Origin of the sequence: Kocuria sp. CH-021, from assembly GCF_049716185.1 — a bacterium.
In the GTDB taxonomy this organism is placed as follows: domain Bacteria; phylum Actinomycetota; class Actinomycetes; order Actinomycetales; family Micrococcaceae; genus Kocuria; species Kocuria cellulosilytica.
Genome location: NZ_JBNAFK010000016.1, coordinates 1 through 57,671, shown reverse-complemented (window position 1 = coordinate 57,671; position 57,671 = coordinate 1). Strand labels below are relative to the sequence as shown.

The 57,671-nt window shown below is 74.0% G+C and carries 45 protein-coding genes and 3 tRNA genes (1 of these 48 running past the window's edge); 31 read left to right on the top strand and 17 right to left on the bottom strand.

The window, feature by feature from the left end:
* The 4 genes from ACPYN7_RS13075 to ACPYN7_RS13060 all read left to right on the top strand — a co-directional run.
* On the top strand, positions 1-4 hold the end of the coding sequence (locus ACPYN7_RS13075; protein ID WP_424347931.1) for an AMP-binding protein. Its footprint begins 1,787 nt before the window's first position; only the last 4 of its 1,791 coding nucleotides appear in the window; the start codon falls outside the window, past its left edge; the stop codon is at positions 2-4.
* Between the two features lie 614 nt (positions 5-618).
* A complete protein-coding gene (locus ACPYN7_RS13070; RefSeq protein ID WP_058875312.1) occupies positions 619-2,805 on the top strand; it encodes a RecQ family ATP-dependent DNA helicase in 2,187 nt (728 codons plus the stop codon).
* A 54-nt stretch (positions 2,806-2,859) separates the two neighbouring features.
* A complete protein-coding gene (locus tag ACPYN7_RS13065; protein WP_424347930.1) occupies positions 2,860-3,951 on the top strand; it encodes a glycosyltransferase in 1,092 nt (363 codons plus the stop codon).
* 75 nt (positions 3,952-4,026) lie between these two features.
* Positions 4,027-6,123 (top strand): acyltransferase family protein, encoded by a 2,097-nt coding sequence (locus ACPYN7_RS13060; RefSeq protein ID WP_424347929.1) that lies wholly within the window; start codon positions 4,027-4,029, stop codon positions 6,121-6,123.
* Between the two features lie 19 nt (positions 6,124-6,142).
* Here the strand turns inward: ACPYN7_RS13060 and ACPYN7_RS13055 are convergent, their stop codons facing one another.
* Positions 6,143-7,600 carry a lipopolysaccharide biosynthesis protein gene (locus ACPYN7_RS13055; protein WP_058875315.1) on the bottom strand — a complete coding sequence of 486 codons (1,458 nt, stop codon included), beginning with the start codon at positions 7,598-7,600 and terminating at the stop codon, positions 6,143-6,145.
* Positions 7,601-7,708: 108 nt separating this feature from the next.
* Between ACPYN7_RS13055 and ACPYN7_RS13050 the strand changes: the two genes are divergently transcribed.
* The 3 genes from ACPYN7_RS13050 (at position 7,709) to ACPYN7_RS13040 (ending at position 9,094) form a co-directional block, all read left to right on the top strand.
* Entirely contained in the window at positions 7,709-7,831 is a 123-nt protein-coding gene (locus ACPYN7_RS13050; RefSeq protein ID WP_269433324.1) for a hypothetical protein, read from the top strand.
* 5 nt (positions 7,832-7,836) lie between these two features.
* A complete protein-coding gene (locus ACPYN7_RS13045; protein WP_424347928.1) occupies positions 7,837-8,943 on the top strand; it encodes a glycosyltransferase in 1,107 nt (368 codons plus the stop codon).
* 62 nt (positions 8,944-9,005) lie between these two features.
* Positions 9,006-9,094 (top strand) — tRNA-Ser (locus tag ACPYN7_RS13040).
* 68 nt (positions 9,095-9,162) lie between these two features.
* Here ACPYN7_RS13040 and ACPYN7_RS13035 read toward each other — a convergent pair.
* Positions 9,163-10,449 (bottom strand): hypothetical protein, encoded by a 1,287-nt coding sequence (locus tag ACPYN7_RS13035; RefSeq protein ID WP_424347927.1) that lies wholly within the window; start codon positions 10,447-10,449, stop codon positions 9,163-9,165.
* A gap of 244 nt (positions 10,450-10,693) precedes the next feature.
* On the opposite strand from ACPYN7_RS13035, the gene ACPYN7_RS13030 reads away from it, so the two are divergent.
* Positions 10,694-11,083, top strand: coding sequence for a spore germination protein GerW family protein (locus ACPYN7_RS13030; protein WP_424347926.1), 390 nt, complete (start codon positions 10,694-10,696; stop codon positions 11,081-11,083).
* A gap of 12 nt (positions 11,084-11,095) precedes the next feature.
* Entirely contained in the window at positions 11,096-11,506 is a 411-nt protein-coding gene (locus tag ACPYN7_RS13025; RefSeq protein WP_058875318.1) for a phage holin family protein, read from the top strand.
* A gap of 13 nt (positions 11,507-11,519) precedes the next feature.
* Here ACPYN7_RS13025 and ACPYN7_RS13020 read toward each other — a convergent pair whose 3' ends face one another.
* Positions 11,520-13,637: a prolyl oligopeptidase family serine peptidase gene (locus ACPYN7_RS13020; RefSeq protein WP_058875319.1), complete on the bottom strand. Its 2,118-nt coding sequence runs from the start codon at positions 13,635-13,637 to the stop codon at positions 11,520-11,522.
* Between the two features lie 64 nt (positions 13,638-13,701).
* Between ACPYN7_RS13020 and ACPYN7_RS13015 the strand changes: the two genes are divergently transcribed.
* Positions 13,702-15,666 (top strand): FAD/NAD(P)-binding protein, encoded by a 1,965-nt coding sequence (locus ACPYN7_RS13015; RefSeq protein ID WP_424347925.1) that lies wholly within the window; start codon positions 13,702-13,704, stop codon positions 15,664-15,666.
* Between the two features lie 67 nt (positions 15,667-15,733).
* On the opposite strand, the gene ACPYN7_RS13010 is transcribed toward ACPYN7_RS13015, so the two are convergent.
* Positions 15,734-15,821, bottom strand: a tRNA-Ser gene (locus tag ACPYN7_RS13010).
* 95 nt (positions 15,822-15,916) lie between these two features.
* Between ACPYN7_RS13010 and ACPYN7_RS13005 the strand changes: the two genes are divergently transcribed.
* The 4 genes from ACPYN7_RS13005 to ACPYN7_RS12990 all read left to right on the top strand — a co-directional run bounded on the left by ACPYN7_RS13005 (position 15,917) and on the right by ACPYN7_RS12990 (position 19,473).
* Entirely contained in the window at positions 15,917-17,353 is a 1,437-nt protein-coding gene (locus ACPYN7_RS13005) for a cryptochrome/photolyase family protein (RefSeq protein WP_424347924.1), read from the top strand.
* A gap of 169 nt (positions 17,354-17,522) precedes the next feature.
* Positions 17,523-18,506, top strand: coding sequence for an NAD(P)H-quinone oxidoreductase (locus ACPYN7_RS13000; protein ID WP_424347923.1), 984 nt, complete (start codon positions 17,523-17,525; stop codon positions 18,504-18,506).
* Positions 18,507-18,628: 122 nt separating this feature from the next.
* The gene (locus ACPYN7_RS12995) at positions 18,629-19,093 is read left to right on the top strand and encodes a hypothetical protein (protein WP_368826000.1); all 465 of its coding nucleotides are present in this window, start codon (positions 18,629-18,631) and stop codon (positions 19,091-19,093) included.
* Positions 19,094-19,152: 59 nt separating this feature from the next.
* A complete protein-coding gene (locus ACPYN7_RS12990) occupies positions 19,153-19,473 on the top strand; it encodes a hypothetical protein (RefSeq protein ID WP_424347922.1) in 321 nt (106 codons plus the stop codon).
* 13 nt (positions 19,474-19,486) lie between these two features.
* Here ACPYN7_RS12990 and ACPYN7_RS12985 read toward each other — a convergent pair whose 3' ends face one another.
* The 5 genes from ACPYN7_RS12985 to ACPYN7_RS12965 all read right to left on the bottom strand — a co-directional run bounded on the left by ACPYN7_RS12985 (position 19,487) and on the right by ACPYN7_RS12965 (position 24,085).
* Entirely contained in the window at positions 19,487-20,077 is a 591-nt protein-coding gene (locus ACPYN7_RS12985; RefSeq protein ID WP_058875324.1) for a glycosyltransferase, read from the bottom strand.
* 218 nt (positions 20,078-20,295) lie between these two features.
* Positions 20,296-20,727: an ATP-binding protein gene (locus tag ACPYN7_RS12980; protein ID WP_424347921.1), complete on the bottom strand. Its 432-nt coding sequence runs from the start codon at positions 20,725-20,727 to the stop codon at positions 20,296-20,298.
* On the bottom strand, positions 20,720-21,052 hold the full coding sequence (locus tag ACPYN7_RS12975; protein WP_058875326.1) for an STAS domain-containing protein: 333 nt from the start codon (positions 21,050-21,052) through the stop codon (positions 20,720-20,722). Before ACPYN7_RS12975 ends, ACPYN7_RS12980 begins: the two co-directional genes overlap by 8 nt.
* The gene (locus ACPYN7_RS12970; RefSeq protein ID WP_424347920.1) at positions 21,036-22,991 is read right to left on the bottom strand and encodes a glycosyltransferase family 2 protein; all 1,956 of its coding nucleotides are present in this window, start codon (positions 22,989-22,991) and stop codon (positions 21,036-21,038) included. Before ACPYN7_RS12970 ends, ACPYN7_RS12975 begins: the two co-directional genes overlap by 17 nt.
* A complete protein-coding gene (locus ACPYN7_RS12965) occupies positions 22,988-24,085 on the bottom strand; it encodes a PP2C family protein-serine/threonine phosphatase (protein WP_424347919.1) in 1,098 nt (365 codons plus the stop codon). The genes ACPYN7_RS12970 and ACPYN7_RS12965 overlap by 4 nt, the downstream gene beginning before the upstream one ends.
* An 80-nt stretch (positions 24,086-24,165) precedes the next feature.
* Between ACPYN7_RS12965 and ACPYN7_RS12960 the strand changes: the two genes are divergently transcribed.
* Positions 24,166-25,998 (top strand): sensor histidine kinase, encoded by a 1,833-nt coding sequence (locus ACPYN7_RS12960; RefSeq protein WP_424347918.1) that lies wholly within the window; start codon positions 24,166-24,168, stop codon positions 25,996-25,998.
* A 761-nt stretch (positions 25,999-26,759) separates the two neighbouring features.
* Here ACPYN7_RS12960 and ACPYN7_RS12955 read toward each other — a convergent pair.
* Both ACPYN7_RS12955 and ACPYN7_RS12950 read right to left on the bottom strand, forming a co-directional pair.
* On the bottom strand, positions 26,760-27,689 hold the full coding sequence (locus ACPYN7_RS12955) for a hypothetical protein (RefSeq protein WP_424347917.1): 930 nt from the start codon (positions 27,687-27,689) through the stop codon (positions 26,760-26,762).
* A 196-nt stretch (positions 27,690-27,885) separates the two neighbouring features.
* Positions 27,886-27,958 (bottom strand) — tRNA-Thr (locus tag ACPYN7_RS12950).
* A gap of 221 nt (positions 27,959-28,179) precedes the next feature.
* On the opposite strand from ACPYN7_RS12950, the gene ACPYN7_RS12945 reads away from it, so the two are divergent.
* A complete protein-coding gene (locus ACPYN7_RS12945; RefSeq protein ID WP_424347916.1) occupies positions 28,180-28,899 on the top strand; it encodes an HAD-IA family hydrolase in 720 nt (239 codons plus the stop codon).
* Positions 28,900-29,074: 175 nt separating this feature from the next.
* A complete protein-coding gene (locus tag ACPYN7_RS12940) occupies positions 29,075-29,725 on the top strand; it encodes a hypothetical protein (protein WP_424347915.1) in 651 nt (216 codons plus the stop codon).
* A gap of 55 nt (positions 29,726-29,780) precedes the next feature.
* On the opposite strand, the gene ACPYN7_RS12935 is transcribed toward ACPYN7_RS12940, so the two are convergent.
* The 3 genes from ACPYN7_RS12935 to tmk are packed head-to-tail and all read right to left on the bottom strand — an operon-like array spanning position 29,781 to position 33,261.
* A complete protein-coding gene (locus ACPYN7_RS12935) occupies positions 29,781-31,370 on the bottom strand; it encodes an alpha/beta fold hydrolase (protein ID WP_424347914.1) in 1,590 nt (529 codons plus the stop codon).
* A 35-nt stretch (positions 31,371-31,405) separates the two neighbouring features.
* Complete coding sequence (locus ACPYN7_RS12930; RefSeq protein WP_058875333.1) at positions 31,406-32,545, bottom strand: DNA polymerase III subunit delta'; 1,140 nt, start codon at positions 32,543-32,545, stop codon at positions 31,406-31,408.
* Positions 32,542-33,261, bottom strand: coding sequence for a dTMP kinase (tmk, locus tag ACPYN7_RS12925; RefSeq protein WP_424347913.1), 720 nt, complete (start codon positions 33,259-33,261; stop codon positions 32,542-32,544). Before tmk ends, ACPYN7_RS12930 begins: the two co-directional genes overlap by 4 nt.
* Positions 33,262-33,343: 82 nt before the next feature.
* Between tmk and ACPYN7_RS12920 the strand changes: the two genes are divergently transcribed.
* The 3 genes from ACPYN7_RS12920 to ACPYN7_RS12910 all read left to right on the top strand — a co-directional run bounded on the left by ACPYN7_RS12920 (position 33,344) and on the right by ACPYN7_RS12910 (position 35,692).
* Entirely contained in the window at positions 33,344-34,513 is a 1,170-nt protein-coding gene (locus ACPYN7_RS12920; protein WP_424347912.1) for a trans-sulfuration enzyme family protein, read from the top strand.
* A 10-nt stretch (positions 34,514-34,523) separates the two neighbouring features.
* Positions 34,524-34,838, top strand: a complete 315-nt coding sequence (locus ACPYN7_RS12915) for a DUF2516 family protein (RefSeq protein ID WP_058875335.1) — start codon at positions 34,524-34,526, stop codon at positions 34,836-34,838.
* Positions 34,839-34,933: 95 nt separating this feature from the next.
* A complete protein-coding gene (locus ACPYN7_RS12910; protein WP_368826015.1) occupies positions 34,934-35,692 on the top strand; it encodes a phosphoglyceromutase in 759 nt (252 codons plus the stop codon).
* Positions 35,693-35,751: 59 nt separating this feature from the next.
* Here ACPYN7_RS12910 and phoU read toward each other — a convergent pair whose 3' ends face one another.
* Positions 35,752-36,450, bottom strand: a complete 699-nt coding sequence (phoU, locus tag ACPYN7_RS12905) for a phosphate signaling complex protein PhoU (protein ID WP_058875337.1) — start codon at positions 36,448-36,450, stop codon at positions 35,752-35,754.
* Between the two features lie 220 nt (positions 36,451-36,670).
* On the opposite strand from phoU, the gene ACPYN7_RS12900 reads away from it, so the two are divergent.
* Positions 36,671-37,939: a sensor histidine kinase gene (locus tag ACPYN7_RS12900; protein WP_058875338.1), complete on the top strand. Its 1,269-nt coding sequence runs from the start codon at positions 36,671-36,673 to the stop codon at positions 37,937-37,939.
* Positions 37,936-38,616, top strand: coding sequence for a winged helix-turn-helix domain-containing protein (locus ACPYN7_RS12895; protein WP_424347911.1), 681 nt, complete (start codon positions 37,936-37,938; stop codon positions 38,614-38,616). Before ACPYN7_RS12900 ends, ACPYN7_RS12895 begins: the two co-directional genes overlap by 4 nt.
* 84 nt (positions 38,617-38,700) lie before the next feature.
* On the opposite strand, the gene ACPYN7_RS12890 is transcribed toward ACPYN7_RS12895, so the two are convergent.
* Positions 38,701-39,249, bottom strand: coding sequence for a hypothetical protein (locus ACPYN7_RS12890; protein WP_058875340.1), 549 nt, complete (start codon positions 39,247-39,249; stop codon positions 38,701-38,703).
* A gap of 156 nt (positions 39,250-39,405) precedes the next feature.
* Between ACPYN7_RS12890 and ACPYN7_RS12885 the strand changes: the two genes are divergently transcribed.
* The 6 genes from ACPYN7_RS12885 to glgX are packed head-to-tail and all read left to right on the top strand — an operon-like array spanning position 39,406 to position 45,903.
* The gene (locus ACPYN7_RS12885) at positions 39,406-39,888 is read left to right on the top strand and encodes a CarD family transcriptional regulator (protein WP_017831963.1); all 483 of its coding nucleotides are present in this window, start codon (positions 39,406-39,408) and stop codon (positions 39,886-39,888) included.
* A gap of 7 nt (positions 39,889-39,895) precedes the next feature.
* Positions 39,896-40,720 carry a 2-C-methyl-D-erythritol 4-phosphate cytidylyltransferase gene (gene ispD, locus ACPYN7_RS12880; protein WP_424347910.1) on the top strand — a complete coding sequence of 275 codons (825 nt, stop codon included), beginning with the start codon at positions 39,896-39,898 and terminating at the stop codon, positions 40,718-40,720.
* A gap of 4 nt (positions 40,721-40,724) precedes the next feature.
* Positions 40,725-41,216 (top strand): 2-C-methyl-D-erythritol 2,4-cyclodiphosphate synthase, encoded by a 492-nt coding sequence (ispF, locus tag ACPYN7_RS12875; protein WP_197412741.1) that lies wholly within the window; start codon positions 40,725-40,727, stop codon positions 41,214-41,216.
* Between the two features lie 35 nt (positions 41,217-41,251).
* Positions 41,252-42,682 (top strand): cysteine--tRNA ligase, encoded by a 1,431-nt coding sequence (cysS, locus tag ACPYN7_RS12870; protein ID WP_424347909.1) that lies wholly within the window; start codon positions 41,252-41,254, stop codon positions 42,680-42,682.
* Between the two features lie 40 nt (positions 42,683-42,722).
* Positions 42,723-43,697 (top strand): 23S rRNA (guanosine(2251)-2'-O)-methyltransferase RlmB, encoded by a 975-nt coding sequence (gene rlmB / locus ACPYN7_RS12865; protein ID WP_058875344.1) that lies wholly within the window; start codon positions 42,723-42,725, stop codon positions 43,695-43,697.
* A complete protein-coding gene (glgX, locus tag ACPYN7_RS12860) occupies positions 43,684-45,903 on the top strand; it encodes a glycogen debranching protein GlgX (RefSeq protein WP_424347908.1) in 2,220 nt (739 codons plus the stop codon). The genes rlmB and glgX overlap by 14 nt, the downstream gene beginning before the upstream one ends.
* A gap of 133 nt (positions 45,904-46,036) precedes the next feature.
* On the opposite strand, the gene glgP is transcribed toward glgX, so the two are convergent.
* Positions 46,037-48,634 carry an alpha-glucan family phosphorylase gene (gene glgP / locus ACPYN7_RS12855; RefSeq protein ID WP_424347907.1) on the bottom strand — a complete coding sequence of 866 codons (2,598 nt, stop codon included), beginning with the start codon at positions 48,632-48,634 and terminating at the stop codon, positions 46,037-46,039.
* Positions 48,635-48,816: 182 nt separating this feature from the next.
* Here glgP and ACPYN7_RS12850 point away from each other — a divergent pair, with 182 nt between their 5' ends.
* The 3 genes from ACPYN7_RS12850 (at position 48,817) to glgB (ending at position 57,173) form a co-directional block, all read left to right on the top strand.
* Positions 48,817-51,303, top strand: coding sequence for an alpha-1,4-glucan--maltose-1-phosphate maltosyltransferase (locus tag ACPYN7_RS12850; protein WP_424347906.1), 2,487 nt, complete (start codon positions 48,817-48,819; stop codon positions 51,301-51,303).
* 108 nt (positions 51,304-51,411) lie between these two features.
* Positions 51,412-53,181, top strand: a complete 1,770-nt coding sequence (gene treS / locus ACPYN7_RS12845) for a maltose alpha-D-glucosyltransferase (RefSeq protein ID WP_058875348.1) — start codon at positions 51,412-51,414, stop codon at positions 53,179-53,181.
* Between the two features lie 53 nt (positions 53,182-53,234).
* Entirely contained in the window at positions 53,235-57,173 is a 3,939-nt protein-coding gene (gene glgB / locus ACPYN7_RS12840; RefSeq protein WP_424347905.1) for a 1,4-alpha-glucan branching protein GlgB, read from the top strand.
* Positions 57,174-57,671 lie beyond the last annotated feature (498 nt).

Here is a 57,671-nt window from a genome sequence, read left to right as displayed (position 1 = left end):
CTGACGTCCCGCCGCCGGGCGCGGCGCACCGGCCGGTGCGCGGCACCCGGAATGTGACGTCACGCACATCCCGGGCCGTGCGCCCAACGGGGGACGTCCGGCGTGCGGGGTGTCCCCACTTCGTGCCACGCGGGCCGCCGCGCAATACCGCCCGGTAGGGAAAAGGCGCCGCCGAACCCCTCGCTGACCAGCACCAATGGATGAATTCCGATGGATTTCCCCCGAGGCGAATGTGACTTCACGCGCCGTGACAGGTCCCGGAAACCCTGCCACCATGGTGGCAATTGGTTCACCCGATGGGGCAGAACCAACTGATCCGCCGGGGGGCGGATCGACAGCGGTTCATCGGGGGATGGGCCCCGTGCACGACGGCATCGGGGGGTGCCCGTGCAACCGGTTCATCGGGGGGTGAACCGAATGGGAGCACCGCTGGGGGGCGGTACTCCCGCCAGGCGAGTCTCTGCTCGCCACCGGCCGTCAGGCCGGTCGATGCGCCCGCTGCGGGGGCCATCCGCTCGGCGGATGGGCAGCGGGCGCATCGCTCTGTCCGGGCCCGCCGCCACGGCAGGTCCCCGCCTCCGGTCGGGCGGCGTCGGGGGGCCCTGGAAGACTGGGGCCATGACGACTTCCCCGGCCCACGACACCGCCGCCCACGACACCGCGCCGGACCCGGCGCTGCACGAGGACGCCCTCGGGCTGCTGCGCGCGCTCACCGGCCGGCCGGACGCCGCGTTCCACCCGGGGCAGTTCGAGGCCGTCGAGGCCCTCGTGGGACGCGGCCGGCGGGCCCTGGTGGTGCAGCGGACCGGATGGGGCAAGTCCGCGGTCTACTTCCTCTCCGCCCTGCTCCTGCGGGCCCGGGGGCGCGGTCCCACCCTGATCGTCTCCCCGCTGCTGGCCCTCATGCGGGACCAGGTCTCCGCCGCCGCCCGCGCCGGCGTGCGGGCGGCCGCCATCAACTCCGCCAACGCCACCGAGTGGGGGCAGATCGCCGCGCAGCTGGAGGCCGACGAGCTCGACGTCCTGCTGGTCTCCCCGGAGCGGCTCAACAACCCGGTGTTCCGGGAGCAGCAGCTGCCGCAGCTGGTGGCCCGGCTCGGGCTGCTCGTGGTGGACGAGGCCCACTGCATCTCCGACTGGGGCCACGACTTCCGTCCCGACTACCGGCGCATCCGCGACCTCATCGCCCGGCTCCCGGAGCAGGTCCCCGTCCTGGCCACGACCGCCACCGCGAACGAGCGAGTGGTCGCCGACGTCGAGGAGCAGCTGGGCGTGCGGCCCGGCGGCAGCAGCACGGGCGAGGTCTTCACGCTGCGCGGCCCGCTCTCCCGGGCGTCCCTGCGCCTCGGCGTGCTGGAGCTGCCCTCGGCCACGGCGCGGCTGGCCTGGCTGCTCGAGCACGTCGGGTCCCTCCCGGGCAGCGGGATCATCTACGCGATGACCGTCGGCGCCGCCGAGGACACCGCCCAGGCGCTCGCCGGCGCCGGCATCCCGGTGCGCGCCTACACGGGGCGCACCGACCAGGGCGAGCGCGAGGAGCTCGAGGCCGCCCTCAAGGAGAACCGGGTCAAGGCCCTCGTGGCCACCTCCGCGCTCGGCATGGGCTTCGACAAGCCGGACCTCGGCTTCGTGGTGCACCTGGGCGCGCCGTCCTCGCCCGTGGCCTACTACCAGCAGGTGGGCCGTGCGGGCCGCGCCACGGACAACGCGGACGTCCTGCTGCTGCCGGGCACCGAGGACCGGCGGATCTGGGAGTACTTCGCCACCGCGTCGATGCCCACCGAGCAGAAGGCCACCGCCGTGCTGGCCGAGCTGGCGGCCGCGGGCGGGCCCCTGTCGGTGGCCGTGCTGGAGTCCCGCGTGGACGTCCGGCGCAGCCCGCTCGAGCTGCTCCTGAAGGTCCTCGCCGTCGAGGGTGCGGTGGAGCGCGTGCAGGGCGGGTGGCGGGCCACGGGGACGCCGTGGCACTACGACGCCGAGCGCTACGGGCGGATCGCCGCGGCGCGGGTGGCCGAGCAGAACGCCATGCTGGAGTACGAGCGCACCACCGGGTGCCGGATGGAGTTCCTCGCCCGGCAGCTCGACGACCCCACGGCCGAGCCCTGCGGGCGCTGCGACGGCTGCGCCGGTCCCTGGTACCCCACGACCGTCGACGAGTCCGCCACCGACTCCGCCGGGGCCGCCCTGACCCGGGTGGGCGTCGTGCTGGAGCCGCGCGCCCAGTGGCCCACCGGGATGCCGCGCCTCGGGGTCGACGTCAAGGGACGCATCCCGGAGGAGGAGCGCTGCGCCGAGGGCCGGGCGCTCGCCCGGCTCACGGACCTGGGCTGGGGCAACCGGCTGCGCGAGGTGTTCCGCACCGATGAGCAGGGCGCGCCGGTCGACGGAGCGGTGGACCCCGCCCTCGGCCGGGCCTGCGTCCAGGTGCTCGCCGAGTGGGGCTGGGCGGACCGGCCCGCCGCGGTCGTCTCCGTCCCGTCCCGCTCCCGGCCCCGGCTGGTGCGGTCCCTGGCGCAGGGCATGGCCGAGGTCGGGCACCTGCCCTATCTCGGGGAGCTCGACGTCCCCGAGGGCTTCCCGTCCGGGGGGCACGGCGGCAACAGCGCGTACCGCCTCGCGGCCCTGTGGGAGAAGTTCGGGGTGTCCCCCGAGCTCGCGGAGGGGCTGGACCGGCTCGGCGGGCGGCCCGTGCTGCTCGTCGACGACCTCGTGGACAGCCGCTGGACGCTCGCCGTGGCCGCCCGTGCCCTGCGCCGGGCCGGCGCCGGGCCCGTGCTGCCGTTCGTCCTGGCCGCCCAGGGCTGAGGCGCGGACCGCGCCCGGGCAGGACCCCCGGCGCGGTCTTGTACGCTGTCCTGCGTGTCCTCTGCTCCCACGCCGCTCGTCGACGTCGTCATCCCGGTGCACACCACCGCACGACCCGTCGACCGGGCCGTCGGCTCCGTGCTGGCGGGCGGGCTGCCGGTCGGCGGACGCGGCGGGGTGCACATCACGGTGGTCTGCCACAACGTGCGGGCCGCGCTGATCCGCGACCGGCTCCCGGTGCAGCACCGGCCGCTCGTCGAGCTGCTGGAGTGCTTCGACGGCACCGCCAACCCGGCCGCGCCCCGCAACCTGGCCCTGGAGCGCTCCCGCGCCCGGTACGTGTCCTTCGTGGACAGCGACGACACCCTCGCTTCCGGGGCGCTGGCGGCCTGGACGGCGATCGCCGAGCGCCACGGCTCGGCGGCGGTGCTGCCGCGGCTGCTCCGGGGCGGCGGCGGCGTGCTCCGCACCCCCGTGCCGCGCCCCTTCCGCCGGGCGGACCTCGACCCCGTCAAGGACCGGCTGGCCTACCGCACCACCAGCCTGGGGCTGCTCCGCCGGGAGGTCCTGGCCGCCCGCGGCCTGCGCTTCCAGGGGCAGTACGCCACCGGGGAGGACCTGGGGCTCACCGCCCGCGCCTGGTTCGGGGGCGGACGCATCGACCTCGCGCCGCGGCGGGCGTACTACGTGGTGCACGACGACGCCGACGGGCGGATCACCACCGGGGAACGGCCCCTCGCCGAGGACCTCGCGGCGTTCACCGACCTGCTCGGCGGCACCTGGTACGCCGGGCTGGCGGCGGCGCAGCGCACGGCCATCGCCGTCAAGGTGCTGCGGGTCCAGCTGCTCGGCGCCGTGCACGCCCGGGCGGCGCAGGCGTGGACCGGCGACGACACCGAGACGTGCCGGGCGCTGCTCCGGCTGCTGGACCGGGTGGGCGGACCGGCGCTCGAGGTCCTCCCGCGGGCCGACCGGGACCTGCTCGACCTCGTGGTCCGGCCGGGAGCCACCGCCGAGCAGGTGCTCGAGGCCTCCGCGCGACGGCGCTGCTTCGGCCGTCCCGGCACGCTGCTCCCGCGCGACCCCCGGTGGGCCCTGCACCGGGAGGCGCCCCTGCGGTTCATGGCCGCGTCCCTGCTGGTGTGACCGGACGGTGACACCGTTCGGTGGAACAATGGGGCCCAGCCAGTCGCCCGACCCCCCGCCCGACGAGAGAACTCCATGAGCCGACTCCTCCCCGCCGACCCTTCCCCCGGGGTCGTGAGCCGCACCGCGCCCCCGGTGGGCACGGCCCCGCCCGCCCACCGCTTCCGCCCCGAGGTCCAGGGGCTGCGGACCGTGGCCGTCCTCCTGGTCGCCGTCTACCACGTGTGGATCGGCGGGGTCTCGGGCGGGGTGGACGTCTTCCTGTTCATCTCCGCGTTCCTCATGACGCTCTCCTTCGTCCGGCGGATCGAGTCCGGCCGCGGGCCGCAGCTGGGCCGCTACTGGGCCAGGACCTTCTCCCGGCTGCTGCCCCCCGTCGTCGTCACGGTCCTGGGCACCCTCGTGGCGGTGCGCCTGCTGTTCCCGCCCGACCGCTGGTACGCCGCGATCGAGGAGGCGGCGGCCACGGTGCTGTACGTCCAGAACTGGCTGCTCGCCTTCAACGCGGTGGACTACTACGCCGCGGACACGTCCGGGGCCAGCCCGTTCCAGCACTTCTGGTCCCTGTCCGTGCAGGGCCAGGTGTTCCTGCTCTGGCCGCTGCTGCTGGCCCTGTGCGGGCTGCTCGCCCGGCGCACCGGGTGGTCCGTCGCCAGGGTGGCCACCGGCGTGTTCGGCGCCGTCTTCCTCGCCTCCTTCGCCTTTTCCGTGGTCTCCACGCACAACGAGCAGGCCTTCGCCTACTTCGACACCCGTGCCCGGCTGTGGGAGTTCGCCCTCGGCTCGCTGCTGGCCCTGGCCGTGCTGCGGGGCGTCACCCTCCCGGGCGCGCTGCGCCTCCTGCTGGGCTGGACCGGGCTCGTGGCGATCGCCGTGTGCGGGCTCGTGCTCGACGTCCAGGGCTCCTTCCCGGGCTGGGCGGCCCTGTGGCCGCTGACCGGGGCCGCCCTGGTGATCCTGGCCGGGCACACCGGCGACCCGCGCGGGGCGGACGCCCTGCTCAGCCGCCGGCCCCTGCTGGTCCTGGGCGAGGCCTCCTACGCCGTCTACCTGGTGCACTGGCCCGTGCTCGTGACCTACCTGGTGGTCACCGACCGCGCCAAGGCCACGCTGCTGCACGGACTGCTCATCCTGGTGGGGAGCATCGTCCTGGGCGTGCTGGTGCACCGGCTCGTCGAGCGGCCCCTGCGGCCCCGCGGGGGACCCCGCGCGAGCCTGCACCAGCTCGGGCTCGTGGTGCTGTGCGTGGCGCTCGTGCTGGTCCCCGTCGCCGGGGCACGGGCGGTCCTGGACCGGCAGGCGCAGGAGGCCGCGGAGCGGGCCGCCGTCGAGAACCCGGGAGCCACCGTGCTGACCGGGGACCTCTCCTGGGAGCGGGACCCGGACGTGCCCACGATCCCGGACCCGCTGGTGCGCGAGGGGCAGTGGTCGGCCCTGCCGGAGTCCTGCGACGCCGCGACGGAGGACTGGTTCGACGGCTACAAGGTGGCCTGCTCGACCCTGCCGGTCGACCCGGACGCCGAGGTCGACGCCATGGTGATCGGCAACTCCCACGCCGAGCAGTGGCTGCCGGCGGTCGAGGCCGTGGCCCAGGACCGCGGCTGGAACCTGCGCTCGGTCGTCCGGGGCGCCTGCCGGTACCAGCCCGTGGAGACCACGGACAACACCGAGTGCCAGGAGCTGATCGGGCTCACGGACCGGTACCTCGAGGAGCAGGACATCGACGTCGTGTTCACCACGTCCACGGTCACCGCCGACGAGGGGCCGGGCGAGCAGATCGCCCCCGGCTTCGAGCAGGTCCTCGAGGACCTCGGCTCGCGGGGCATCACGGTGGTCGGGATCCGGGACAACCCGCGGTTCCCCTTCAACATGGTCACCTGCATCGACCAGCACGGCCCGGACGCCGAGCGCTGCAATCCGCCGCGGGCGCAGAAGCTCGCCCCGCAGAACCCGGCCGAGGCACTGATGGCGCGGCACGAGAACTTCGTCAGCATCGACATGAGCGACTGGATCTGCCCCGACGGCACGTGCCCGTCCCGGATCGGCAACCGCTGGGTCTACATGGACGACAACCACATGCCCCGCGACTACGTGGTCTCGATGGTCCCGGCCTTCACGGAGCAGTTCGACCGGCGGGTCCAGCAGGGGGCCGGGCGGCTGCCCTCGGAGTGAGCGTGCGCGGGAGGCCGGCTCAGCGGCGCAGCCGGGCGCGCACGGCGCGCACGGCCGGCCGCAGGTCCCGCAGGCTGAGCCCGGCCCAGACCGCGAGGAACACGGCGGTCGCCCCGAGCGCCGGCAGCACCCGGAAGTCCGGGCCCAGCACCTGCAGGGCGGCCAGGACCATCGCGTAGCCGGCCACGATCCGCAGCAGCACCGTGCCCCACGCCATCCGGTCGAGGCGCCAGACCACCAGCAGCGGCAGGACCGAGCTCAGCAGCGAGCCCACGAGGTAGCCGACGGCGGAGGCCATGATGCCCAGCTCCGGGCCCAGCAGGAGCATCGTGAGCACCCCCAGCCCCAGACCGAGGCCGTTGGCGGCCGCCAGCACCTTGATCCCCCAGGGCTCGGTGCCGTTGAGCCGGGCGTTCGCGGCGTTGAAGCTCGTGGCGGAGACCGCGAAGAACAGGACCACCAGGAGGGGCTCCGCCTCCTGGTACTCCTGGCCGAAGATCAGCAGCACGGGCTCGGCCCAGAGGATGCCCACCCCGAACACCGGGAGGAACACGGTGACCATGGTCCGCAGGATGACGTCCACCTGCCCCGTGAGCCCCGCCGTGTCACCGGCCGAGAACATCCGGGCCACGCTGGGGGACAGGGCCGTGAGCATCGCCCCGGAGAGCATGCTGGCGGGGGTGGCCAGCGCCACCGCGGAGGCGTACAGGCCGACCTCGGCCTTCGTGGCGAAGCCGTCGCCGATCACCAGGGACAGCTGCATCAGGCCGGTCGCCGCGACGATGTGGGCCGACCCCCAGGCGGTGAAGACCAGGATCGCCCGGCGCCGCGCCGGGTCGAGGCGGGCCCCGGTGCGGCGGGGCCAGGACGGCAGCGCGTAGACCGTGTAGCCGGTGATCAGGGGCAGCAGCAGCGCCCAGTGCCAGCCGGCGAGCAGGACCAGCAGCAGCAGGGTGAGGGTGAGGAACGAGCTGATGGTGTCCCACGCCGTCGTCGTCACGAACTGGTTGTTGCCCGTGCGGACCCCGCGCACGAAGTTGTAGGCCGACAGGGCGAGCACCAGCAGGCCCGCCGAGACCGCGTAGCCCCAGGAGAGCTCGAGCACGAACGCGGCGTAGAGCACCGCCGAGACGGACAGCAGCGCCATCCCCGCCGCCGCGCTGGTCGCGGCGAAGGAGGCCGTGGCCGCCTGTCCCTCCGGGTCCTGGCGGCCGCGGGCCATCGCGATGAACTTCGAGGCGGCCGTGCCCGAGGCCTGGGGCCACAGCAGGACGAGGAACAGGGCCAGCGAGATCGTCAGGTTGACCTCGCCCAGGGTCTCCTGGCCCAGCAGGCGCCCCACCAGGACGCTGTAGCCGAAGCGGGACAGGCCCTGGACGAACACGGCCACCACGGTCAGCGCGAACGCCGACCCCAGGGGGTTGTCGGTGTTCGCGTGGTTGGGCGGCGGGAAGAGGATCGAGCGCAGCCGGGACATCAGGCGGCCGACCCGGGGGAGGGGCTGGTCATCGGGCCCGAGTCTACCCGCGCCCCCGGCGCCCTCCCGGGACCTCCCCGGGTGCGGCCCCGCCGATAGGCTGGTGCCATGACCGCCGCCCCCGCCCCGTCCAGCATCCCGTCCGGCAGCCCCTCCGGCACCTCCCTGCGCACCGCCGCGTGCGCCGCGCCCGGCGACGCCTCCGGCCGCCCCGGCGCGGGGAGGGGCTGAGCGCCGTGCGCGTGCTCGTCGTCAGCACCTGGTACCCGTCGGCGGAGCGGCCCGGCGAGACGCCGTTCGTCCCCCGGCACGTGCGCGCCGCCGCCCGCCACCACGACGTCCGGGTGCTGCACGTGCGGCTGCTGCGCACCGGGCCGGCCGTCCGGGAGCAGTGGGACGGGGTGCCGGTGCTCCGGCTCCCGTTCCACCCCCTGCACCCGGCCACCGTGCTGCGGGCGTGGGCCGCGGTCCGCCGCCACCTGGCCGGCGCCGACGTCCTGCACACCATGCCCTTCTCGGCCGCGCTCGTCTGCCTTCCCTTCGCGGGACGCCGCCCGTGGGTGCACACGGAGCACTGGAACGGCGTGCTCACCCCCGAGCAGAACGGGCCCGTGTGGCGGCGCCTCGCCGGGCTCCGCCGGATCCTGCGCGTCCCGGACCGCGTCACCGGCGTGAGCACCATGATGTGCGAGGTGCTGCGCCGCTTCGCGCCGGCGGAGCGGGTCGAGCGGATCGGCAACGTGGTCGACCACGCCGAGCACGTCACGGCCCCGCCGCGGGCGCGCACCCTCGAGCTCGTCGCGGTCGGCGCCCTGCGCGGCATCAAGGACCCCCTCCTGGCGGTCGACACCGTGGCCTGGCTGCACGACGCCGGCCACGACGTGCGCCTCACCTGGTGCGGCTCCGGCGGGCTCGAGCAGGACGTCCGGGACCGCGCGCGGGCCCGGGGGATCGGGGACCGCGTGCGGCTGCTGGGCAGCGTCGGCCCGGACGAGGTGCAGCGGCGCCTGGCCGCCGCCGACGTGTTCCTGCTGCCCAGCCGCTCGGAGACCTTCTGCGTGGCGGCGGCCGAGGCCCTCGCCGCGGGGCGGCCGGTGGTCATGGGCGCCCTCGGCGGGCAGCGGGACTTCGTCCACCCGGGCAACGGGCGGCTCGTGGCCGAGCGCACCCCCGAGGCCTTCGGCCGGGCCGTGCTGGACGTCGTGGCGGACCCGGACCTGCTCGGCCCGGAGGCCATGGCGGAGGAGATCCGCTCCTTCTACGGCTCCGAGCGGGTCGCGGCGGACCTGGACCGGCTCTACCGCGGCACGGTCGCCGGGCGGCGCGGACGCCGCAGGCTTTGACCCCGTGCCCGGTCCTCGCTTAAGCTGGCCCGTGTTGTCCACCCGTGCGGTGGGCCACGGATGGAGACGTGCCAGAGCGGCCGAATGGACTTCACTGCTAATGAAGGGTCGGGGTTGAACCCGACCGGGGGTTCAAATCCCCCCGTCTCCGCGCTCGTGATGTCCCAGGACATCGGAAACACCCCGGACCCGCGGTCCGGGGTGTTTCGCGTTCCGGGGTCACCGCGCGGCGTCCTGCCCGTGCCAGGTCTCGAGGTGGTGCGCGTGCGTCGGGAGGTAGGCGCCGGGCCGGTAGTGCGTGTCGTAGAACTCGGTGTCGAGGTGCACGGCCTGGACGTAGCCCGTGAGCACCATGGTCGTGAAGGTGTTCGGGAACCTGCCGCAGGTGTCGAGGACGTACTGGGCGACCTGGCCCAGGCAGTCGACGAACTCCTCGGAGTAGGGCGTGACGCCGCGCTTGACCGCCTCGGAGTCGGCCCAGGCTCCCGGGGTGCTGGGGTCGTAGGCGCCCTCCGGCCCGAACTTGCGCGCCACGAAGATCTCCACCGCCTCGCGCATGTCCGACACGTACGGCGGGCACAGGCCCTCGAACCGGCCGTCGAGCCCGACAGGGTTGGGCAGGCCCCCTCGGGGGTCCTCCACGAAGCGGAAACCGAGCCCGGCGATCCCTCGCTCGCCGAACGCGCCCAGCACGCTCCACCGGTTGAGCCCGTTGTAGTACAGGCCCCCGAGCCCCATGGCCTGCAGCGTGAGCACGATGTTGTGGCCCATGAAGGCGAGCTCCGCGACGTTGGCCTCGTAGGCCATCTGCTGCAGCACCGTCAGCGGGACGCGCTTGTCCTCCTGGAGGAGGCCGCTGCGGATGAAGGGAGCCGGGTCACCGGCCGGGCGGCCGGCCACGTCGTCCACGAGCACGTTGCCGTTCGCCAGGGCCATGGCCATGAGGCCGAGCACCTGCTCACTGGCGTCGCCCACCGGCATGAACAGGGTCGAGCCGGGGGCGTTCGCCATCCAGGTGTTCGGCTCCAGCATGTGCGGCGGGGCCGCGGGGAGGTCGAGGCGGCGGTCCGACAGCTGCACCGTGTGGGCCCGGACCACGTCGGCCATGGCCTCCAGGGCCTCGTCGCGGGTTCCACCGGCCGGTCGCGGGTGGTCGGGGAGCAGGTCACGGGTGTTCGTGAGGTAGGTCCCCGAGTCGTCGGTGGTGAACAGCACCGGCGTCCCGATGCCCGCGGCGGTCGGTGCCGTGCGGCCCGTGAACCGCTGCGTGTAGTGGGCGTGCTCCTCGGGGCGGTCGGGGCCGAAGGGCACCCCGAAGGACCAGCCGGTGACCCCGGTCCCGGCGGCCACGAGGATCGCGCGCTCGCGCTCCGACAGGCCCAGCGGCTCGGACCCGGAACGGTGGGCGAGCGGACCGGACGGGATCTCCATGCCCAGCCCGAAACGTCGGGCACGGCGTCCGGCGAGGGCGTCGAGCAGCGGGAAGTCGGTCAGTCCGTCCGGCATGGGTGCCTCCCGCCCGGCGCACGGCGAGCGCGCCGTTCACCTCGACCGTACGCCTGGTCGTCCGGCCGGTCCAGGGCACCGCGGCGGCCGGACGGCACGTGCCCCGGAGGCCGCCGGAGCGGCCGCGCCGCGTCATCCGCCCGCACCCCTCGCACCCCCGCCCGGTGGCGTCCTAGGCTGGCGGTCAGAGCCGTCGACGGAGCCGCCGACGGAGCCGCCGGCGTCCGAGCCCAGGGGGAACACCATGTCCGAGCAGCAGCACCGCGCCGTCCCCGCCTGGCGGGCCGGGACCACGGACCGCTCCGTCCTCGAGCAGGCCGTCGACGCCGTGACGGTGCGCCGGGTCTTCGGCGAGGCCTACGAGGTGGGCGGCAGCACGGTCGTCCCCGTCGCCCGCGTCCGGGGCTGGGGCGGCGGCGGCGGTGGCTCCGGCGAGGAGAAGGACAGCTCGGGGAGCGGCTCGGGGGTGGGCTACGGCGTGCGCGCCGAGCCCGCCGGGGTCTACGTGGTCCGGGGGGACGGCGTCACGTGGCGGCCCGCCGTCCACGCGGAGCGGATCGCCCTCACGCTGGGCCTGGCGCTGTGCGGCGCGATCACGGTGGTGGGCTGGGCCGCCGTCACCCGCGGCTCCTGAGAGGATGGGGCCATGTCGTTCCTGCTCCGTGTCCTCGTCAACGCGCTCGCCATCTGGGTGGCCGCCTGGATCCTGCCCGGGATGGGCATCGCCGCGGACCCCTCCGTCGTCTCGGCCGTCGGGGGCGAGACCGCGGCGTCGGTCCTGGCCTACCTGTTCGTCGGCCTGGTCTTCGGCGTCGTGAACGCGGTCGTGCGGCCCGTGCTGAGCATCCTGTCCCTGCCGATCACGTGCCTGACGCTGGGGCTGTTCGCCATCGTGGTCAACGCGGCGATGCTGTGGCTGACGTCCTGGCTGAGCTCGTTCACGCCGCTGCGGCTCGAGCTCGACTCCTTCCTCTGGACGGCGGTGCTCGCCACCCTGATCATCGGGGTGGTCTCCCTCCTGATGGGCTGGCTCGTCCCCGAGCGCGAGAAGCGCTGACCCGCGCCGGGGCTCAGCCCCGGTGCAGCGCCGTCCACAGGAACTCGTGGGAGAGCGCGTGCAGGCGGGCCGCCTGCTTGTTGTCGCCCGCGCCCGCGTGCCCGCCGTCGGTGGCCTCGTAGAACCACACGTCCTCGTAGCCCATCCCGAGCATCCGCGCCGCCGCCTTGCGCGCCTGGACGGGCCCCACGCGGTCGTCGCTCGTGGCCGTCCAGAACAGGACGGGCGGGTAGTCCCGCCCCTCCTCCAGCAGGTGGTACGGCGAGAAGGTGCGCACGGACTCCCACTGCTCGGGGTCGTCCGGGTCGCCGTACTCCGCGATCCAGGAGTAGCCGGCCGAGAGCTTCGTGTAGCGGCGCATGTCCAGCAGGGGCACCCCGCAGGAGACCGCCCCGAACAGCTCGGGGTGCCCGGTGAGCATGTTCCCCACGAGCAGTCCGCCGTTGGAGCCGCCCGAGCACGCGAGCGTCTCCCGCCTGCACACCCCGCGGGCCTGCAGGTCCGCCGCGACGGCCGCGAAGTCCTCGTACGCCCGGTGCCGGTTCCCCTGCAGGGCGGCACGGTGCCACGCCGGGCCGTACTCCCCGCCGCCGCGGATGTTGGCGAGCACGTAGACGCCGGAGCGCCCGGCGTCGTCGGTGCGGGTCAGCCAGGACCGGCCGAGGGCCCCGGAGTAGGCGGGGGTCCGGGAGACCTCGAAGCCCCCGTAGCCGGAGAGCAGAGTCGGGTTGCCCCCGTCGAGGACCGGGTCCGAGGGGCCCACCTGGAAGTAGGGAACCCGGGTGCCGTCCGCGGAGACCGCGAAGTGCTGCTCGACCGAGAGCCCGGCCGCGTCGAAGAACGCCGGTGCGGTCCGCGCCGTGCGCGGCGGCGCCCCCGCCCCGCCGCCGGCCGGGAGGGTCCCGCGGGACACGGTGGTGGGGGTGAGGAAGCCCGTGGCCACGAGCCAGTAGTCGTTGCCCGCCTCCGGGTCCTCGTCGTCGACGGCGTAGGCGTCCACGCTGTGCAGCGCCGGCGCCCCGGGCAGCTCGGTCGAGGTCCACGGGCCCGGCTCGGCGACCCGCACCACCGAGGAGACGTCCTGCAGCAGGCCGAGGATCAGCCGGTCGGCCGTCCAGGACCAGGACTGCAGGGAGGTGCGCTCGTCCGGGACGAAGACGGCGGCCACGGACCGGTCCCCGGCCAGGAACGCCTCGAGCTCCGCCGCCAGCAGCGATCCGGCCGGGTGCACGGTCCCGTCCAGCTCGAGCTCCTCCTGCGGGCGCAGCAGCAGCCACTGCCGGTGCAGGTCCACCGTCACCGAGTCGGGGACGTCGACGTGCACGGGCCCGCCGTCCCGCAGCAGGTAGGTGCGGGAGGAGAAGAAGTCCACCACGTCCACGGCCACGTCCCGGACGAAGCCCGGGGTGTGGTCGCGCACGAGCACCGCCTGGACGTGGTCCTCGGCCACCTCGAACGCCTGCCGGGCCTCGGCCAGGTCCTGTCCGCGGCGCAGGACGCGGACCGTGCGGGGATAGGAGGACGTGGTCATCGACCCGGGGCCGAAGTCGGTGCCCACGTGCAGGGTGTCGGCGTCCACCCACGTCACGGAGGACTTCGCCGTGGGGACGTCGAAGCCGCCGGGCACGAACCGGCGCTCCTCGAGGTCGAACTCGCGCACCCGCTTCGCGTCGCCGCCGTCGGGGGAGAGGCTCAGGAGCGCCCGCCGGTGCTGCCCGCCGGTGTACTGCGGGCGCAGCAGCCGGGCCCCGCCCCAGACCCAGTCGACGCCCTCCTCGGCGGCCAGCGCGTCGACGTCGAGCAGGACCTCCCACCGGGTGTCCTCGCCGAGCCAGGACTCCCACGTGGTGCGGCGGAAGACGCCGCGCGGGTGCTCGGCGTCGCGCCAGAAGTTGTAGTAGTGCGGCCCGTGCTTGGAGACCATGGGGATCCGCTCGGTCGAGTCCATGACCGCGAGCACGTCGGCCTCGAGGCGCCGCAGCCGCGGGCTCTCGAGCGCCGCCAGGGTGCGCGCGTTCTGCTCCGCGACCCACTCCAGGGGCGCGGCCCCCGTGATCTCCTCGAGCCACAGGTTCTCGTCGTGCGGCTGCTCGGCGGTCGGGCGGGCGGCGGTCTGCGCGGTCTCGGTCATGACCGCCATCGTAGGCGCAGGCCCGTGCCCGTGGCCCACCGCGCGGGTCGATACCCTGAGGGTCATGAGCGCAACGGGCAGGGCAGGCAGCGAACGGCGGGTCACGGTGATCGGGGCGGGCCCCCGCGGGCTGTCGGTGGTGGAGCGGCTCGCGGCGCGCGCGGCGGCCTCGGGCACCCGGGTCCGCGTCGACGTCGTGGACCCCTTCCCGCCCGGCCCGGGGCACGTGTGGCGGACGAACCAGTCCCCGCTGTACCTCATGAACACGCCCTCGGTGTACCCCACGGTGATCGCCGACGACGGCGTGCTGCCCGTGGATCCGCTCGAGCCGCTGCGGAACATGAGCTTCGAGCACTGGCGCCTCGCCGCCGTGTCCGGGGAGATCGCCGTGGACCCCGACGACGCCGCGCACCTCACCCGGATGACGCCGCAGTCCTACCCCTCCCGGCGGATGTACGGCGTCTACCTCGCCTGGATCTTCCGCGCCCTGCAGGACGCGCTCCCGGGCCCGGTCCAGCTGACCGTGCACCGGGCGGAGGCCGTGGGCGTGCACGTGCGCGAGCACGCGCGGCACCGCTACGACGTGGAGATCAGCGGCGGGCAGAACCTGCCGGCCGACGCCGTGGTGCTCGCCCTCGGCCACCTCGACGCCGATCTGCGCCCGGACCAGCAGGAGCTGGTGGACGGCGCCGCGGAGTTCGGACTGACCTACTGGCCGCCGGCCGTGCCCGCCGACGTGCACTGGGACGACCTGCCGGCCGGGGAGACGGTCCTGGTGCGCGGGATGGGGCTGAACTTCTGCGACGTCCTGGCCCAGGTGACCGAGGGCCGCGGCGGGATCTACACCCAGGAGGGGGAGCGCTACGTCTACCACCCGTCCGGGCGGGAGCCCGTGATCGTGGCCGGCTCCCGGCGCGGCGCCCCGTACCGCTCCAAGGCGGTGCTCGAGGGCTACTACGCGTCCTCCCTGGTCACCCGGTTCTTCACGCTCGATGCCGTGCGGGCGCTCGCGGCGCGCACGGAGGGACCGCTGTCCTTCGAGACGGACCTCTATCCGCTGATCCGCAAGGACGCCCAGTGGAACTACTACACCGTCCTGGCGCGGACCGCCCCGGACGCCTTCGAGACCGACCCGCGGCAGTTCCTGGCGCGCTTCGACGCCGTGCTCGGCACCGGGGACGACCACCCCGAGGGGCCGTGGACGTCCCGGGCCGAACGGCTCATCGCGTCCGCCGTGGTCCCGGGCCGGCAGCTCAACGCCATCCGGCTCGCCCGCCCCTTCGAGGGGCTCAGCTTCGCCTCCCACGACGAGTACGCGGCGGCCGTGGTGCACCACCTGGACCGGGACGTGCACGGTGCCCTGGCCGGTGAGGACGACCCGCTGCAGATGGCGGTCGCCTCCCTCAACGCCGCCCGGACCGTGCTCAAGGCCGTGCTCGCGGACATCGGGATCGGCGACGCCTCCTGGACCGACGAGCTGCGGCGCGCGTTCGAGCCGTTCGTGGAGGGCCTCGCCTCCGGGCCGCCGGTGCTGCGGACCCAGCAGCTGGCGGCGCTGGCGCGGGCCGGCGTGGTGCGCTTCCTCGGCCCGGACCCGCAGTTCCGGGTGGACGAGGAGGAGGGCCGGTTCGTGGCGAGCTCCCCCTGGGTCAAGGACGAGCCCTTCCGCGCCGAGCACCTCGTGGAGGCCATGTCCCCGCCCAACGACGTGCGGCGCAACGTCTCCCCGCTGCTGTCCGCGATGCACCGGGAGGGCCTGGTGCGGGTCCGGGCGATGGAGACCCGGGACGGCGTGGCGACCGTGCCCGGCACCGGGCTGGACGTCACCCGACCTCCGCACCGGGCCGTGCGCGTCGACGGCGGCGTGGAGCCCGGCGTGCTGGTGCTGGGCCTGCAGCTCTCGGCCGTCCAGTGGGGCGTGTCGATCGCCGCGGAGGCCGGCGCGTCCGCGGAGCTGGGCGCCCGGACCCTGGCGGACGCCGACCGCATCGCCGAGGCGGTGCTGGACGCGCACCCCGCCGCGGCCTGATCGGCGGTCCCGGGCCGGGACGCGCGGAGGCCCCCGCCGGCGGGTGCGGCGGGGGCCTCGTGCGGGGCGGAAGGTAAGGGATTTGAACCCTTGGTACGGGGTCACCGCACACCGGTTTTCAAGACCGGCTCCTTAGGCCGCTCGGACAACCTTCCCCGTGCCCGGCCGGCCCCGGACGGGGGCGGCGGAGCGCGCAGCCCATTCTTCCACGGCGCCCGGAACGCCGCCAAAGCCCGGGTAGGGTGAGCGCGTGGACGCACCCGAGAGCCCCGCCCGCGGGACGACGACGATCGTGTGGTTCCGGGACGATCTGCGCGTCACGGACCACCCCGCCCTCGACGCCGCGTGCCGGCGGGGCTCGGTCCTGGCCCTCTACGTCCTGGACGAGGCCTCCGAGGGGGTCCGGCCCCTCGGCGCGGCCGCGAGGTGGTGGCTGGACGGGTCGCTGCGGTCCCTGCGGGAGTCCCTCCGCGAGCTGGGCATCCCCCTCGTGCTGCGCCGCGGCCCGGCGGAGCACGTGCTCCCCGAGGTCCTCGGGCGCACGGGAGCCGGCGGGATCACCTGGAACCGCCGCTACGGCGGGCCCGAGCTCGCCGTGGACGCCGGGGTCAAGCAGTGGTGCGCCGAGCACGGGGTGGAGGCGCACTCGTTCCAGGCCGCGCTGCTGCACGAGCCGTGGACCCTGCGCACCGGGGCCGGGGGCCCGTACAAGGTGTTCACCCCGTTCTGGAAGGCCCTCCGGACCCTGGAGATCCGGCAGCCCCTGCCCGCCCCCGGCGCGGGCCGGGGCGCGGACGCGGAGGCCGTGTCCGCCGCCGGCCCCGAGGACCAGGACGACTGGGGCCTGCAGCCGTCCCCCGAGCGCGCGGCCGGCCTGGACGCGGCGTGGACCCCCGGGGAGGCCACCGCGTGGGAGCGGCTGGACGACTTCCTGGACCGTGTCGAGGACTACGCCGAGGGCCACGACCGGCCTGACCGGGACGGCACGAGCCGGCTCTCCCCGCACCTGCGGTGGGGCGAGATCAGCCCCTTCGCGGTGTGGGACGCGGCCGTCCGGCACCGCGCCGAGCAGGGGAGCAGCCCGGGACTGGAGCGGTTCCTGGCCGAGCTGGGCTGGCGGGAGTTCAACTGGCACCTGCTCCACCAGGTGCCGGACCTGCACGTGCGCCACGTCCGCCCGGCCTTCGACGCGTTCCCGTGGCGGGACCCGGCGGAGGCCGCCGCCGACGTCCGCGCCTGGCAGGAGGGACGCACCGGCTTCCCGCTCGTGGACGCGGGCATGCGGCAGCTGCGGGCCACGGGCTGGATGCACAACCGGGTCCGGATGGTCGCCGGATCCCTGCTCACCAAGAACCTGCTGGTCGACTGGCGGGCCGGGGAGCAGTGGTTCTGGGAGATGCTCGTGGACGCCGAGCCCGCGTGCGGGCCGGGGAACTGGCAGTGGGTCGCCGGCTCCGGCGCGGACGCGAGCCCGTTCTTCCGCATCTTCAACCCGCTGACCCAGGGCCGGAAGTTCGACCCCGAGGCCCGCTACATCCGCCGCTGGGTCCCCGAGCTGGCCGGTGACGAGGGCGTGGACCCGCACGAGCCCGGCCTGCTCGGCCCCTCGGTCGGTTACCCCGCGCCGGTCGTGGATCTGCCGGCCAGCCGCGGCCGGGCCCTGGACGCCTACGCCTCGATCCGCTGAGCACCTCGATCCGCTGAGCACCGGGGGCCGCCGAGGACTCTGATCGGCTGAGCACCTGGATCCGCCGAGCGCCGCGGGCCGCTGTTCGCCACGGGCCGACGCCGGGTGACCGGACCCCGCCCCGGGCCACAATGGGAGCGCACGTCGACCCCGACCGGAAGGCCCCACCATGCGCGCAGTGCTCGAGACCACCCCCGGCGGACCGGAGGTCCTGGCCGTCACCGAGGTCCCCGCCCCGGAGCTCACGCCCGACGGCGTGCGGATCCGGGTCCGCGCCGCCGGGATCAACCGGGCCGACGTCATGCAGCGGCAAGGCAGGTACCCGGTCCCGCCCGGCGCCTCGGACGTCTTCGGCCTCGAGGTCTCGGGCACGGTGCAGGAGCTCGGTCCCGCGGTGCCGGCCGGAGCCGGCTTCTCGCCCGGGGACGAGGTCGTGGCCCTGCTGGACTCCGGCGGCTACGCCGAGGAGGTCGTGGTCCCGGCCGGCCAGGTCCTGCCCGCGCCCGCCGGGGTGGACCTGGTGGCCGCGGCCGGGCTGCCGGAGGTGTGCGCCACGGTGTTCTCCAACGTCTTCATGGCCGCCGCCGCCCGCGAGGGCGAGACGGTCCTGGTGCACGGGGGCACGGGCGGCATCGGCACCAACGCCGTCCAGATGTGCCGGGCGCTCGGGCTGCGGGTGCTGACCACGGTCGGCGGTCCGGAGAAGGCCGACGCCGCACGGCGGCTCGGCGCGGAGACGATCGACTACCGGCAGGAGGACTTCGTCGAGCGCGTGCGGGAGCTCACGGACGGACGCGGCGCCGACATCGTGCTCGACGTCGTGGGCGGGTCCTACCTCGGGCGCAACCTGGACGCGCTGGCCACCAGCGGGCGGATCGTGGTCATCGCCACCCAGGGCGGGCGGACGGGGGAGCTGGACCTCGGCAAGCTCATGGCCAAGCGTGCCGCCGTGATCGGCACCACGCTGCGCCCGCGGCCCGTCGCGGAGAAGACCCGGATCATGGCCGCCGTGCACGAGCACGTGTGGCCGCACGTCGAGTCCGGGGCCGTCCGCCCGGTCGTCGACCGCACCTTCCCCCTGGCCGAGGTCGCGCAGGCCCACGAGTACTTCGACTCCGGCACGCACATCGGCAAGGTCCTGCTCGTGCCGTGAGCGGACCGGCGGGCCCGCGCCGGCGCCGGCCCGCCGTCGTGGCGCCCCGCCCCCGCCGCGTGCGCGCGGGAGGCGGGCCGCCGCGCCGTAGGATGGACCGTCCCCTGCTGAAAGGACCGCCCGTGGCATTCCTGCGCGACTACCGCGCCGCTCGCCGTGACGAGGCCGAGCTCGGGCTGGGCGTGTGGCGCCGCGCCCACGACCGGTTCCGCCGGGGTCTGGACCGCTTCCACCAGATCCTCGAGAGCCTCCCCGACAAGTCGCTCGCGCAGTCCGTGGTGCCCACTGCCAACGCGCTCGCCGATCTGCTCCCGGAGGTGCGGGCCGTGTGCGCCGCGGCGCAGCGCACGGCGCCGAGCCGCAGCTACGACATCCCGGCCTCCCCGGGCGGCTACCTCAACGACGTCCACCGTGAGCTCTCCCGGGCCGGCAACGCGATGGCCCAGGCCGCGGAGGCCCTCACCATGGCCCGGTTCATGCGCGCCGACGACGAGAGCGCGGCCCACCGGCTGGACGCGGTCGTCCGCCGGGCCGAGGCGGTGCGGGAGCACGTGGAGCGCGCCGGGGAGCTGCTGCAGCGCGGCTGAGCCCGCCCCCGCCCGCGGCAGGGTGGACCCGACAGCCTGCTGATGGTTTGATGGGCGGCATGAACGCTTCCGGTTTCGACTACCGCGCGGCCGACGACGAGTTCGACGCCCGCTGGTCCCGCTCGCCCCTCGGCCGTCCCGGCCGCGGGGGCCCCGGCCGCTTCGGACCCGGCTACGACCTTCCCGGCCGCCGGGGCGGGACGTCGGGGCACCGCTCCGGCTTCCGGATGCTGCCCTTCCCCGGCTGGTCCACCCGGACCCGCCGGGGCACGGACGTCACGGTGGGCGGGTGCTGCCTGCCGATCCCGATCGGGTGCCTGACCACCACGGTCCTGGCGGGCGCGGCGGCCGTCGTCGTGGGCCGCACCGTCCGCGACTGAGCGGCCCGGCGGCTCACGCGGCCGCCGGCTCCGCCCCGACGAGCGCCACCGGCAGGGGGGCGACGCGCTCGGCCGGGGCCGGCACGTCCTCCTCGGCCTCCACGGGCGGGCCGAGGCGCCAGCCGACCGCCTCGAGGTCCAGGGCGAGACGCATCTGGCCGGTCACGGGGCCCTCGTCGCAGTAGCGGCCGAAGGAGCGGTGGACGTCCTCGAGCGCCTGCCGCCGGATCAGGGCGGCGGTGCCGCCGACGGCGGTGGGCCGGGCGGAGACGGCTCCCACGTTGCGGTCCTGGAGGGCCGCCAGGGCGCGGGCCAGGAAGCCCGGTGGCAGCCGGACCCCCGGCTCGAGGACCAGCACCAGGTCGTCCGCGTCCATCCGGACGGTGGCCAGGGCCTGGTTCAGCGCCCCGGCCCGGTGGAGGCGGTTGTCCACGGTGAGCAGGACCTCGGCGCCGGCGTCCAGCGCGACCTCGACGGTGGCGTCGGTGGAGTCGTCCGACATCACGAGGATGCGCTCCGGCGGACGGGTCTGGCGGTGGAGGGAGGTGACCGCGTGCTGGACGCGCGCCGCCTCGTCGTGGGCGGGAATGATCGCGGCGATCATGACGACTTCTCCCGGTGTGCTCGGGGTGCGGTCCGCCGCCGGCGTCCCCCTGCGGCGAGGCGCCGGACCGGTCCCTGAACGAGTGCTTGCGGTGACAACGTGAGCCCCCTGACGTGTTGTCCTGGACCAAAGTCTAGGCACCGGGACCGACAGTTTACATCCGCAAATCAGGGGACGTCCGGCCTGGCGGGACCGCAGATCGGGGGTGCCGCGGGGCGCTACGCCCCGGCCGGGCCGCACTCCCGGCACAGCTTCCAGACGTTCGTGTCCCCGTGCCGCTCGAACACCACGCGGCTGACCAGCGCCTGGATCAGCGCGAGCCCGCGGCCGGACTCGTGGTGCTCGTGCGCCATGGGCCCGGTGAGGTCCACGTGGGCCGGGGCGGCGCCGATCTCGTAGATCCGTGCCTCCAGTCGCTGCGGGTCCGCGGCCAGCTCCACCGCGAGCTCGATCGGCTCCTCCGCAGCGGGCACCGCGTGGACCACCACGTTGCCGGCGGCCTCCACGACCGCGAGGGTGAAGGCCATCCGGTCGGCCTCGGGCACGAATCCGGCCTCGTCCCACAGCGCGTCCAGGTCCTCGTGCAGGGCGTCCACCGTCCCGGCCTCGGCCGGGCCCCGGCGCGAGCGGCGGGAACCGGCCTCAGTCATCGGCGAAGGCCGCGTCGGCGGTGTCGTAGGGGGTCAGGACGCGGTGCATGCTGGTGAGCTCGAGGACCATGCGCACCTGGGGGCGGACGTTGGCGATCCGCAGGTCCCCGCCGGCCTGGCGGGCCAGCTTGAGGCACCCGATGAGCGCGCCCAGGCCGGAGGAGTCCATGAACTCGGTGCCGCCGAGGTCGACCACCACGTGGTTGCTGCCCTCGTCGACGACCTTCGTCACGACCTCCCGGAGCTTGGGCGCTCCCACCATGTTGAGCCGTCCGGTCCCCGTGATGTGGGCGAACCTCGGCTTCTGCTCAACCGTGAACTGCATCGGCACTCCTCTCCTCGGGCTCGAAGCCCGGATATCTCGCGGCGGTGACGAGCACGCTCAGCACCACCAGGTCGAAGGCGACCCAGGCCACGTTGACCAGGGTTCCCACGGGTTCGTTCAGCCCGGTCGCCAGCCGGACGGTGCCCACCACGAGCGCCGCCGCCAGCAGCCCCATCACCACCAGCTGGGGCCGGACCAGGTGCCAGGCGGGACCGGAGTCCTGCCGCACCTTGGGCGTGACCGCGAAGCCGAGGGGCCGGCCGAACCACACGTTGCGCGCGGCCGTGGTGCACGCCCTGATCCAGACGGGGAACAGCGCCAGGCTGTACTGCTGGCCCCGCCACGTGGGGATGCCGCGGCCCACCACCAGGAACAGCAGCTGGTTCACCACCATGAACGGGATGAAGCGGACGAAGAAGTCCCAGCTGAGGCTCGTGACCGGCAGGATGCCCAGCACCAGGTACACGATGGGGGCGGCGAAGTAGACGACGGCCGCGAAACCGCTGAGGTAGCTCCACATCGTGGCGAAGTACATGAGCCGCTGCCCCCAGCCGAGCCGGCGCTGCAGCAGCGGGTTCTCCCGGAGCAGGACCTGCACCGTGCCCTGCGCCCAGCGCAGGCGCTGGGTGAGCATGGTCCCGAGGTCCTCGGGGGCCAGGCCGTGGGCGAGGACCTCGTGGTGGTAGACGCTGCGCCAGCCCAGCCCGTGCAGGCGCATCGCGGTGGCCATGTCCTCGGTGACCGAGATCGTCGCCAGCGGCATCACCGGCTGGGCCTCGCCGGGCCGGTCCACGGAGACCGCCTCGAGCACCTCCCGGACCGGCTCCACGGCGGCCAGCGGGGAGAGGTCGCGGCGGGACATCCGCTCCACGGCGGCGGCGAGCTCGTCCGGCCACACCATGCCGTCCTCCGGGGGCAGCTCCAGGGCGGCGATCGAGGCGAGATCGGCCTCGATCTGGGAGAAGTCCCGGGTGACCGTCCGCCGGGCCGCGGCGTCCACCTCCCGCTGCAGCCGGTAGGTCAGCTCGGTCAGGGGGGCCCCGGCCTTCAGCTCGGCGCGGGCCCGCTCGGTGGCGGCCTCGACGTCGTCGAGCATGCCGGCGACGACGGGGTTCGCGGCCTCCGGGGACCGCCGGGCCCTCCGCAGCGCGGCCCGCGTGCGGGCGAGCGCGTTCCGGACGTCCTGCTCGACCTCGCGGACGTAGCCGGCGAGCCCGAGCTGCATGAGCGCCTCCCGGCGCAGGATCGCGTTGGAGCCGCAGAAGAAGGCGGCGTTCCAGCCGTCCTTGCCCTGCTGGATGGGGCCGTAGAACAGGGGGGCCTGGCTGCCGAGCGGGTCGTGCCGGGGCACGTTGACGAACCACTGCGGCGTCTGCACGAGCGCCACCCTGCGGTCGTTGAACCAGCCCAGCGTGCGGTCCAGGATCTCCGGGTCCGGGACCTGGTCGGCGTCGAGGATCAGGAGGAACTCGCCCTGGGTGGTCATCAGGGCGTTGTTGAGGTTGCCGGCCTTGGCGTGGCGCGGCCGGTCGGCCCAGTCCTCGCTGCGCGTCAGGTAGCCCAGCCCGTGCTCGGCGGCCAGCGCCTCCAGCTCGGGGCGGGCGCCGTCGTCGAGGATCCACGTGCTGTGCGGGTGCCGGACGGCCTGCGCCGCCAGGGCGGTGCCCATCACGAGGTCGAGGGGTTCGTCGTAGGTGGTGATGAAGACGTCGACGGTGGCGCCCGCGGGCGGGGCACCGGCCTCGCCCCGGCGCCGGAGCCGCCACACGGTGAGCCCGAAGAGCGAGACGTCGATCAGGCTGTACGTCTCGGCGAGCACGAGGGGCACGGCGATCCACCACGCGGCCCAGTTCAGCGACTCGAGCCAGCGCCAGGCGATGTAGTTGACGCCGAGCAGGAGGGTCAGGACGACCAGCAGCCGGACGAGGAAGCGGTTCACGGGGCGGTCCGGCGCCGGACCACCACGGCGGTGACGTCGTCGGAGAGGGACTCCCCGGCGGCCAGGTCGAGGACCGCGGAGCAGACCGCCTGGGCGTCCTCGTGGCGGGCGACCACGTCCGCGACCGCCCGCACGGCGTCGTCGACGTCCTCGTAGGCGTCGAGGAGGCCGTCGCTGACGACGACGAGCGCGTCGCCGGGCGCGAGCACGATCCGCCCGGGCACCCACTGCGTCCCGGGCACGGCCCCCACCGGCGGGCCTCCCGGGCGCAGCCGGTCGATCCCGTCCGCGCGCACGTGCAGCCCCAGCCCGTGGCCCGCGTCGACGTACGCCACGGTCCCGTCGGCCGTGTCCAGGCGGGCGTGGAAGAGCGTGACGAAGGAGTCGGAGTGGGCGAGGTCGTTCTCGAGGTGCCGGCACGTGTCGCGGAAGGCCTGCGCCATGTCCGGCTGCCCGGCCGCGGAGCGCAGCACGGCCCGCACCGTGGCGGCGATGAGTGCGGCGCCCATGCCCTTGCCCATGGCGTCGGCCAGGGAGACCTGCAGCCCGCCCTCGGTCGTGTACCAGTCGAAGAAGTCCCCGCCCACGCTGCGGGAGGGCCGGCACGCGCCGGCCACGTCGTAGCCGGGCACGGACGGCGCGGCGGCGGGCAGCAGGCTGCGCTGGACCTCGGCCGCGCGGCGCAGCTCCTCGGCGTCGGCCTGCTCCGCCCGGGCGCGCGGCCGGCGGAACATCGCCTCGATCCGCGCCTGGAGCTCCCGCGGGCTGAACGGCTTGCTGATGTAGTCGTCCGCCCCGAGCTCGAGGCCCTCCAGCCGGTCGATCTCGCCCGGGCGGGCCGTGACCATGAGCAGGTAGGCGTCGGAGAACTGCCGGACCCGCCGGCAGACCTCCAGCCCGTCGAGGTCCGGGAGGTTGAGGTCCAGGGTGATGAGGTCGGCGCCGTCGCGGCGCACGGCCTCGAGGCCCTCGAGGCCGGTCGCGGCGGTCGTCACGGCGAAGCCGCGCATGCCGATGGTCTGGGCGAGGAGGTGGCGGATGTCGTCGTGGTCTTCGATCACGACGGCACGGCGACCCTGGGGGGAGGGGGTCATGAACTCATTAAGCCGCTATTCTTTGCAATTGTCATCCCGACCCCCCGTGGATGACGCCCCCTGTCGGAAGAGATTCCCCCGTGGACCGTCTGCTCACCGTCCTCTCCCTCGACCGGATCAGCTTCCACGAGCTGTCGATGCGCTCGCGCGTGCTCCTGAGCCAGCTGCCGCTGTTCGTCACGACCGTCGTGCTCGTCGCCGGGATCTGGGTCGTGCACGAGCCGCTCCGGGACGATCTGCGGGTGCAGCTGGCCCTGGCGCTCACGGTCGCGCTGACGGCCCTGTGCGTGCTGGTGCCGTGGGACCGGCTGCCCCACGGGGCGTTCCTGGCGGTGCCGGTCCTGGACTTCGTGCCCATCACGCTGCTGCGGGAGGGCACGCTGAGCACGGTGACCGGGGTGGGCATCATGGCGGCGTTCCCCGTCATCTGGTTCACCGGCTCCGGGCGGCTGCCCCGGGCGGCCGCCCCGCTGGGGTTCCTGCTGACCCTCGCCATGGTGTGGGTCCCCCTCCTGGTCCCGCCCCGGCCGCTGAGCGCGCAGCTGCTGACGGCCCCGCTGCTGATCCCGTTCATGCTGCTGGGCATCGGGCTCACCGTCCAGGTGCTGTCGAACAGCATGGAGCGCCAGAACGCCGAGCTCGAGGCCAAGGACGCCGAGCTGCGCCGGCTGCTGAGCGCGACCGCGCGGCGGGAGCGGCTGCTGAACACCGTCCTGGACACGGTGGACGTGGGCGTGCTGGCGATCGACGAGCACGGCCACGACATCCTCATGAACCGTCGCCAGCACCGGATCCACGAGCTCTCCCTGCCCGAGGGGATGCGGGACGGCGCCGAGGCGGACCTGCGCGTCTACGGGGACGCGGGCGGGACGCCGCTGCCGGCGGAGCGGCGTCCCGCCCGCCGCGCCATCCGCGGCGAGTCCTTCTCCGACGTCCTGATCTGGGCGGGGGAGCCGCCCGTGCAGCGGGTCCTCTCCGTGTCCGCCCGGGTGCTCCGGGACGAGGACGGGAGGACCGAGGGCTCCGTCCTGTCCTTCAACGACGTGACCGAGCTGGTGGCCGCGCTGCAGGCCAAGGACGACTTCCTGGCCGGCGTCTCGCACGAGCTGCGCACCCCCCTGACGTCCATCCGCGGCTACACCGAGCTGCTGGCCATGGACGACCGGCTCCCCGGGCACGTCCGCTCCGGGCTCGAGGTCGTCGAGCGCAACGCGGACCAGCTGCTCGTGCTGGTCGAGGACCTCCTCCGCACGGCCGGCCCCGGTCTGGAGCTGCAGCTGGTGGAGGCCGACCTCGTCGCGGTGGTCCAGCAGTCCGTGGCGGCGGCCGGGCTCCGTGCGGCGGAGGCGGGAGTGGACCTGCGGGTCGACGCCCCGTCCCGCCTGGCCCTGCCGTGCGACCCCGTGCGCCTGGGCCAGGTCCTCGACAACCTGCTCTCGAACGCCATCAAGTACTCCCCGGACGGCGGCCCGGTGACGGTCCGGGTGACTCCCGCCGGGGCCACCGTGCGGGTGCAGGTCGCCGACCGCGGCATGGGCATGCGCCCGGAGGACGCCGAGAACGTCTTCGGCCGGTTCTTCCGCAGCCGCAACGCCCGGATGAGCGCGATCCCGGGACTGGGCCTGGGCCTGGCGGTGGTGCGCGAGATCGTCCAGCGCCACGGCGGCACCGTCCGGTGCGAGAGCGCGCCGGGAGAGGGGACGGTCTTCACCCTGGACCTGCCCGCGGCCGGACCGGCCGGCGCGGAGGACGACAGCGCGGAGGACGGCGCCCGGGCGGCGCGGGGCGGCTCAGCGGCTGTACTCGAGCCGGACGGAGCCGTCGTCGGGCAGCACCAGGACCGTGCTGTGCTCGACGGTCCAGTCCTCGGGCAGCAGGAAGTACCGGCCGCCGCGCAGCGTGAGCAGCCGTAGACCGTCGTAGCGGTGGAGCGGGTCGTCCGGCGTGCCCACCTGCTCCGTGCCGACCCCGGGGAGACCCACGTGCAGCGGCTCCTCGCTGTAGACGACCGCTCGTGGCATCTCGTCCCGGCTCCCCTGCAGATCGTAGGCCCTGACTTCTCCCATGGCCTCAGCGGCGGCGGTCGTGCCCCAGAAGACCAGGAGGCCGACCACCGACACCAGCGCGGCGGCGCCCAGGAGCTGGCCGCGCGGCGCGGTGGGCGGCCGGTCCCGCGCCGTGACGCGCCGCCGGAGCCCGGCGGCCCACGCGGCGCCCAGGACGCACAGCGCCATGGCGAAGGGGAGTACCCAGGCCTCCCTGCTGTCCCGAACGGTGCGCTCCAGGAGCCACCCGGCGACGGCCAGCCCGATGAGGAGCCACATCCCCCGGCGCGCCCACCGCGCCACCGGCGCGCTCCCGGACGCCCGGACGCGGGCGTCGACGCGCTCGCGGACCAGGCGGTCCGCCCACAGCCCGGCGAGGAGGGCCACGGCGATCCAGAAGAGGATGCCGTACAGGGAGCTGATGCTCAGCAGCAGGTAGTCCTGGGTGGTGTAGCCGAAGAGGTGCACGTCCAGGCCCATCTCCCGGGCCTGGGCGCCGGCGCGGACCCAGCCGTAGTAGACGAGCAGGGCCGTGAGCAGGCCGACCGAGACGCCCAGCTCCGAGACCGCCTGGACCAGGCGCGTCCAGAGCGGCGCCGTGGCCGGTCCCTCCGCCGCCACCGGGGCGCCTACGGCGTGGGCGCCGGAGCCGGTGTGCCCGCCGGAGCCGGTGTGCCGGTCGGGCCCTGGCCGGCCGTCGGAGCCGGGCCGGCCGTCGGCGGACCGGGGCAGGCGGTCGCCGGCACCTCGTAGACGAGGTGGGCCAGGCCGCCGACGGGCCAGTCCGCGTCCGTGACGGACACCGGGACGTGGCCGGTCACGTCGGACGGAGGGGCGCGGAAGAACAGGCTCCCGTTGCCCTGCTCCACCGGCACCTCCGTGGCGCCCACCGTCACGGCGCGGATGCCCTCGGGCGGCATCCACTCGAGATTGCCCTGCAGGAAGACCGGGGCGCCACCGCAGGTGGAGACGGGGATCTCGGGACCCTCGAGCCCGGGGGCCAGGGGGGAGACGAGGCCCTCCAGGACCAGGGGACAGGCCGTGCCCTCGGGCACCCGCAGGTCCGGGACCGCCTCCGGCGCCCTGCGGTGGAACTCGACCAGCCGCTGCAGGCCCGCCACGGTCTCCTCCTCCCAGCAGCTGCCGGGGGCGGGGGCGGCGGCCAGGGCCTCCTCGCCCTGCCGCCACAGCTCGGCGTCGTTGGTCGTGGCGGCCTCGCACAGGAGGGCGCCGGCCCGCGGGATGGGCTGACCCCGGGACGCGAGCAGCTGCTCGTCGCCGCAGTCGCCGTCCTTCAGGGGGTCGTACCACAGCGGGGTGCCCTCCCCGTTGGGCCCGATCCGCAGCCAGGTCAGGATGCGCGAGACCGGGGGGTCGCCGGTCTCGCCCGGCGAGGCGACCGCGGACCCGGACGGAGCCGCGGAGCCCGACGGGTTCGCGGAGCCGGACGGGGCGGGCGTGCTCGGGGACGAGCCGGGGGAGCCGCCGCAGGCCGGCACGGTCAGTGCTGCTCCGGCCAGGACGAGCGCGCAGAGCAGCTGTCGGGAACGGAGTTGCATGGTGCACCGCCAAAGTCGTCCGTGGTGGCCGGTCGCCCGGAACAGCCTCAGCGTACGGCGGGCCCCGTGCGAGAAACAGGGCAGTGACCTGCGGTGACGCGACTGTGACGGCGGATGCGCGCCGTCCGGCGGGGGAACGGGAGGGGCAGTGCAGAAGGCTCCGGACCCAAGGGGTCCGGAGCCTTCCGTCCGTCGGAGCCTCCTGTCGGAATCGAACCGACGACCTTTTCATTACGAGTGAAACGCTCTACCGACTGAGCTAAGGAGGCGTGCACGCAGCCGTCCGGGACGGCCTCAGTGCAGGTGAAACTGTAGCAGAGAGCGGCGGGGCGTCCCCAATCGGGGCGGCCGGGCACCGTGCGGGCGTTCCCCGGGAGTTCACCGGCTCTTCGGCCGGCCCGCCTTACCGGCCCGGGGGAGCGGGGCGCAGCATGGACGGACACGACGACGGGGCGGGCCGCTGCGGTCCGCCCGGAACAGGAGCACCCCCGTGCGCACCCCGGACAGCGGCATCGCGCCGGACCTCGAGCTGGCCTTCCTCGACATGTCCGGGACGGTGTTCCACGACAACGGGATCATGGAGCGGGCCTTCGAGCGCACCGTGACGGGCCTCGGCGTCGACCCCGGCTCCGAGCGGTTCGGGCAGATGCTCCAGCACGTCCGGGGCACGCTGGGCCAGTCGAAGGCCGGGGTGCTCGAGCAGCTGTTCGCCACCGAGCCCGAGCGCGCCCGGCAGGCGGTCCGGGATTTCGGGCGCCATCTCGACGAGCTGCTGGCCACCGAGGGGGTCGTTCCCGTGGCGGGCGCGGAGGAGGCCGTCACGGCGCTGCGCGAGGAGGGCCTGCGGGTGTGCCTGGCCACCGGCTACGACCGGCACAGCCTCAACACGCTCCTGGAGCAGCTCGGCTGGACCGGTCTCGCCGACCTCAGCCTGTGTCCCTCGGACGCGGGGCGCGGACGGCCCTGGCCGGACATGGTGCTCACCGCGGTGCTGGCGCTGGACCTCGGCGACGTCCGCCGGGTCATGGTCGTGGGGGACACCGCCGCGGACGTTCAGGCCGGGCTGCGGGCCGGGTCCGCCGCGGTGGTCGGCGTCCGCACGGGCGCGCACGACGCCGCGTCCCTGCGCGCGGCCGGGGCCCACGTGGTGGTCGACTCGGTCCGGGACCTGCCCGGTCTCGTCCGGGCGCCGGTGCCCGGACGGCGCTGACGCCCACCGCGCCACGGGGTGACGGCGGGGCACGACGGCGGGGCGGCGGCCCGGACCGTGCGCCAGTGTGACGCGCTCCGTCGGGCGGGGGCGACGACGCCCCTCGGATGTTGGCATGCTGGACGACGGACGCCCGGCCGTCCGGACCCGCATCGAGCACCCCGCAGAGGACACCATGGAAAGCGCACACCTGTCCCCCCACCGTGTCCGGCACCGGTCGTGGCGGCCCGCCCAGCGGCTGGCGCTCCTGGGCGCGCTGGTCTCCTTCGGGCTGCTCGGGCTGCTCAGCCTGCTGGCCGGCGTCGAGACCGTGGTGCGGGCCGGGCAGGGGTCGGCCGATCTGTGGCTGGAGGCCGCGGCGGTGACCGCGCCCAGCATGGTGGACCTGGGCCCGGGCCTCTCCTCGCAGGGCTACGACCACGTGCACGTGGGCGTGACGGGGGTGAGCCCGTCGAGCATGGTGCCCTACGCGCTGACCCTGGCGCTCGGCTCCACGGTGTTCGCCGGGATCTGCGCCTTCCTGGCGTACGTGTGCGGCCGCATCTACCTCGGCAGGCCGTTCGGGCGGGTCCTGACCGCGGGACTGACGGCCTGCTCGGCGGCGCTCGTGGGACTCGCCCTGCTCGGCCCGCTCCTGTTCGCCACGGCCCAGGCGCGGATCTTCGCCGACCTCGGCGTCGACCTCGGCCGGGCCCCCTTCGTCAACGACTACGCCTTCGGCGACACCGACGCGGTCGTGCTGGTCGCCGGCGTGCTCCTCGGGCTGACGGCGCTGGCCTTCCGCGCGGGCGGGGGGCTCCAGCCGGAGGAGCAGGACCCGGCCTGACGGAGGGCGTCCGGGTCCTGGCCGGCCGCCCACCGGGCGGCCGGGCGGTCCGGCCTCAGGAACAGGTCGTCCCCGGCTCGGGGAGCTCGCCCTCGAGCAGGTAGGCGTCCACGGCGTCCTGCACGCAGCGGTTGCCGGCCGAGTAGGCGGTGTGGCCGTAGCTGTCGTAGGTCAGCAGCCGGGCGCTGTCGAGCTGCTCCACGAGGGCCTCGGACCAGTGGTAGGGCGTCGCGGGGTCGTTCGTGGTGCCCACCACGAGGACGGGATCAGCGCCCTCGGCGTCGATCGGCTCCTCGAGGCCCGCCGGCTCGGCGGGCCAGCCCTGGCACGCGGCGTCGCCGTAGCCGAGGTACGGGCCGAAGGTCGGCGCGACCTGCTCGAGCTCCTCCTGGTGCCGGGCCATCTGCTCCGCCGTGACCGTCCCCTCGGGCCGGTCGAGGCAGTTGACGGCCGTGAACGCCATCGTGGTGTTGTTCGTGTACCGGCCCTCGGCGTTGCGCCCGTGCGTGGCGTCCGACTGGGCGAGCAGCGCGGAGAAGTCGCCCTCGAAGGCGTCCCCCAGGGACTCGTTGAGCGCCTCGTAGGTGCTGGTCGAGTAGAGGGGGCCCAGGATGCCCTCGACCACGTTGGTGGCGGTGACCCGGCGGCCGTCCGCGGCGGTCACGGTCCCGTCCTCCACGGAGGCGATGAGCTCCTGGACGCGGGTCATCGCCTCGTCCACGGAGACGCCGGCCAGCACGCAGTCCGGGTTCTCGAACTGGCACTGCTGCACCCAGTGGCGCAGGTTCGCCTCGAAGCCCTCGGCCTGGTCCGTGGTGGCCTCCATGTCGCTGAGGGTCGGGTCCACGCCGCCGTCGAGCACGAGCCGGCCGACCCGCTCGGGGAACAGCTCGGCGTACACCGCGCCGAGGTGCGTGCCGTAGGAGAAGCCCAGGTAGGTCATCCGCTCGTCGCCGAGGACGGCCCGGAGCACGTCCATGTCCCGGGCGGCGCTCACGGTGTCCATCTCGGCCACGAGCTCGCCGGAGTCCTGCACGCACGCGGCGCCGAGCTGCTCGTACTCCTCCCGGATCTGCGCGGCCGGCTGCTCCTGCGGGTCGAACATCGGCTCGGCGCGCCACGCGTCCAGCTCCGCGTCGTCGAGGCACTCGATCCCCTCGGAGCGGCTCACCCCGCGCGGGTCGAAGCCCACGACGTCGTAGGCCTCGCGCACGTCGCCGGTGACCGTGTACTGCGCGTAGAGCATCGCGTCCACCCCGGAGGCGCCGGGGCCGCCGGGGTTCAGGAGCAGGCTGCCGCGGGCGTCCCCGCGGGCGGGCAGGCGGGACATCACCACGGTGGTCGTCGGCCCGGCCGGGTCGGCGTAGTCGAGGGGCACCTCGACGTCGGCGCACCGGAGGTCGTCCTGCGCGCCGTTCGTCTCCACCTCGAACTCGCAGTCCTCCCAGACGACGGTCTGCGTGTAGAAGCGCTCCAGCTCCTCGGGACTGCCCTCGACGACGGCGCCGGTGGCGCCCCCCGAGGTCGGCTCGCCCGTGGCGCCGGCGCCGAGGGAGGAGCACCCGCTCAGGAGCAGGCCGGCCGCGCCCAGCACGGCCGTGGCGGGCAGGAGGGCGCGGCGCGAAGGGGCGGCACGGCGGATCATGGGGCTCCTCAGGGGGGGGTGCGGGAGGGGGGATTTCAGAGCAGGGAGACGGCCATGGCCTCGAAGGCCAGCTGCGCGCTGACGTTGGTGCGGATCCGGTCCCGGGTCCGGCTGATCACGTCGATGCGGTGCAGCGTCCGCTCGGGGGTCGCGTTGGACGCGTGGTCCTGCAGCTGCTGGGCCAGGTGCTCGTTGACCAGGGCGGAGCCCGTGCGCAGCTGGAGGGTCAGGACGTCGCGGTAGAAGGTCGTGAGGTCGATGAGGAAGCGGTCGAGGGTGTCCGTCTGGATCCGCCGGGACCGGCGCTTCTGGTCGGCCTCGAGCCGGTTGAGGGCGCCGCGGATGGCCGGCGGCACCCGCCCGGACTCCGGCGCCCCCAGGGCCACGAGCAGCTGCTTGCGCTCCGCCTCGTTGCGGGACTCGGCGTCCGCCTGGGACTCCTCCACGGCGATCTTGTGCAGCCGGTCCGCGGCCCGCACGGCGTCCGGCACCCCGGAGAGCTTCAGCGGCATGGAGACGACCTCCTGCCGCCGGGTGCGGGCGTCATCGTAGAGGGCGAGCCGCTTGGCGATCCCCACGTGGGACTGGGCGAGCCGGGCGCTCTCCTCCGCGCGCCGGCGCGGCACCCCGTGCCGGCGGATCAGCAGCTCGGCCACGTCCTCCACGGCGGGCACCTTCAGCGTGGCCGGACGGCACCGCGAGCGGATCGTCACGAGCACGTCCATCGGGCTCGGCGCGCACAGCAGCCAGATGGTGTTCGGCGGGGGCTCCTCGATGGCCTTGAGCATCACGTTGGAGGTGCGCTCCGCCATGCGGTCGGCGTCCTCGACCACCATGACCCGCCAGCGGCCCACCGAGGGCCGGTCCTGGGCACGGACCACGAGCTCGCGGGCCTCCTCGATGGTGATCTGCGGGTTCTCCGTGACGAAGTGGGTGAGGTCCGCGTGCGAGCTGGCCAGGACGGTGCGGCACGCGTGGCACTGCCCGCACCCGCGCTCGGCGGGGTCCTCCTGCTCGCACAGCAGGGCCGCGGCGAACGCGAGGGCGGCGTTGGAGCGGCCCGAGCCGGGCGGACCCGTGAACAGCCAGGCGTGGGTGGGCCGGTCCTCCTGCGCGGCGCGCCGCAGCTGCGCCACCACGGCGTCCTGGCCCAGCAGCTGGTCCCACACGCTCACGCGCCCACCTCCGCGGTCCGGGCGGAACGGGCGAGCCCGGCCAGGCGGGCGCGCACGGCGGCCGTGATCTCCCCGGCCGGCCGGGTGGCGTCGAGCACCAGGTAGCGCTCCGGCGCCCGTCCGGCGAGCTCGAGGAACGCCTGCCGGTTCGCGTCGTGGAAGGCGTCGGGCTCGGTCTCCAGGCGGTCCCCCGGGGCGCCGTCACGGGCCTCCCGGCGGGCGCGCCCGGTCCCGGCCGGGACGTCGAGCAGCACGGTGAGGTCCGGGACGAGCCCTGCGGTGGCCCACGCGTTGAGCTCCGCGACGCGGTCGACCCCGAGGCCGCGGCCGGCGCCCTGGTAGGCGGCGGACGAGTCGGCGAACCGGTCGCAGACCACGGTCCGTCCGGCGGCGAGCGCGGGGCGGATGAGCTGGGCGACGTGGGCGGCGCGGGCCGCGGCGAACAGCAGGGCCTCGGCGCGGGCGTCGACGGGCCCGTGCGCGGGGTCCAGCACGAGCTCGCGCAGCCTCTCGCCCAGCGGGGTGCCCCCGGGCTCCCGGGTGCGCACGATCTCGTGCCCCTCGGCGCGCAGGGCCTCCACGAGCCGGCCGGCCTGGGTGGACTTCCCGGCGCCGTCCCCGCCCTCGAACACGACGAAGAGCCCGCGCCCGGACGGGGCGGGGGAGGATTCCGCGGCGGCGGCGGGCAGCGGGACGGGAGCCGGTCGGGTGGTCACGGTCCCAGCCTATCCACCCGGGAGGACAGCGCCCTCCGGTCCCGTGCGGGCTGGGGACGCCGCGGGCCGATAGCCTGGGCCCATGACTGCGCGCCCCGAGATCCCGCCCGCCCACGGCCCCGCCGACCTCCGCCCGGACACCGTGCTGGTCGCCGGCGGGCGGCCCGCACCGGAGCACGACGCGCCGGTCGGCCCGTCCATCGTCCTGACCTCCACCTACCGGGGCTCCGGCGAGCTCGACGAGCGGAACCGCACCTACGGGCGCTTCAGCAATCCCACGTGGGAGGACGTCGAGGACGTGCTGGCACGGCTCGAGCAGGCGCAGCTCCCCGGCCTGCTCTACGCCTCGGGCCTGGCCGCCGTCGCGTCGGTGCTCTCGCTCGTCCCGGCGGGCGGGTGCCTGGTGCTGCCCCGGCACAGCTACCAGGGCTCCCTGGCCCTGGCCGCGGACCTCGAGTCCCGGGGGATGCTCACCGTCCGGACCGTGGACGTCACGGACACCGAGGAGGTCGTGGCCGCCCTGGACGCCGCCGACCTGCTCTGGCTCGAGAGCCCCACCAATCCCATGCTGGAGGTCGCCGACCTCCCCGCGCTCCTCGCGGCGGCCCGCGAGCGCGGCGTGCTCACGTGCGTGGACAACACCTTCGCGACCCCCCTCCTGCAGCGCCCGCTCGAGCACGGCGCCGACGTCGTGGTGCACTCCGTGACCAAGTTCCTGGCGGGGCACTCCGACGTCGTCCTGGGGGCGGCCGTCACCTCCGACCCCGCCCTGCGGACCCGGCTGCAGGGGCACCGCTCGCTGCACGGCGCGATCCCGGGCCCGTTCGAGGCCTGGCTGGCGCTGCGGGGGATGCGCACCCTGGCGCTGCGGGTCGAGCGCTCCGCGGCCAGCGCCGCGGAGCTCGCCCGCCGCCTCCAGCGGCACCCGGCGGTGCTCGAGGTCCGCTACCCGGGCCTGCCCGGGGACCCCGGCCACGAGCGCGCCGCCGCGCAGATGGACGGCTTCGGCGCGATCGTGGCGATCGTCCCCGCGGGGGACGTCGCCGCCGTCGAGGCGGCCGTGGACACGCTGCGCGTGTGGACCCCCGCGACCTCCCTCGGCGGGGTGGAGTCGCTGGTCGAGCGGCGGCGCCGGCACCACGAGGAGCCGCACAGCGTCCCGGAGACGCTGCTGCGCCTGTCGGTGGGCATCGAGAACGTCGAGGACCTCTGGGAGGACCTCGACCGCGCCCTGTCCGCGATCGACCGGTAGGCTGGGCGGCGTGGACATTCCCTGGGTCTTCCTACTCGTGCGTCTCATCGACATCTCGCTCGCGCTGGTCGTCGCCGGCCTGGCCGTGTGGGCCTTCGTGGACTGCCTGACCAAGGCACCGGTGCAGTTCCAGCGCGCCTTCAAGCGCACCAAGGGCTTCTGGCTCGCGCTCACGGGGGGCTCGCTGGCGTTCACCGTCTTCACGCTGCTGCTCCTGCGGCCCAGTCTGTTCGTGCTGCTCATCGCGGGCACGGCCGTGGGCGTCTACCTCGCCGACGTCCGCCCCGCCGTGGGCCTGGAGTCCAAGGGCCCCAACAACTGGTGACCGCCCGCCCCCGGGCGCGCGGCTGATCCCCGCGACACGGGGCGCCGGTGACGCCCGCTTGTCCCGCGCCGCCGCGCGGGTGGAAGAATGGCGCCATGGCTACCGAATCAGCACCGCACAAGCTCGTCCTGCTCCGGCACGGACAGTCCGACTGGAACGAGAAGAACCTGTTCACCGGGTGGGTGGACGTGGACCTGACCGAGAAGGGGCGGGAGGAAGCCGTCCGCGGCGGTGAGCTGCTCGTCGAGAAGGGGATCGCCCCGGACGTCCTGCACACCTCGCTGCTGCGCCGGGCGATCACCACCGCCCACCTCGCGCTGGACCGGGCGGACCGGCACTGGATCCCCGTGAAGCGGTCCTGGCGGCTCAACGAGCGCCACTACGGTGCGCTCCAGGGCAAGGACAAGACCCAGGTCCGCGAGGAGTACGGCGACGAGCAGTTCATGACCTGGCGCCGCTCCTTCGACGTCCCGCCGCCCGAGCTCGAGGACTCCGACCGGTACTCCCAGGCCGGCGACCCCCGGTACGCCGACGTCGAGAACGCGCCCCGCACCGAGTGCCTCAAGGACGTCCTCGACCGCTTCATGCCCTACTGGGAGCAGGAGATCGTCCCCGACCTGCGGGCCGGGCACACCGTGATCGTCGCCGCGCACGGCAACTCCCTGCGCGCGCTCGTGAAGCACCTCGACGGCATCTCCGACGACGACATCGCGGCCCTGAACATCCCCACGGGCATCCCGCTCTACTACGAGCTCGACGAGGACCTCCGCCCGCTCGTGGCCGGCGGCGAGTACCTCGACCCCGAGGCCGCCGCGAGCTCCATCCAGGCGGTCGCCAACCAGGGCAAGAAGTAGTCCCGGCCGGCCCCTCTGCTCGTGCCCGGACGCGGCTCAGCGCGCGCCGGGACGGGCGCTCACTCGCCCCCGTCGCGGCCCACGTGGCCGTGGCCGGTCGGGCGGTCGGAGGTCGCCGGCACCCAGTCGCCGGTCACCAGGTAGGAGACCTTGCGGGTCACCGAGACCCCGTGGTCCCCGATGCGCTCGAGGTAGCGGGAGCACAGGGTGACGTCCACGGCGGTGGGCACGGAGCAGTCCCAGCTCGGCGCGGCGAGGGCGTCGAAGACGGACTGGTGCAGCTTGTTGACCTCGCCCTTGAGCGAGAAGATCTCGTCGGCCAGGGAGAGGTCGCGCGTCTGGAGCACCTGGATGACCCGGTCCACGATCTGCAGGTCGAGGTCGAACATCCGGGTGAACGTCTCCACGAGCGGCTCGGGGATGACCGGCTCGGGGTAGCGCAGGCGCACGGCCTGGGCCAGGTGCCGGGCGAGGTCGCCGGCGCGCTCCAGCGAGGCGCTCATCCGCAGCGCGCCCACGATCATCCGCAGGTCCGAGGCGACCGGGCTCTGCAGCGCGAGGATGTCGATCGAGCGCTCGTCGAGGTCGTTCTGCAGGAAGTCGATCCGGGCGTCGTTGGAGATGACCTCCTCGGCGAGCTGGATGTCCGCGTCGAGGAGCGCGTCCTTGGCGCGGGCGAGGGCCTCGCGCACCAGGGTCGCGATCTGGATGAGCTCCTCACCGACCTGGTGGAGTTCTGCCTGGAAAACCTTGCGCACGGATGCGTCCTTTCGAGATGCGGCGGCGTCCCGCGCGGCCGCGGCCGGGGTGCGGCGCGGAGCGGGACGGATGACGTGGGGGCCGGGTGCGAGCACACCCGCCGCCACCGTCACAGCCAGGAGTGAACTTTCGCTCATCTTAGGATGAACGTTCGTTGAACCTGTAGCTCGTGACGCCCCGTGCGGGGCCGCCGCGCCCCCGAGTGCCTAAGCTGGATCCGTGAGTCCAACAGCCATCGCCGTCGCCGCGGGTCTGCTCGGCTTCGCCCTCGGGGTGAGCGGTCTGATCGCTCTGCGGGTGAGCGGGCGCGGCCGCCGCGCCCGCGCCGACGTCCAGGAGCCCACGCTGCCCGACGGCACCGCGGACGTGCTCGCGGTCATCGGCCGGGCCTACGTGGTCGTGGACGGGGTCGACGGCGTGGTGCGCGCCTCCCCGGCCGCCTACGCCTTCGGCCTGGTCCGCGGGCACACCGTGGTGCACGAGCAGATGCTCGAGATGATCCGGCGGGCCCGGCGCAGCGGCGTGATCGAGGAGCGGCGGGTCGAGCTGACCCGCGGGCCGTTCCAGACGGGCGCGGCGGTGCTCGACGTCCGCGTGGCCCCCATCGCGGAGGAGTACATCCTGCTGCTCGCCGACGACCAGACGGAGATCGTCCGGGCGCAGTCGATCCGCAACGACTTCGTCGCCAACGTCTCGCACGAGCTGAAGACCCCCGTGGGCGCCATCGGGCTGCTCGCCGAGGCGATCGAGGACGCGGCCGAGGACGAGGAGGCCGTGCGCCGCTTCGCCCAGCGCCTGCACAAGGAGTCCGCCCGCCTGACCGCCCTGGTCCAGGACATCATCGAGCTCTCCCGCCTGCAGGGCGCGGACGTGGTCACCGAAGGCCGGCCCGTGGACCTCAACCAGGTGATCGCCGACGCCGTGGACCGCAACCGGTTCCCGGCCGAGACCAAGGGCATCGAGATCGCGGTGGGCGGGCGCGTCACCCGGCCCGTCTTCGGCGACCCGGACCTGCTCGTCACGGCGCTGCGCAACCTCATCGACAACGCCGTGCACTACTCCCCGGAGGGCACCCGCGTGGGCGTCGGCGTCCGGGAGCGGGACGGGATGGCCCAGATCTCGGTGACCGACCAGGGCCCGGGCATCCCCGAGGACGAGCAGGACCGGATCTTCGAGCGCTTCTACCGGGTGGACGCGGCCCGCTCCCGCCGCACGGGCGGGACCGGGCTGGGCCTGAGCATCGTCAAGCACGTCATGTCGCAGCACGGCGGCGAGGCCACCCTCTGGTCGCAGCCGGGCCGCGGCTCCACGTTCACCCTGAGCATCCCCCAGATCGAGGGCGCCGACGACCCCGGGGAGGCCGCGCAGCCGGCTCCCGGGGCGTCCGCCCGCCCGGTGCCGGAGCCGGCACCACCCCGCCCAGTGGCATCGACCCCACGGCCCGCCGCCCCCGCGGCGCGCGCCGGGAGCACGGAGGACCGACAGTGACCCGCATCCTGATCGTCGAGGACGAGGAGTCCCTCAGCGACCCGCTCTCCTACCTGCTCGGGAAGGAGGGGTTCGAGGTGGAGGTCGTCGACAACGGCGTGGACGCCGTGGCGGAGTTCGACCGGTCCGGGGCCGACCTGATGCTGCTGGACCTCATGCTCCCGGGGCTCTCCGGCACCGAGGTGTGCCGGCAGGTGCGGCAGCGCTCGTCCGTGCCGATCATCATGCTCACGGCCAAGGACGCCGAGATCGACAAGGTGGTGGGGCTCGAGCTCGGGGCCGACGACTACGTCACCAAGCCGTACTCGTCCCGGGAGCTCGTCGCCCGGATCCGTGCGGTGCTGCGCCGGCAGGCGGAGCCCGAGGAGCTGGTCTCGGCGACCGTGCAGGTCGGGCCCGTGCGGATGGACATCGAGCGGCACGTGGTCAGCGTCCACGGCGAGCGGGTGGCCATGCCGCTCAAGGAGTTCGAGCTGCTGGAGATGCTGCTGCGCAACGCCGGGCGGGTGCTGACCCGCGGGCAGCTCATCGACCGGGTCTGGGGCTCGGACTACGTGGGGGACACCAAGACCCTCGACGTCCACGTCAAGCGCCTGCGCGCCAAGATCGAGCCCGACCCCTCCGCCCCGCGGCACATCGTGACGGTGCGGGGACTGGGCTACAAGTTCGAGGGCTGAGGCCGCCCGGCGCCGACGGACAGGGCCCGGAACCCCGCGGGGTTCCGGGCCCTGTCGTCCGAGCGCGCGTGCCGGCAGGAGGCGTCAGTGACCGCTCTCCTGGCCCACCATCTCGTCGACGGGCACGGGCGTGTTGGAGGGGTTGGCCGGGGTGGAGGGGGCGCCGCCGGGGACGAACTCCGCGTAGCGCTCGAAGGTGTGGTCGAGCACCGGGACCTGTTCGGTGAGGGACTCGCCGCCCACGGTGAACTCGGTCTCGACCATGAGCCCCGGTGCGGCACCGGCGCGGTCCACGACCACGGGGTCGGCCTCCTCCAGCGACACGGAGCCGTTGGCCGGGATCTGCACCTCGGCGCTGGCGCCGTCGACGTCCATCGACAGCGTGACCTCCTGGTCGCCGTCGTTGTCCAGGGTCCCCAGCACACGGCCCTCGGCGTCGGCGGCGGTGGCCACGATCAGCACGTTGGTCAGCTTGACCTCGCCCACCCGCTCCACGATGCCGTCCGCGGGGGAGTAGATCATGGTCGTGGCCGGAGGGTTGATGTATGCGCATCCGGCGGTGGACAGCAGGGCGGCCGCGGCGGCGGCACTCAGGCCTGCGCGCTGCAGCAACTTGGGGGCGGCGATCTTCACGGCGCGTACTCCTCGGGAGCTCAGGACGGTGTCCCGCCCAGCCTATCCGTTTGCCGACGGTTCGTCCGCATCGCCGGGCCCGGAGGGCCCCTGCCGGCCCGGATCGGCGAATCCTACACCGTGTTAGAATGGAAGTTCTGAAAGGGGTATTTCCATATGGTTTTTGAGGTTGGCGAGACGGTTGTCTACCCGCACCACGGCGCGGCGACCATCGAGGAGATCAAGACCCGCACCGTCAAGGGCGAAGAGAAGATGTATCTCAAGCTCAAGGTGACCCAGGGGGATCTGGTGATCGAGGTACCCGCGGAGAACGTCGACCTGGTGGGCGTGCGCGACGTCGTCGACGAGGACGGGCTCAAGAAGGTCATCTCGGTCCTGCAGGCGAAAGACACCGAGGAGGCCAGCAACTGGTCCCGGCGCTACAAGGCCAACCTCGAGAAGCTCGCCTCGGGCGACGTGCTCAAGGTCGCGGAGGTCGTGCGCGACCTCTGGCGCCGCGACCGGGACCGCGGGCTCTCGGCGGGGGAGAAGCGGATGCTGACGAAGGCCCGTCAGATCCTCACCTCCGAGCTCGCGCTCGCCAAGAAGATCGACGAGGAAGAGGCCGAGAAGCGCCTCGACGACATCCTGGCGTCCTGACCGGCCCGTGACCGGCGGCGCAGCACGGCCCAGCACGGCGAACCCGCCCTCCCCGGAGGGCGGGTTCGCCGTCGTCGTCGTGGCGGCCGGTTCCGGCACCCGGCTCGGGCACGGCATCCCCAAGGCCCTGGTGGCCCTCGACGGCCGCCCCCTGCTGGAGCACGCGCTGCGGGGCATCCGGGACGCCGGGCCGACCGGACCCGTGCTGGTGACCGTCCCCGCCGGGGACGTCGAGCTCTCCGCGACCGCCCGGGCGCACGGCGCGCGGCCGGTGACCGGTGGCGCGTCCCGCGCGGAGTCCGTGCGGGCCGCACTGGCCGAGCTCGCGCGGATCGAGCCCGCCTGCCCCGCCGTGCTCGTCCACGACGCCGCGCGCTGCCTCACCCCGCCCGAGGTCTTCCGCACCGTGGTGGACCGGCTGCGCGCGGGGGAGCGGGCCGTGGTGCCCGTGCTGCCCGTCGCGGACACGATGCGCCGGGTCGACGACGCAGACCGGTCGCTCGGCACCGTGGACCGCACCGTGCTGCGCGCGGTGCAGACCCCGCAGGGCTTCGACCTCGCCCTGCTCCGGGCGGTGAACCGCGCCGCCGAGGCGGCCGGGACGGACCCCGGGTCCGTCACCGACGACGCCTCCCTGGTGGAGGCCCACGCCCCGGGGACCGCGGTGCTGACGGTGCCCGGGCACGAGCACGCCTTCAAGATCACCCGCCCGCTCGACCTGGTGCTGGCCGAGGCCGTCCTGCGCGGGCGCGCCCCGGGCACGGCCGGAACGGTGCCCATCACCGCCACGACCTCCCTCCCCGACTCCCCTCCCGATCCCGAGGAGCGCTGAACCCGTGATCCTGCCCCGCACCGGCATCGCCGTGGACGTCCACGCCTTCGGGCCCGAGGGCACCCCGCTGTGGGTCGGCGGCCTCGAGTGGCCGGGGGAGCGCGGTCTCGCCGGGCACTCGGACGGGGACGTCGTGGCCCACGCGGCCGCCGACGCCCTGTTCTCCGCCTCGGGCACCGGTGACCTCGGCGCCAACTTCGGCGTGGACCGCCCGGAGCTCGAGGGCGCGTCCGGGACGCGGATCCTCGCCGAGGCGGCCCGGATCGTCCGGGAGGCCGGCTTCGAGATCGGCAACGTGGCGGTGCAGCTGATCGGGAACCGGCCGCGGTTCGCGCCGCGGCGCGCCGAGGCCGAGGCCGTGCTCACCGCGGCGGCCGGCGCGCCCGTCACGGTCAGCGCCACGACCTCCGACCGGCTCGGGCTCACGGGCCGCGGGGAGGGCCTCGCGGCCGTGGCCACCGCCCTGGTCGTCCCCGCGGGCACGGGCGGGGCCTGACCGGCGGGCCGCGGCCCGCCCTTATGATGGGCCGTGTGACTCTGCGCTTCTACGACACCGCCACCGCGACCGTGCGGGACTTCGAGCCCGCCCACCCCGGCGAGGCCCGTCTGTACTACTGCGGCGCCACCGTCCAGGGAATGCCGCACATCGGCCACGTCCGCTCGGCCCTGGTCTTCGACCAGGTCGCCCGGTGGCTGGCCCACCGCGGCTACCGGGTGACCACCGTGCGCAACGTCACCGACATCGACGACAAGATCCTCGCCAACTCGGCCGCGTCCTTCGCCCCGGACTACGACGGCGAGCACCCGCGGGAGCCGTGGTGGGCGCTCGCCTACCGGTTCGAGCAGGCGTTCAACGCCGCCTACGACGCCATCGGCGTCAGCCGGCCCACGTACGAGCCGCGCGCCACGGGCCACGTGCCGGAGATGCACGCCCTGATCCGGACCCTGGTCGACGCCGGGCACGCCTATCCGGCGCCGGACGGCTCCGGGGACGTCTACTTCGACGTCCGCTCCTGGGAGCGCTACGGCGAGCTCACCCACCAGTCGGTCGAGGACATGCAGGACGCCCCCGACGCCGACCCCCGCGGGAAGCGGGACCCCCGCGACTTCGCCCTGTGGAAGGGGCACAAGCCGGGCGAGCCCGGGACCGCGAGCTGGGACTCGCCCTGGGGCGCCGGCCGTCCCGGCTGGCACCTCGAGTGCTCCGCCATGGCCGCGAAGTACCTCGGCGAGCACTTCGACATCCACGGCGGCGGGCTGGACCTGCGCTTCCCCCACCACGAGAACGAGCTCGCCCAGTCCGCGGCGGCCGGGCAGCGGTTCGCGAGCCTCTGGCTGCACAACGGGCTCGTCACCTACGCGGGCGAGAAGATGTCCAAGTCGATCGGCAACACCGTGTCCCCGGCGGACATGCTCGCCGAGGCCCGGCCGCTGGCCGTGCGCTACTACCTCGGCCAGGCCCACTACCGGTCCGTGCTGGACTACCGGCCCACCTCCCTGGCCGAGGCCACGGCCGCGGTCGAGCGGGTGGAGTCGTTCCTGCGCGCGGCCCGGGACGCCGGGGCCGGCCCCGACGGGGCGGCCGGGGACGTGCCGGAGGCCTTCGGCGAGGCCATGGACGACGACCTCAACGTCCCCCAGGCCCTCGCGGTCCTGCACGAGACCGTCCGCGCCGGCAACTCCGCGCTCGCCGACGGCCTCGACGCCGCCGGGCCCGCCCGCGCGGTCCGCGCGATGACCGACGTGCTCGGGCTGACCGGGCTCATGGAGCTCGGGGACGCCGCGGGCAACGCGGCCGAGCACACGGCCCTCGACACCCTCGTGCGCTCGCTGCTCGCCCAGCGGGACCGGGCCCGCGCCGCCAAGGACTGGGCCCGGGCCGACGCGATCCGGGACGAGCTCGCCGCGGCCGGCGTCGCGGTGCGCGACGCCCCCGGCGGATCCACCTGGTCCGTGACCTGACCGGCCCGCCCCCACCACCCACGACCGAACAGAGGAACCCATGCCAGCCCCGAAGCGTCCCGGCGCGATCCGCAAGAACAAGAAGGGCCCGCTGGTGGGCACCGGCGGCCACGGCCGCAAGGCCCTCGAGGGCCGGGGCCCCACGCCCAAGGCCGAGGACCGCCCCTACCACAAGGCGCACAAGATGAAGAAGGCCGCCGAGCGCCGGCAGAGCCCGGGCGGCCGCACCCCGGCGCGCTCCCGCGGCAGGGTGCAGGAGGACCTCGTCACCGGGCGGAACTCGGTGCTCGAGTCGCTGCGCGCGGACATCCCCGCCAAGGCCCTGCACGCGGCCAGCAAGATCGACGTCGACGACCGCGTGCGCGAGATCCTGCAGATCTGCGCCGAGCGCGGGATCACGATCCTCGAGGCCTCCAAGGGCGAGCTCGACCGGCTCACCAGCGACGCCGTGCACCAGGGCGTGGCCCTGCAGGTGCCGCCCTACGAGTACCAGGACGCCGTGGAGACGGCCCGCAAGCTCATGACCCAGTGGGAGAAGCGGCACGTCCGCCGCCCCCCGCTGCTGGTCGCCCTCGACGGGATCACCGACCCCCGCAACCTCGGCGCCATCATCCGCAGCGTCTCCGCGTTCTCGGGCAGCGCCGTGATCGTGCCCGAGCGCCGGTCCGTGGGCGTCACGGCCTCCGCCTGGAAGACCAGCGCCGGCGCCGCGGCCCGGGTGCCCGTCACGAAGGCCGCCAACCTCAACCGCACGCTCGAGGAGCTCAAGGCCATGGGCTACTTCGTGGTCGGTCTCGACGGCGGCGGCGACGTCGAGCTGCCCGGCCTCGAGCTGGCCACCGAGCCCCTCGTCGTCGTGGTCGGCTCGGAGGGCAAGGGCCTGTCCCGGCTGGTCACCGAGAACTGCGACCAGATCGTGTCCATCCCCATCGACTCCACGATGGAGTCGCTCAACGCCTCGATGGCCGTGGGCATCACCCTGTACGAGGTGTCGCGACGCCGTGCTGGTGCCTGAGCCCCGGCGGCAGGACACCGGTCGGCCGTACGTCTCCCACCCCTACCCCCTCGGGGTCCACCCCTCGCACGAGCGCGACGGCAGCGCCAACGTGGCCGTCTACGCCCCCGGCATCCCCGACGTGGACCTCGTCTACCGGCTGCCCGGCGGGCGGTGGCAGCGGCGACGGCTCACCGGCCGCACCGGCGGGGTGCACCACGGGACGGTCCCGCCGGCCGAGCAGCAGCGGCTCTCGGAGACGGGCTTCGACTACGCGCGGCACCGGGACGAGGCCCCGGCCCTGCCCGCCGGCACGGAGTACGGCTTCGTCGCCGCCGACTCGCCGGTCGCCTCCCGCCACCGCTCCCCGGACCCCGCCGACCAGCAGATCCTGCTCGACCCCTACGGCAAGGGCCTGCGCCGGGTCGCCCCGCCGCCCGGGGTCGAGGACCCCGGCCCAGACGCCTACGGGGGACGGTACGTCTCCGTGGTCGTCCAGCAGGACTTCGACTGGGACGAGGACCGCCGACCCGCCACCCCGTGGCGGGACACCGTGGTCTACGAGGCGCACGTCAAGGGCCTGACCGCCCTGCACCCGGACGTCCCGGAGGAGCTGCGGGGCACGTACGCGGGCCTCGCGCACCCCGCGATGACCGAGTACCTCACGTCCCTGGGCGTCACGGCCGTCGAGCTCCTGCCCGTGCACGCCCACCTGGACGAGCCCCACCTCACGGGCCTCGGACTCAGCAACTACTGGGGCTACAACACGCTGGGCTTCTTCGCCCCGCACACCGGCTACGCGACCGAGGCCGCCCGCGCCCGCGGGCCGCAGGGCGTGCTGGACGAGTTCAAGGCCATGGTCCGGGACCTGCACCGCGCGGGCCTCGAGGTCTACCTCGACGTCGTCTACAACCACACCGCCGAGGCCGGCCAGGAGGAACCCGCCTACTGCTGGCGGGGACTCGGCGACGAGGCCTACTACCGCCACGGCGAGGACGGCCGCTACGTGGACGTCACCGGGTGCGGCAACTCCGTGAACTTCGGCAACCCGCGGGTGGTGCAGATGGCGCTGGACTCCCTGCGCTACTGGGTGGAGCGCTGCCACGTGGACGGCTTCCGCTTCGACCTCGCCCCCGAGCTGGCCCGGGACGAGCGCCACCGCTTCACCCGCAACCACCCCTTCCTCGTGGCCGTCGGGGCGGACCCCGCCCTGTTCGGCACGAAGCTGATCGCCGAGCCCTGGGACGTGGGCATGGGCGGCTGGCAGACCGGCCACTTCCCCGAGGGGTGGGCCGACTGGAACGACCGCTTCCGGGACACCGTGCGCGACTTCTGGCTCACCGGCCCCCGCAGCATGAGCCTGGGCGGGGACGGCGGCAACGCCGCACGGCTCGCCGGGGCGCTCGCCGGCTCCGCGGACCTGTTCGCGGCGTCCGGGCGCAGCGCCCTGGCGTCCGTGAACTTCGTGACCGCCCACGACGGCTTCACCCTGGCGGACCTCGTCTCCTACGACAACAAGCACAACCAGGACAACCTGGAGAAGAACCGGGACGGGACCAACGACAACCACTCGTGGAACCACGGCGTGGAGGGCCCGGCGCGGGACGTCCGGATCCGGGCCGACCGGGCGCAGACCGCGCGCAACGTCATGGCCACCCTGCTCTTCTCGCAGGGCGTGCCGATGATCACGGCGGGGGACGAGTTCGGCCGCACCCAGCGCGGGAACAACAACGCCTACTGCCAGGACAACGAGCTGTCCTGGGTGGACTGGCGGCTCACCCCTGCGGACCGCGCCATGCTCGCGGCCACCCGCTCCCTGGTGGGCGTGCGCGGGGAGTTCCTGGCGGGGCAGCCGTCCCACTTCCCGACCCGCCCCGACGAGGTGATGATGCACTGGTTCGGCCCGGACGGGACGGCCATGACCGCCACCGGCTGGCAGACCCCCGGAGCCCGGACCATCCAGGTGCTGATCGGCTCCCGGGGCGGCCGGGTGGCGGGGCTCATGGTGATCAACGGGGCGAGCGCCGACATGGCGATCACCTTCCCGCACCTCGCGGACCTGCTGCGGCCGGAGGAGGACGGGCACCCCCTCGAGCGGGCCGACGGCCTCTACTCGCTGGTGCACAGCACGGCCTCGGTGCTGCACGGGCGCTACGGCACGCGCTTCCGGGCGGGCCAGGCGCAGGGCGTCCCCGCCAGCTCGGTGACGCTCTTCCGGGTGCTCTGAGCCGCTGAGCCTCTGAACCGCTGAGCCGCTGAGCGGGAGCGCCGCCGAGGAGGGACGGACGGCGGAGGGGCCGCACCCGGAACGCCCGGGTGCGGCCCCTCCGTGGGCCACGCGGTGCGGTGCCGCCGGCGGCTCAGGCGTTGGCCACCAGCCCCAGTTCGGCCTTGTCGGCGAGCTCGGGGTGGTCCGGCAGCACCCGGACGGTGTAGCCGAACGGACCCGAGCGGTCCACGGTGATCGTCCCGCAGAACTTGTGCCGGCCGCCGCCCAGGTCGCCGACCGGGCTCAGGGCCGCGTACTTGCGCTCGTGGATGTGGTCGGTCTCCGAGACCCGGCCGTAGCCGATCTCCGCGCACACGTCGTCCGGGCTCAGCGAGCCGAGCGAGACGTAGGCGCACACCGTGAGCTCGTCGCCGATCTGCGGGTCCTGGGCCACGCCCTCGGTGTCGACGTGCTCGACCGACACGTGGTCCCAGGCCTGGCGCACGCGTCCCACCCACCGGGACTTGGACCGGGCGGCCGTGTGGCCGTCCAGCGCGGACCGGCGTCCGGAGACGGCGGCCGGGACGTAGAGCTGCCGCACGTAGTCCTCGAGCATGCGCTTGGCGGAGACCCGCGGGCCCAGGGTCGCCAGGGTGTGCTTGACCATGGCCAGCCACTGGTGCGGCACGCCGTCGGTGTTCGGGTCCGAGCCCTCCGCGGTCTCGCCGTAGAACCGCGGGGCCACGTGGTTCTCGATGAGCTCGTAGAGCGCCGCGGCCTCGATGTCGTCGCGCTCGTCCGGGTGCGCGCCCTCGTCGGCGGTCGGGATGGCCCAGCCGTTCTGGCCGTCGTACATCTCGTCCCACCAGCCGTCGAGCACCGACAGGTTCAGCCCGCCGTTGAGGGCGGCCTTCATCCCGGACGTGCCGCACGCCTCGAGCGGGCGCAGCGGGTTGTTCAGCCACACGTCGCAGCCGGGGAACAGGGTCCGTGCCATCGCGATGTCGTAGTTGGGGAGGAACACGATGCGGTGGCGCACCTCCGGATCGTCGGTGAAGCGCACGAGGTCCTGGATCAGGCGCTTGCCCTGCTCGTCGGCCGGGTGGGACTTCCCGGCGACCACGAGCTGGACCGGGTGCTCCGGGTCCAGCAGGATCCGCTTGAGCCGCTGCGGGTCCCGCAGCATGAGCGTGAGCCGCTTGTAGGTGGGCACCCGGCGGGCGAAGCCGATCGTGAGCACGCCCGGGTCGAGGACCGTGTCGGTCCAGCCCAGCTCGGCGTCCGCGAGACCGCGCTTCTTCCACGACGCCCGCAGCCGGGCCCGGACGTCCTCCACCAGGCGGGCGCGCAGCTCCCGGCGGACGGCCCACAGCTCGGCGTCGTCCGCGGTGTAGATGCGGCGCCACCGCGCGGCCCGGTTCAGGTCGGGGCCCATCGGGTCGAGGGCCAGCTCCGCCATGCGCGGGTCGATCCACGTCATCACGTGCACACCGTTGGTGATCGAGCCGATCGGCACCTCGTCGGCGTCGAAGCCCGGCCACAGGCCCTGGAACATCCCCCGGGAGACCACGCCGTGCAGCTTGGCCACCCCGTTGGCGCGCTGGGCCAGGCGCAGGCCCATGACCGCCATGTTGAACTTGGACCGGTCGCCGCCGTCGTAGTCCTCCGCGCCCAGGGCGAGGACCTGGGCCGTGGGCACGGACGGGGCGAGACCTGCGTCGAGGAAGTGCTCGATCTGCGACTGCTCGAACCGGTCGATGCCCGCCGGCACCGGGGTGTGGGTGGTGAACACGGTGGCCGAGCGCACGGCGGTCAGGGCCTCGTCCCAGGTCATCGGCTCGGTCCCGTCCGCGGGGTCCATGAGCTCCGCGATCCGCTCGACGCCCAGGAACCCGGCGTGGCCCTCGTTGCAGTGGAAGACCTCCGGGGCCGGTGCGCCGGTCAGCCGGGAGAAGGCCCGCAGCGCGCGGATCCCGCCCATCCCCAGGAGCAGCTCCTGCTGGAGCCGGTGGTCTCCGCCGCCGCCGTAGAGGCGGTCCGTGACGTTGCGGGCGTGGTCGTCGTTGTCCGGGATGTCGGAGTCGAGCAGCAGCAGCGGGACGCGGCCGACGTCCGCCCGCCAGATGTGGGCGGACAGGGAGCGGCCGTTGGGCAGGGGCAGGGTGATCCGGACCGGGGTGCCGTCCTCCTCCCGCAGCAGCGTCAGCGGCATGCCGTCCGGGTCGAGCACGGGATAGGACTCCTGCTGCCACGCGTCGCGGGACAGGGACTGCTTGAAGTAGCCGTGCTGGTAGAACAGGCCGACCCCCACCACCGGCACGCCGAGGTCCGAGGCGCTCTTGAGGTGGTCGCCGGCGAGGATCCCCAGTCCGCCCGAGTACTGGGGGAGCACGGAGGTGACCCCGTACTCGGCGGAGAAGTAGGCGATGGCCCGCGGGGCGTCCTCCGTCTGGGTCCGCTGGTACCACAGGTCCTCGGTGAGATAGCGCTCGAGGTCGGCGTCCAGCTCCGTGATCCGGCGCACGGTGGCCGGGTCCTGGGCGATCTGCTGGATCTCCTCCCGGGTGAGGGAGCCGAGGAGCTTGACCGGATCCCCGTGCACCGCCTCCCACGCCTGGGGGTTGAGGTCCGCGAACAGTTGTTCGGTGGGCCGGTGCCAGGACCAGCGGAGGTTCCTCGCGAGCCGGCTCAGAGGGGCGATGGACTCCGGCAGCACGGTGCGCACGGTGAATCTACGGATTGCCTTCACGCCGTCAGACTACCGGTGCCGGGGCGCCGGACCGGGGCGCCACGGCCCAGCCGTGCTCCGGCGCGCCGGGCAGCTCCTCCGGCACGGGGGGACAGGGCGGGAGACCGGGGCGGCAGACCGGGGCGGCGACACCGTCCCACGGTTCGACAGCGGGCTTAACGATCGCCGGGTTTGTCGCTAACGTGGTCCAGGTGAGCCAAGCCAACACGCCGCCCCCGTCCGACCCGGCCCAGAGCCCGGTCGGCGCGCCCGCCCCCGACTCCTCGACGACGCCCGCCGTTCCCGGCGCCGGTGCCGCCGCCGCGGCGGCCGAGCAGCCCGCGAAGAAGGCGCCCGCGCGGCGCAGGGCCTCGACCGCCAAGAAGGCCCCGGCGGCGGAGGCCGCTGCGCCCGTGGAGGACGAGCCCGGCGTCGCCGTCGTCCCCGCCACGGAGCCCGCGGAGCCGAAGCCCCGCGCGCGGCGGACCTCGACCACCAGGACCGCGGCGGCCAAGGCCCCGGCCGCGAAGACCGGGGCTGCCAAGGCCCCGGCTGCGAAGGCCCCGGCCGCGAAGGCCGGCACCACGAGGACGGCCGCCGCGAAGAAGGCCACCACGCCGCGGAAGGCGACGACCACGCGCCGGAAGGCCGCCGGCTCGGCGTTCTCCCGCGAGGACCTGGTCTACGGCCGGATCCCGGTCGTCGGCGTCAGCCCCGTGGTCGAGGACGGGCGCTTCCCGGCCAAGGCCGTGCCGGGCGAGACGATCCGGGTGGGCGCCACCGTGTTCCGCGAGGGGCACGACGCCCTGGGCGTGACCGCGGTGCTCTACGACCCGCAGGGCGCGGAGGCCGAGCGCGTGCCGATGCGCCTCACCACCCCCGGCACCGACCGCTACGAGGCGTGGCTGACGCCGACCGCCGAGGGCGCCTGGACCTTCGCCGTCGAGGGCTGGGGCGACCTGTTCGAGACGTGGCGCCACGCCGCCGAGATCAAGGTGGGCGTGGGCCAGGACGTCGACCTCATGCTGGCCGAGGGCGTCGCGCTCTTCGACCGCGCCGCCGCGGAGCCGGGCCGCCCGGACTCCGACGCGGAGCTGTTCCGTTCGGTCTCGCGCACGCTCGGCAACGACGAGCTGCCCGCCGAGCACCGGCTCGAGGCCGGCACCTCGGCCGAGGTGCTGGCCGTCGTGGCCGAGCGGCCCGTGCGGGACCTGGTCACCGAGAGCCGCCGGTACCCGCTGAAGGTCGAGCGGACCGCCGCCGGCCGCGGGTCCTGGTACGAGTTCTTCCCCCGCTCCGAGGGCGCCGTGTTCGACGCCGAGTCCGGCACCTGGGCCTCCGGCACCTTCCGGACCGCCGCGGAGAGCCTCGACCGTGTCGCGGCCATGGGCTTCGACGTCATCTACCTGCCTCCGATCCACCCGATCGGCCGCGCCCACCGCAAGGGCCCCAACAACACGCTGGTGGCCGGTCCGCAGGACCCGGGCTCGCCGTGGGCCATCGGCTCCCCCGAGGGCGGGCACGACGCGATCCACCCTGACCTCGGCTCGTTCGAGGACTTCGACGGCTTCGTCGCCCGCGCCGGGGACCTCGGCCTCGAGGTGGCCCTGGACCTGGCCCTGCAGGCCTCCCCGGACCACCCGTGGGTCACGGAGCACCCGGAGTGGTTCACGACCCGTGCCGACGGCTCCATCGCGTACGCGGAGAACCCGCCGAAGAAGTACCAGGACATCTACCCGATCAACTTCGACAACGACCCCGAGGGCCTGTCCCTCGAGGTGCTGCGGATCGTGGAGCTGTGGATCTCCCACGGGGTCAAGATCTTCCGCGTCGACAACCCGCACACCAAGCCCCTGTGGTTCTGGGAGTGGCTGATCGGCACCGTCAACGCCAAGCACCCCGAGGTCGTGTTCCTGGCCGAGGCGTTCACGCGTCCCGCCATGATGCAGGGCCTCGCCCGGGTCGGCTTCCAGCAGTCCTACTCGTACTTCACCTGGCGCAACACCAAGAAGGAGATCGAGGAGTACCTGGCGGAGATCAGCCACGAGACCTCGGCGGTCTACCGGCCGAACTTCTTCGTCAACACCCCCGACATCCTCACCGAGTACCTGCAGTTCGGCGGGCCCGCGGCCTTCAAGATCCGCGCCGTCCTGGCCGCCACCGGCTCCCCCCTGTGGGGCGTCTACGCCGGCTACGAGCTCTACGAGCACGTGGCCCGGGCAGGGGCCGAGGAGTACGTGGACAACGAGAAGTACGAGTACCGGCCCCGGGACTTCGCCGGCGCCGAGGAGCGCGGCGAGTCCCTGGCCCCGTACCTCACGCGGCTCAACGAGATCCGGCGCCGGCACGCCTCGCTGGGCGACCTGCAGAACCTCACGGTGCAGTCCACGTCCGACGACGCCCTGGTCGCCTACTCGAAGACCAAGACGGTGCGGCACGGGGGCTCGAGCTACAAGGACACGGTCGTGGTGGTCGTCAACGTGGACCCGCACGCGGTCCGCGAGGGCACCGTGTGGCTGGACCTGGAGTCCCTGAACCTGGACGACGCGGACTTCAACGAGGACGGCAGCTTCTGGGTGGACGACCTGCTCAGCGGGAACTCCTGGAAGTGGGGCACGCACAACTACGTGCGGCTGGACCCGCACTACGACCCCGCGCACGTCCTGCACATCCGCCGCAACGTCAAGTAGGGGCGCCACCGCACCCCGCCGGGGCCCTCCTGGGCGCACTGTCCTGGAGGGCCCCTCCCGAAGCACCGATGGTCTCCGACCCACCCGTCCGAAAGGCGGCACCCCCGCATGAGCATCTCGCCGTACTCGCTCAACGCCCCCGGCATCTCCCACGACCCCGACTGGTTCCGCAAAGCGGTGTTCTACGAGGTGCTCGTCCGGGCGTTCTCCGACGCCAACGGTGACGGCTCAGGCGACTTCTCCGGCCTGATCGACAAGCTGGACTACCTGCAGTGGCTGGGCATCGACTGCCTGTGGATCCCTCCGTTCTACGAGTCGCCGCTGCGGGACGGGGGCTACGACATCTCCGACTACTACTCGGTCCTGGACGAGTTCGGGACGATCAGCGACTTCAAGCGGCTCGTGGCCGAGGCGCACGCCCGCGGGCTGCGCGTGGTCACGGACCTGCCGCTCAACCACACGAGCGACCAGCACCCCTGGTTCCAGGCCTCCCGCGAGGACCCCGACGGACCGTACGGCGACTTCTACGTCTGGTCGGACACGGACGAGAAGTACCAGGACGCCCGGATCATCTTCGTGGACACCGAGGAGTCGAACTGGACGTTCGACCCGATCCGCCGCCAGTTCTTCTGGCACCGCTTCTTCTCGCACCAGCCGGACCTCAACTTCGAGAACCCCGCCGTGGTCGAGGCCGTGTTCGACGTGGTCAAGTTCTGGCTCGACATGGGCATCGACGGCTTCCGGGCCGACGCGATCCCCTACCTGATCGAGGAGGAGGGGACGAACTGCGAGAACCTCCCGGGGACCCACGACTTCCTGGTGCGGCTGCGGGCCATGATCGACGAGGAGTACCCGGGCCGCGTGGTCATCGCCGAGGCGAACCAGATGCCGCACGAGGTGGTGGAGTACTTCGGCACCGAGGAGAGCCCGGAGTGCCACATGTGCTTCCACTTCCCGATCATGCCGCGGATCTTCTACGCGCTGCGGGACCAGAAGGCCGCCCCGATCGTGGAGACCATGCAGGAGACGCCGGACATCCCGCGCGGCACCCAGTGGGGGACGTTCCTGCGCAACCACGACGAGCTGACCCTCGAGATGGTGACCACCGAGGAGCGGCAGGCGATGCTCGGCTGGTACGCCCCCGACTCCCGGATGCGCGCCAACGTGGGCATCCGCCGCCGGCTGGCGCCCCTGCTCGACAACTCCCGCGCGGAGATCGAGCTCATCCACGCGCTGCTCATGTCCCTGCCGGGCAGTCCGTTCCTGTACTACGGGGACGAGATCGGGATGGGCGACAACATCTGGCTCGACGACCGGGACGCGTCCCGCACGCCGATGCAGTGGACCCCGGACCGCAACGCCGGGTTCTCCAAGGCGGACCCGGGCAAGCTGTACCTGCCCGTGGTCCAGTCGCTGGTCTACCACTACAACCAGGTCAACGTGGAGGCGCAGCTGGCGTCGTCGTCGTCCCTGCTGCACTGGATGCGCCAGATGCTGGCCGTGCGCAAGGCCCACCCGGCCTTCGGCCTCGGCTCCTACGTCGGCGTGGAGACCGACCACGACTCCGTGCTCGCGTTCCTGCGCGTGCTCCCCGACGCGGAGACCGACGACGGGCGCGGCGAGACCGTGCTGTGCCTGTTCAACCTCGCCCACACCCCTGCGTGCGCGCGCATCCGGCTGCCCCAGTTCGCGGGCCGCGGTCTGCGCGAGCTCTTCGGCGGCGACCTGTTCGGCGAGGTGGACGAGGCCGGGGAGTACCGCATCACCCTGGGCAGCCAGGACTTCTTCTGGCTGCGCCTCCGGGCCGCTCCCCGCGACGACGGCACGCACCCCCAGACCACGGCCATGCCGATCATCACCGCGACCCCGACGTCCTGAGCGCGTCCCCGCGTCCGTCCACCTCCACGCCCGCCCCGGAAGGACCTGATCCCATGACCGACCAGCACCCCGACGAGCTCCTCGACCTCCTGCGCCGGTGGCTGCCGCGGCAGCGGTGGTTCCCCTTCGCGGACGGCGGTGCCGGCGTGGAACTGCGGGTCGTCGCCCAGCTCGCCCTGCCGGACCAGGAGGGCGCGGGCGCCCGGATCCTGCTGCTGGAGGCCTCCGAGGGGGCCCGCACCGAGCTCCTCCAGGTGCCGCTGACCTTCCGCGCGGCGCCCCTCGAGGGCGCCGAGCGCTTCCTCGTCGGGGAGCTGGCGCCGGCCGCGGCCGAGGACCCCGGGGCGGACGGGGCCGAGGAGGAGGGACCCGCGCCCCGCCGGGACGCGCGCTTCCTCCGGGAGCGCGCCGCCCGCGCCGGCCGTGCCGTGGCCCACCGCACGGGCCTGCCGCTGCCCGGGGCGGAGGACGCCGTGGCCGGTCCCTGGGTCTACGACGGGGTCGGGGACCCGGTGTTCGTCGGCCCGGTCCTCGAGCTGATGCAGCGCGCGGAGTCGGTGAGCTCCGGCCCCCTGGGCCTGACCGTGACCGGTGCGCACGGCGACGCCCTGAGCGTCACCTATGCCGTCGACACGCCCCAGCAGGTGCGCGTGATCTCCAGCGAGCAGTCGAACTCCTCGGTGATCCTCACCCCGCCCGCGGGCCGGGAGGACGCAGACACCGTGATCGTGAAGTTCTTCCGCGTGCTGGGGGAGGGCGACAACCCGGACGTCGAGGTGGGCCGCGAGCTCACCTCCCTGGGCTGCCCCGCGGTGCCGAGCACCTTCGGGTGGCTCGACGCCCGCTGGCGCTCCGGGCTGAGCGCCGTGCAGGGGCAGCTCGCCGTGGCCACCGAGTTCCTGGCCGGCTCCGCCGACGCGTGGGCGCGGGCCGTCGAGGCCGCGGAGCAGGGCGCGGACTTCTCCGAGGAGGCCCGGGAGCTGGGCCGCACGACCGCGCGCGTGCACCGCGACCTGGGCCGCGCCTTCGGTTCGGGGACGCCCGACGACGCCGCCCGCGCCCGTCTCCTGAACGACCTCGGGGGACGCCTGCGCTGGGCCCGCACCGAGACCGGCTCCCTGTTCTCGGAGCACGCGACCGCCCTCGACCAGCTGATCACGTCCCTCGGCGACGTGCCGGAGCTGCCCCCGCTGCAGCGCATCCACGGCGACTACCACCTGGGCCAGGTCCTGCAGACCGAGGACGGACAGTTCAAGGTCCTGGACTTCGAGGGCGAGCCGCTGCGCGCCATCGAGGAGCGCACCCGCCCGGACGTCGCCCTGCGCGACGTGGTCGGCATGCTGCGGTCCTTCGACTACGCCGCCGCCTTCGGCGCCCGTGCCGGCGCGCAGGACGCGGAGGAGTGGGGCCGGCGTGCCGGCGACGCGTTCCTGGCGGGCTACGAGCAGGGCGCGGGGCACACGGTGGACCGCGGGTCCCCGCTGTTCCTGGCGCTGTGGCTGGACAAGGCCCTGTACGAGGTCGTCTACGAGCAGCGCAACCGGCCCGACTGGGTGGACGTGCCCGCCGCGGCGGTGCGCCGTTCACTGGAGAGCCTCCGGTCGCGTAGCGTGAACCCTGATACCGCCGGTGCGGACCCCGTGCCCGGCACCGACCACGACGACGACAGCTCCCGCTCCGCGCGGCACATCTCGGCGGAACCGGGAACGGAAATCGAGGACGCAGTGAGCGCCAGCACTCCGCAGGACCGATCCGACCCCGTCCAGAGCTCCCGCCCGGCCCCGGCCGGCCACGACGTGGCCCCGGCGGGCCCGGTGCCCGTGGCCGAGCACCTGCTGGCCGCGGTGTCCGAGGGCCGCCACCACGACCCGCACAGCGTCCTGGGCGCCCACCTGAACCCGGACGGCAGCGTCACCGTGCGCACGCTGCGCCGCTTCGCGACCGCCGTGGCCGTCGTGACGCAGGACGGCACCTTCGAGCTCGAGCACGAGTGGGGCGGCATCTTCACGGGAGTGGTCCCCGCGCACGAGCCGGGGCGGATCCCCGACTACCGCGTGGACGTGACCTACCGGGACCTCGAGCCGCAGCGGATGGACGACCCGTACCGCTTCGGGCCGACCCTGGGCGAGCTGGACCTCCACCTGATCGGCGAGGGACGCCACGAGACGCTGTGGAACGTCCTCGGCGCGCACGTGCGCCGCTACCCCTCCGCGATGGGCGACATCACCGGGGTGGCCTTCGCCGTGTGGGCGCCCAACGCCCAGGCGGTCCGGGTCATCGGCGACTTCAACGGCTGGGACGGCAGCGAGCACGCGATGCGCTCCCTCGGGTCCTCGGGCGTGTGGGAGATCTTCGTCCCGGGCCTCGGCTCCGGGGCCACCTACAAGTTCCGCATCCTCGGCCGGGACGGCGGCTGGCGCGAGAAGGCGGACCCCATGGCCTTCGGCACCGAGGTGCCGCCGTCCACGGCTTCCCGCGTCTTCGAGTCCGAGTACGAGTTCCAGGACGACGCCTGGATGGCGCGCCGGGCGACGACCGATCCGCACAACGCGCCCATGAGCGTCTACGAGCTGCACATCGGCTCGTGGCGGAAGGGCCTCGGGTACAAGGACCTCGCGAAGGAGCTCGTCGAGTACCTGACCTGGCAGGGCTTCACGCACGTGGAGTTCATGCCGGTGGCCGAGCACCCGTTCGGCGGCTCCTGGGGCTACCAGGTCACGTCCTACTACGCACCGTCCTCCCGCTTCGGCAGCCCGGACGAGTTCCGCTACCTCGTGGACAAGCTGCACCAGGCCGGCATCGGCGTGCTCGTGGACTGGGTCCCGGGCCACTTCCCGAAGGACGAGTGGGCGCTGGCCCGCTTCGACGGCGAGCCCCTGTACGAGCACGCCGACCCCCGCCGGGGCGAGCACAAGGACTGGGGGACGCTGATCCCCGACTACGGCCGCAACGAGGTCCGGAACTTCCTGGTGGCCAACGCGTCCTACTGGCTCGAGGAGTTCCACGTGGACGGCCTGCGCGTGGACGCGGTCGCGTCCATGCTCTACCTCGACTACTCGCGCAACGAGGGGGAGTGGGAGCCCAACGTCTTCGGCGGCCGGGAGAACCTCGAGGCCATCGCCTTCCTCAAGGAGGCCAACGCCACCGCGTACAAGCGCACCCCGGGCATCGTGATGATCGCCGAGGAGTCGACCTCCTACCCGGGCGTGACGCGCCCGACCGACGCGGACGGGCTGGGCTTCGGGCTCAAGTGGAACATGGGGTGGATGAACGACACCCTCGAGTACATGGCGGAGGACCCGGTCAACCGGTACTACCACCACAACAAGCTCACGTTCTCGCTGGTCTACGCGTTCTCGGAGAACTTCCTGCTCCCGATCTCCCACGACGAGGTCGTCTACGGCAAGGGCTCCCTGCTGCGCAAGATGCCGGGCGACCGGTGGCAGCAGCTCGCCAACGTCCGTGCGTACCTGGCCTTCATGTGGGCCCACCCCGGCAAGCAGCTGATCTTCATGGGCACGGAGTACGCCCAGGAGTCCGAGTGGTCCCAGGAGCACGGCCTGGACTGGTGGCTCTCCGAGACCCCGCCGCACAAGGGAGTCCAGGAGCTGGTGCGCACCCTCAACGGGATCTACCGGGAGACGCCCGCGCTGTACGAGCGGGACAACAACCCCGCCGGGTTCGAGTGGATCGACGCCGCCGACGCCGGACGCAACACCCTGTCCTTCACCCGCTGGGACGAGCAGGGCAACCCGCTCGTGTGCGTGGCGAACTTCGCCGGCAACCCGCACGAGAACTTCCGGCTGGGCCTGCCGTGGGCCGGTGAGTGGGTCGAGGTGCTCAACACGGACTCCGAGCACTTCGGCGGGTCCGGGGTGGGCAACCTCGGCAAGGTGACGGCCACCGAGGGCGCGCACAACGGCAACCCCGCATCGGTCGAGCTCACCGTTCCGCCGCTGGCGGTGCTGTACCTCAAGCCGGCCGAGCACTGAGCCGGCCGCGCCCGGCAGGCGCGGAGCGGAGCAGCGGCGGAAGGGCCCGGATCCTCGGATCCGGGCCCTTCCGCCGTCCGGACCCCGCTCCGGGGAGCGACGGGGACGGCGGCAGCAGGTCCTGGGCACCCGGTTTGCACGGGCCGCGGAAAGCGGGTAACTTCTTCCAAGTCGTCGCGGCGAGGAACTCCTCCGGGAGAACCACGGGACGGCGATCCCGCTCCGGACCGTCCGCACCGAGCAGCCAGCGAGTTGCACGGGAACGGAAGAGTGTTAGGGTGGGAGATTGTGAGCTTCGCCGGAAGGCGGCGCCGTCACGATCGGGTAACCAAGAGTTCACCCGAGATTGACCGGGGCCGATCGGAAGGGCTAAGGTTGCAGAGCACTCCGGCAGCAAGGTGTCAAGTCAGACACGCTGACCGGTCTGTTGTTTGAGAACTCAATAGTGTGCCATGTTTGTTGATACCGAATGTTTTTTCGGTTGATGGGTTGTTGCTG

Bases quoted from the DNA above. Each gene is read 5' to 3' on its own strand.
- ACPYN7_RS13070 (WP_058875312.1), top strand. From the start codon at position 619: ATGACGACTTCCCCGGCCCACGACACCGCCGCCCACGACACCGCGCCG.
- ACPYN7_RS13060 (WP_424347929.1), top strand. From the start codon at position 4,027: ATGAGCCGACTCCTCCCCGCCGACCCTTCCCCCGGGGTCGTGAGCCGC.
- ACPYN7_RS13055 (WP_058875315.1), bottom strand. From the start codon at position 7,600: ATGTCCCGGCTGCGCTCGATCCTCTTCCCGCCGCCCAACCACGCGAAC.
- ACPYN7_RS13050 (WP_269433324.1), top strand. From the start codon at position 7,709: ATGACCGCCGCCCCCGCCCCGTCCAGCATCCCGTCCGGCAGCCCCTCC.
- ACPYN7_RS13035 (WP_424347927.1), bottom strand. From the start codon at position 10,449: ATGCCGGACGGACTGACCGACTTCCCGCTGCTCGACGCCCTCGCCGGA.
- ACPYN7_RS13030 (WP_424347926.1), top strand. From the start codon at position 10,694: ATGTCCGAGCAGCAGCACCGCGCCGTCCCCGCCTGGCGGGCCGGGACC.
- ACPYN7_RS13025 (WP_058875318.1), top strand. From the start codon at position 11,096: ATGTCGTTCCTGCTCCGTGTCCTCGTCAACGCGCTCGCCATCTGGGTG.
- ACPYN7_RS13020 (WP_058875319.1), bottom strand. From the start codon at position 13,637: ATGACCGAGACCGCGCAGACCGCCGCCCGCCCGACCGCCGAGCAGCCG.
- ACPYN7_RS13015 (WP_424347925.1), top strand. From the start codon at position 13,702: ATGAGCGCAACGGGCAGGGCAGGCAGCGAACGGCGGGTCACGGTGATC.
- ACPYN7_RS13000 (WP_424347923.1), top strand. From the start codon at position 17,523: ATGCGCGCAGTGCTCGAGACCACCCCCGGCGGACCGGAGGTCCTGGCC.
- ACPYN7_RS12990 (WP_424347922.1), top strand. From the start codon at position 19,153: ATGAACGCTTCCGGTTTCGACTACCGCGCGGCCGACGACGAGTTCGAC.
- ACPYN7_RS12985 (WP_058875324.1), bottom strand. From the start codon at position 20,077: ATGATCGCCGCGATCATTCCCGCCCACGACGAGGCGGCGCGCGTCCAG.
- ACPYN7_RS12980 (WP_424347921.1), bottom strand. From the start codon at position 20,727: ATGACTGAGGCCGGTTCCCGCCGCTCGCGCCGGGGCCCGGCCGAGGCC.
- ACPYN7_RS12975 (WP_058875326.1), bottom strand. From the start codon at position 21,052: ATGCAGTTCACGGTTGAGCAGAAGCCGAGGTTCGCCCACATCACGGGG.
- ACPYN7_RS12965 (WP_424347919.1), bottom strand. From the start codon at position 24,085: ATGACCCCCTCCCCCCAGGGTCGCCGTGCCGTCGTGATCGAAGACCAC.
- ACPYN7_RS12955 (WP_424347917.1), bottom strand. From the start codon at position 27,689: ATGCAACTCCGTTCCCGACAGCTGCTCTGCGCGCTCGTCCTGGCCGGA.
- ACPYN7_RS12940 (WP_424347915.1), top strand. From the start codon at position 29,075: ATGGAAAGCGCACACCTGTCCCCCCACCGTGTCCGGCACCGGTCGTGG.
- ACPYN7_RS12935 (WP_424347914.1), bottom strand. From the start codon at position 31,370: ATGATCCGCCGTGCCGCCCCTTCGCGCCGCGCCCTCCTGCCCGCCACG.
- ACPYN7_RS12920 (WP_424347912.1), top strand. From the start codon at position 33,344: ATGACTGCGCGCCCCGAGATCCCGCCCGCCCACGGCCCCGCCGACCTC.
- ACPYN7_RS12910 (WP_368826015.1), top strand. From the start codon at position 34,934: ATGGCTACCGAATCAGCACCGCACAAGCTCGTCCTGCTCCGGCACGGA.
- ACPYN7_RS12885 (WP_017831963.1), top strand. From the start codon at position 39,406: ATGGTTTTTGAGGTTGGCGAGACGGTTGTCTACCCGCACCACGGCGCG.
- rlmB (WP_058875344.1), top strand. From the start codon at position 42,723: ATGCCAGCCCCGAAGCGTCCCGGCGCGATCCGCAAGAACAAGAAGGGC.
- treS (WP_058875348.1), top strand. From the start codon at position 51,412: ATGAGCATCTCGCCGTACTCGCTCAACGCCCCCGGCATCTCCCACGAC.
- glgB (WP_424347905.1), top strand. From the start codon at position 53,235: ATGACCGACCAGCACCCCGACGAGCTCCTCGACCTCCTGCGCCGGTGG.